Source organism: Mycolicibacterium peregrinum (genome assembly GCF_001665625.1).
Taxonomy (GTDB): domain Bacteria; phylum Actinomycetota; class Actinomycetes; order Mycobacteriales; family Mycobacteriaceae; genus Mycobacterium; species Mycobacterium peregrinum_B.
In genome coordinates this window covers 1-53,679 of sequence record NZ_LZSY01000187.1, presented here as the reverse complement: position 1 = coordinate 53,679, position 53,679 = coordinate 1, and the positions used below count along the sequence as shown (strand labels likewise).

Below are 53,679 nucleotides of genomic sequence, written 5' to 3'. Positions count from 1 at the left end.
CCAGCGCGACGGTGATCGTGCTGTCGCTGATCGAGTTGGGTGTATGGGCCACGTCGTCCGGTCAGAGCATGCTCGGGGTGCATCGTTGGGTGTGGTTTGCCCTGGCCATCGCCACGCTGATCGTCGCACCCTTCGTGTCGAGCGAATCTCGTTGCACTGCAGGCGGTCCAGAGGTCGCCACACCCCAGCCCAGCCGGTGGGCCAACCTGCTCGTTGCGGCACTGGCTGTAGCGATGGCCGCCTACCAGCTGTGGCTGGTCACAAGGCAGTTCGACGACAGCTTGCATTATGTCTCGAACTTGACGGACCTGCTGCCGACTTCGCCGAGCGCGACATGGGCGCTGGCGATGGTGGAACCACCGATCGCCGCCGCAATCGCGGCACTGACGCTGATTCTCGGTGCAGTGCTGATCTCCTTCGATGCCACCGCCGGCCGGTACGCCGTGATCGCCGGTTGCATTCTCACGGTGGCGCAAGGCATCTTCGGCTGGACTGATCTGGATCGGCTCTTCTTCGAGATCGGAGCCACCGATCTGACACCGATCTGACACCGATCTTCGCCCCGCGTTCGGCGTCGGTGGTGGTGCTCACGCTCACTGTGCCGGTGGTGACCGCGGTACTGGCGGCGGCACCACGACCCTCTAGAACTTGACCGGCAGCCGCGCCCATCCGCGAACGCTGGACGTGTGGGCGCGGAAAGCGTTGGGGTAGTCCACTTCCCAGTCTGGCCACCGCTTGAGCACCTCCTCAAAGGCCACCCGGGCCTCCAGCCGGGCCAGTGCCGACCCCAGACAGAAATGCAGGCCCTGCCCGAAGCTCAGGTGTCCGCCGGTGCGGTGGATGTCGAACCGGTCGGGATCGGTGAACTTCGACTCGTCACGATTGGCCGATCCGTTGAGCAGCAACATGTACGAGCCCTCGGAGATGGCCTGCCCGTAGTGCGCGACATCCTGGGCGACATACCGGGCCTGCACCGGTGACGGCGGTTCGAAACGCAACGTCTCCTCGACCGCGTTCGGGATCAGGCCCGGATCGGCCACGAGTTCCCGGCGTTGGTCCGGATGCTCGCCGAGCAGCTGGCCCATGAAACCGATGAGCCGAGCCGTGGTTTCGCCGCCGGCGCCGGCGATCATCGCGGTGTACGCGAGCACCTCGGTACGTTCCAGCTTGCGCCGGGTGCCGTCGGGTTCGTCGATCTCGGCGTTGAGCAACTCGGTCATCAGGTCGTCGGAGGGATGGGTGGACCGCCACTCGATGTACTCGGCGAACATCGCCAGGGCATCCGCGAAGACCGTCGCACTCACATCGGTGGTGTCGTCGGACAGCGCGATGTTCTTGTCGGTGCCCGCGCGGATCTGCTCCTGCCCCTCCTCTGGAATGCCCAGCAGATAACCGATGGTCCGCATCGGCATGAACGCCCCGAGGTCGGCAACGAAGTCCAGACCGTCCTGCCCGCGAAGGGGATCCAGCGCCTTCGCACAGAAGTCGCGCACCAGGTCCTCGACGGCCAGCATCCGGCGCGGCGTGAAGACTTTCGACAGCAGCCGACGATGGAGATCGTGCAGCGGGGGGTCCTCGAACAGCAGGATGCCCGGCGGAACCTCGATGCCACTGAACAGGATGTCGGCCGTCGTGCCCCGCCCGGACCGATAGGCCTGCCAGTTGGGCAGTTCGCGGGCCACGTCGTCCCAGCGGCTCAGCGCATAGAAGTTGTACTTCTCGTTGTAGTAGAGCGGCGCCTCGCTGCGCATCCGCTTCCAGATGGGGTAGGGATCGTCGTCGATGTCGTTGTCGAACGGGTCGTAGTACAGCTCCACAGCCTGTTGCGTCGTCACCGATCCATATCCCCATCCACGTGGTACCAAATAGTTGTTCCACCGTACTGTGCCGTTCGCTGAGCGGTCAATCACCCGCTCACAGGGTTCTTCCAGTCAAGCTGAGCCAAACCGTCGACCCGAAATCGAGCCGGGCGTCTACTGGGGCGGATTCGCGTGTGCTCACGCCTTGACCCCCGGAGGCCCGCTCCCATGTTCAACCGCCTGTTGCGCACCGCTTTTGCGCTCGCCATCCTCGCCACCGCCGTCTCCTGCAGTGCCAACGGCGACAACGCCGACGGCTACACGCTGCGGGTCGGGGCCACCTCGGTGACCGGTACGCCCGCGGGCTCGCTGGGCTGGGGCGACAAGCAGGGCATCCTCACCGAACAACTCAAATCCGCCGGGGTCGGCAAGATCGAGTACTCGTTCTTCCAGTCCGGTAGCGATGTCGCCTCCGCCCTGTTCGCCGGAGCCATCGACGTGGCGGCCATCGGAGACAACCCGGGCCTGCGGGCCCGGAGTCGCGACCCGAAAGTGGTACTGCTGTCCCTGGATTCGGTGAACGGCGACGCCTGGTTGGTGGGCGCCAAGGGCGGACCCACGGAGATCAAGGGCCTGGTCGGCAAGGACATCACCGCCCCGCAGGGCACGATCCGCGACCGGGCCGCCCGACAACTCATCGATGCCGCAGGGCTGACCGGCCAGATCCACGTGCGCGACGTTCCCACCCCCGAGTCCATCGCCGGACTGAGTTCCGGGAAGATCGACGCGGCAGTCGTGACCGGCGCCAGCGCGGCCGAGCTCGAATCCAAGGGCTTCCCGATCATCGACAGCCTGTCGCGGCACGGCTTCGGCAGCACCGGCACCAACATCGCCCTGCGCTCGTTCACCGACGCCCACCCCGAGTTCATCGGCTCCTGGCAACAGGCCGTCACCAGCGTCAACCGCGACATCACCGAGAACTTCGACGACTACCTGGCCTGGGTCGCGCAGACCGACGACACCGACCTGAAGTTCGTCCAGAAGTCCACCCGCGCCGAGGAGTTCAACACCGAACCGTTCCCCCAGGTCGGCGTGGACCAGCTCGAGGCCGCCTACCAGTTCCTCAACGCCGACGGATCGTTCGACCACGAATACTCGGTCCGGGAATGGGCCGGGGCCAAGTCATGACCGCAGCGACCGTCGTCCAGGCCCCGACCACCCGTCCGGAACTCATCGAGGTCGTCGGTGGCCGTAGCCGACGAAAAGGCCTGTGGGCACGCCTACCTCGACCGGTTCGCCGGCTGGTGAGCCCGGCGCTCATCCTCGCGATCTGGACCGTCGGCTCGATGACGGGGCTCCTCAATACCGACCTCTTCCCACCTCCGACCGAGGTAGCGGCCACCGCGTGGCGCCTGCTCGGCGACGGCCAACTCGCCACCCACGTCGGCGCGTCGGCGGTCCGGGTGCTGACCGGCACGGTGCTCGGCATCCTCATCGGGGTCGCGCTCGCGATCCTGGCCGGGCTCACCCGTACCGGCGAGGACCTGCTCGACTGGACCATGCAGATCCTCAAGGCGGTACCGAATTTCGCGCTGACCCCGTTGCTGATCATCTGGATGGGTATCGGCGAGGGCCCCAAGATCGTGCTGATCACCACCGGGGTAGCGATTGCGATCTACATCAACACCTATTCCGGAATCCGCGGTGTGGACCGGCAACTCGTCGAGATGGCCCAAACCTTAGAAGCGCCACGGCACACCTTGATCACCCAGGTGATCCTGCCCGGTGCGATGCCGAATTTCCTGGTCGGCCTGCGACTCGGGCTGTCCAGCGCGTGGCTCAGCCTGATCTTCGCCGAGATGATCAACACCACCCAGGGCATCGGCTACCTGATGTCACGGGCCCAGACCAATCTGCAGTTCGATGTGTCCCTGCTGGTGATCGTCATCTATGCAGTCGCGGGCCTGCTGTCCTACACGCTGGTGCGGGTACTTGAACGGCTCCTGCTGTCCTGGCGTAACGGTTTCGAGGGTCTGGGAGCGCCGGCATGAGTTCACCGGTCGTCGAGGTGCACGGCCTGCGGCGCGCCTTCGGTGATCAGCAGGTGCTCGACAACCTCGAATTACAGATCGAAGACGGCGAATTCGTCGCGATGCTGGGCCGGTCCGGGTCCGGGAAGAGCACACTGCTGCGGGTGCTGGCCGGCCTCGACGATCAGGTCACGGGCTCGGTGAAGGTGCCTCGCTCACGGACGGTGGTGTTCCAGAACCCGCGGCTGCTGCCATGGCGGCGTGCTCTGGCCAACGTGACCTTCGCATTGCCCGACGCCGGACCCGACGCCCCCAGCCGGGCGGCGCGCGGGCGGTCCGCGCTCGAAGAGGTGGGCCTCACCGCGAAAGCAGGCAGCTGGCCGTTGTCCTTGTCCGGCGGTGAGGCGCAACGGGTTTCACTGGCCCGCGCGCTGGTCCGCGAACCCGACCTGTTGCTGCTCGACGAGCCGTTCGGCGCGCTCGACGCATTGACCCGGCTCAAGATGTACGGGCTGCTGCACGAATTGTGGTCCCGCAGACACATGGCGGTCCTGCACGTCACCCATGACGTCGACGAGGCGATCCTGCTGGCCGACCGGGTGGTGGTCCTCTCGGGCGGGCGGGTATCGCTGGACCGCCGTGTCGGACTGTCCTTCCCCCGCACCCGCAGCGACGACGGGTTCGACGAATTGCGCCATGTGCTGTTGGCCGAACTCGGTGTCCGAGAGGAAGTAGGCCATGACCGCTCCCGCTGACCCCGATGCGCTGGTCACCGATGTCCTGGTGATCGGCGGCGGCCCGGCCGCCACCTGGGCCGCCATCTCGGCCACCGAATCCGGTGCCCGGGTCATCCTGGTGGACAAGGGCTACTGCGGCACCAGCGGAGCCACCGCCGCCGGTGGCAACAACCTGTGGGCCATCGGTCCCGGCCCGCGGCGGGAGGATTCGGTACGCGAGCGTGAGCTGGCCGCCGGCCGGATCACGGACTCCGAGTGGATGTTCCGGGTATTGGCCACCTCGTGGGACCGGCTCGAGCAGCTGTCCGAGTGGGGGTATCCGTTCCCGGTGGGCGCCGACGGCCGTGAGATGCGCAGCAGTTTGCAGGGGCCCGAGTACATGCGGCGCATGCGGCGCAAGGCCCATCGCAGTGGTGTGCAGATCCTGGATCACCACCCGGCGCTGACGTTGACCGCCGACACCGACGGCGTCGTCACCGGCGCCACCGGCATCGCCCGCCAGGACGGCGGACGACCGTGGCAGATCACCGCGGGCGCGGTCGTCCTGGCCACCGGCGGAACCGCCTTCCTGTCCGGAACCTTCGGGACCAACGTCGATACCGGCGAGGGTCTGCTGATGGCGGCCGAACACGGCGCGCACCTGTCCGGCATGGAGTTCTGCACGGCCTACGCGCTGGCGCCCGAATGGGGCGTGCACACCAAGGGCCGAATGCTGCAGTGGGGCAGCTTCTATGACGAACACGGCCGGCCCTTCACCACCCAACGTGGGCTGAGTGGGCGTCAAGACGCGCAGCGGGCACTCACCCGCGGCGAGCGGGTGTTCGCCCGACTGGACCGTGCCCCCGAACACATCCGCCAGACCATGCGCGATGCCCAGCCGAACTACTTCCTGCCACTGGACAAGGCCGGCATCGACCCATTCACGACGGCGTACCCGGTCCGAATGGTCTACGAGGGCTCGGTGCGTGGCACCGGTGGCCTGCGGCTGGTCGGGCCGGATTGCGCGACAACGGTTCCCGGACTGTATGCGGCAGGGGACGCCGCGACCCGCGAGCTCATCACCGGCTCGCTGTCGGGCGGCGGCAGTCGCAACGGCTCCTGGGCAATCGCGTCGGGCACCTTCGCCGGTCGGGGTGCTGCGGAGTTCAGCCGCACCCGACGGGTCGAACCGGCTGCGGCGATACCGCCCACGGGGCGGTCACGCTCCGGTGCGCCGACCATCGACGAGGTGGTCGCGGCGGCTCAGTCGCATGTCCTGCCGCCACAGCGCAGCTATCTGAAATCAGCTGAGCGGCTTCGCCAATCGGCCGGGGCACTGGAGACCCTCTGGCGCGACATCGCCGACGGTCTCGCCCCGGTTCCGGCACGCGCCGTCTACAAGCAGCGCCAGGCGGTCGCCATGGTGGCAGCTGCGCGCTGGATCACCGCCGCCTCTCTGGCCCGGCCCGAGACCCGCGGCCTGCACCGGCGTGAGGATCTGCCCGAACCGAATCGCCGCTTCGAGCACCGCATCCTGGTCGGCGGTCTCGACGACGTCTGGACCACCCCTGATCCCGTTGCCCCGCAGCTCATCTCCTCGGAGGCCGTGGCGTGATCGAGATCGTCAGCACCACCGCGTGCATCAAATGCGACGTCTGCGTGAAGGTGTGCCCCACCGACGTCTTTGACCGTGGCCCCGACGGCGTGCCCGTCATCGCCCGCCAGTCCGATTGCCAGACCTGCTTCATGTGCGAGGCCTACTGCCCCACCGATGCGCTCTATGTCTCGCCGGTCTCGGTGCCCGTCGGCGCCGACAGCCCGCACGCGACGGAATCCGCCGTCGCCGAAGCAGGCCTGCTCGGCGGCTACCGCGAGATGGTGGGCTGGGGCCGGGGCCGCTCCCCCGGCTCCCGACTGGACCAGAATCCGGTGTTGACCTCTGTTCCACCTCTGGCCGAGCCACGACTGGCCGCTCCCGCCGTGCTCGCAGACGGACCCTGGCATCATCAGGGACATGCCTGACGACGTCACTCCTGATGACACCGATGCGGCGCCGCCCGAGAACAAACTATTGCTCCGGGGAGCAATCCTGTTCGCCCGCCTGGCATTGGCCACCTCGTTCCTGTCCGCCGTCGCCGACCGGTTCGGTCTGTGGGGACCGCCGGGCACGCCCAATGTCGGCTGGGGGAACTTCGAGTCCTTCACGGCCTACGTGCATGTCCTGGCGCCCTACCTCCCCGGGGCGCTGGTCGACATCGTCGCGTGGGGTGCGACGGTCGTCGAAGTCGTCCTCGCCGTGGGGCTACTGCTGGGCATCGCCACGCGCTGGGCCGCTTTCGCCAGTGCGGCAACGTTGCTCATCTTCGGTGTCTCGATGTTCGTCTTCGCCGGATTCGAGACACCGTTCAGTGCGTCCGTCTTCACCGCCGCCGCGGCGGCCTTGCTCGTCGGCTCGGCACCGTCGGCACGCAGTCCTCGTTGATTCTGCGAGCACGGCGCAAAAGTACGACAGACCTACGCCGTCAGCGCAGATCAACGGGTTGGGAAGCGTCAGAGCTTCTGCACCGGTGCGTGATTGTGCATGAGCTTGACCCGACCCCCACTGCCGAAGTCGATCAAAGACATCGCCAGATCGCCCACGCCGGTGACTTCCTCGACGCGGCCCAACCCGTACTTGTCGTGGGTGACCCGATCGCCGGGCTCCAGCGTGATGATCGGACGGTTGCGCGCCGGCGCGGGCCGTGACGGGGAAGGACGCGGGGTGCCGTAGCGGCCGGCGTTGCCGACCGGCGCACTCATCGACGACGGCTGCTCGATGCGTCGCCAGTTGATCAGGTCTTCGGGAATCTCCCGCAGGAAACGAGACTCCGGGTTGAGCATGGGTTGCCCCCACGACGAACGCACCTTGGCCCGCGAGAGGTACAGCCGCTTGCGGGCCCGGGTGATGCCGACGTAGGCCAACCGACGTTCCTCGGACAGCTCGTTGGGATCGCCGAGTGCCCGCATGTGCGGGAACATGCCGTCCTCCCAGCCCGTGACGAACACCGCCGGGAATTCCAGTCCCTTGGCGGTGTGCAGCGTCATCATCGTCACCACACCTGCACCGTCCTCGGGAATCTCGTCGGCGTCGGCCACCAACGAGACCCGCTCCAGGAACTGGGCCAGCACACCGGTGTCGGGGATGTCCTCGTCGACCGGCTCGCCCTCACCCTGCTCGGCCAGTGCCCGGGCATTGGCCAGATCCGTGCTGAACTCGTGTGCGACGCTGACCAATTCGTTGAGGTTGTCCAGCCGGGCCAGATCCTGCGGATCACTGGAGGCCTCCAGTTCGCGGCGGTAGCCGGTGCGCTCCAGCACGGCCTCCACCAGATCACCCAGCTCGTCGTCGAGCTTGGTCCGCAGCTGGTCCAGCATCTCCACGAAGCTCGCGATGGCCTTCTCCGAGCGGCTGTTGAGCATCGGCACCCGCCCCTCGGCGGCCGCCTGCAACGCATCGTTGAAGTTTGCGCCGGTGTTCTCGGCGTAGACCGCGACGCACGCCTCGGCCCGGTCGCCGATGCCACGGCGGGGGGTGTTGAGGATGCGGCGCATGCTCACCGCGTCACCCGGATTGTCGAGCACTCGTAGGTAGGCGACGATGTCTCGGATCTCGCGGCGTTCGTAGAACCGCACGCCGCCGACGACCTTGTACGGGATGCCGGCGCGGATGAACACTTCCTCCAGTGCGCGCGAGGAGTTGTTGGTCCGGTAGAACACCGCGACGTCCGAATACTTGAGGCCCTCACTGTCGGCCAGCGAGTCGATCTCCTCGGCCACGAAGCGGGCCTCGTCGTGCTCGTTGTCGGCGACATAGCCGACGATCAGCTCACCCTCGCCCTCCTCGGTCCACAGCCGCTTCTCGCGGCGGCCCGTGTTGCGGGCGATCACCGAGTTGGCCGCATTCAGGATGGTCTGGGTGGAGCGGTAGTTCTGCTCGAGCAGGATCGTGGTCGCGTCCGGGTAGTCGCGTTCGAAGTCCTCGATGTTGCGGATGGTCGCGCCGCGGAACGCGTAGATGGACTGGTCGGCGTCACCGACGACACACAGTTCCGACGGGGCCACCCCGTCCTTCTCGTCGAGGTGGTGCCCGACCAGCTCACGCACCAACACGTACTGCGCGTGGTTGGTGTCCTGGTACTCGTCGACCAGGACGTGGCGGAACCGGCGCCGGTAGTACTGGGCGATCTGCGGGAAGGCCTGCAGGATCCCGACCGTCTCCCCGATCAGATCGTCGAAGTCCAGCGCATTGGCCGCGCGCAGCCGACGCTGGTACTCGCCGTAGACCTGCGCGATGATGCCGGCCATCTCCTCGGCCGCCTCCGACGCCTCGGCCGCGGCCTGCTCGGGTCCGATCAGCTCGTTCTTCAGGTTCGAGATGCCGTTGGCCAGCAGCCGCGGCGAGTACCGCTTGGTGTCCAGCCCCATGTCCTTGCCGATCATCATCAGCAGGCGACGGGAATCGTCCGAGTCGTAGATCGAGAAGTTGGAGTTCAGTCCCGGCAGCAGTGACGCCTGATTGCGCAGGATCCGCACGCAGGTGGAGTGGAACGTCGAAACCCACATGTTCCTGGCTCTGGGGCCCACCAGCTGGACCACGCGCTCGCGCATCTCGGCCGCGGCCTTGTTGGTGAACGTGATCGCCAGGATCTGCCCGACCCCGACGTCACGGGCCGCCAGCAGATATGCGATACGCCTGGTCAACACCGCCGTCTTACCCGACCCAGCACCGGCAACGATCAACAGCGGCGACCCTTGGTGCAGCACTGCCTGGCGCTGCTGAGGGTTCAAGCCATCAAGAAGTTGATCAACATCTGCAGCAACTGGCGAGGCGACGGGGGAAGTGGTCATCTTGCGTTCAAACTTACCGCCGAGCGGGGACAGTTTTGCGCTGGCACGGGCCGACTGGGACGATCAGCCTGTGCCTGAGATCGATGACCTGCGCCGCGAGATCGACGAACTCGACGCGACCATCCTTGCCGCCGTCCAGCGACGCGCCGAGGTTTCCAAACTGATCGGCAAGGCCCGAATGGCCTCCGGCGGCACCCGCCTGGTGCACAGCCGCGAGATGCAGGTCATCGAGCGCTACAGCGTGCTCGGCCCCGAGGGCAAGGACCTGGCCATCCTGCTGCTGCAGCTCGGGCGCGGCCGCCTGGGTCACTAGACCCCCGCACCCGCTCAGCGGCGCGCCGGTTTGGCAGGCGCCTTCAGCGAGTCGAGCAGCCACGGCGTCAGCCACTGCACGGCCTCCGAGGTCGGGTGCACACCGTCGCTGCGCATCCGCACCCCGTCGATCTTCGCGGTGTACTTGCCGTCCGGGTTGAGCTTGGCGTTGAAATCCAGCACCGACACGTTGGGCCGTTGCCCGACCACATTGCGCAGCATGGTGTTCCAGGCCTGCACCCGGCCCGGCTGATCCTCGGGGTATAGCGTCCCGTCCGACCGTTCGCCGCGTCGGTTGTACGGCGCCGTGGTCACCACGACACGGGCGCCGGTCGAGCTCAGGATGTCCAGCGCGCGCTGCAACTCACCTTTGAGGTAGGCGTCGTAGGCGTCGTTGCCGACGTGCGTCCACCGGCCCTTCCAGGTGCGGTCCACAACCTCCCAGCGCCCGATCATCAGCAGCACGGTCTGCGGGCGGTCGTGTGCGATCCGCTGCGCCCAGCGTTCCGGCCAGGAGTCACACTCCGGCTTCTGGTTCAGCGTCTCCCCGGCCGACCGGTACGGTCCGCCGCGGGCGATGCCGCAGCCGATGGTGGTGTAGTCGCTGAAATGAAAGCCAGGCGTGGCAGGCAGATAGCGCATCAGAGTCCAGGCCACTGAGTCGCCGAACACCGCAACGGTCTGCGTGCCGGGCGGCAGCGCCGGCGGTGGCCCCACCGGGACGGCCCGCTCGGCGCCGATGTCCTGCTCCGAGGCGGCCGCAGCCATCACGTCCGGGCCGGCGGGGCGGGTCGGAACACCGACCGGGACGAACGTCATCGTCACCACCGCCGCGGTGGCCACCGTCGCCGCCGCCAGCCGCAGCATCGGGACGTGCTGTGGGCGCCAGTGCCGGACCGGCTGTTCGATCGCCCACCACGACACCCATGACACCGCGATCGTCACCGCACACCGCAACGCCAGCAGCGACCAGCCGGAAAGCCCGGTGCGTTCGCCGTTGAGGATCAGAAAGATCGGCCAGTGCCACAGGTAGACGCCGTAAGAGATGACGCCGAGGGTGACCAGCGGGAACCAGGCCAACGCCCGCGCGACGTAACCGTCCTGGTCCAGCGCGACGGGGGCGACGACGAGCACCGCACCCACGGCCACCGCGATCAGCAGCCCGTGATGGAACTCGTCGGCACTGCCGGTCGCGAGGTGCGCGGCCAGCGCCAGCACCGCGATTCCGATCACCGGCAACGTCCAGGCGACCCATCGCCGCCATCGGGTCCGGATCAGCGTGCCCGACACCGTCAGCGCCGACCAGTCCCGCACCAGCAGCGCCGCGGCAGCCGCACCGATCAGCAGCGCCTGCGCCCGGGTGTCGGTGCCGAAGTACACGCGGTTGAGCTCACCGGTGTCGCCGGACATCCAGATCGCCGCTGCCGCCGAGCCGGCCATGCCGAGGACGGAGAGGACGAACACCACCGCGCGGACAGCGCCCGTCGAGCGGCGGCGCACCAGCAGCGCGGCGGCCAGCACGAGCAATGGCCACAGCAGGTAGTACTGCTCCTCGACCGCCAGCGACCAGGTGTGCTGCAACGGCGAGGGCGTGGCGCCCTGGCTGAAGTAGTCGGTGTCTGCGGCGACGAACACCCAGTTGGCCATCCAGAAGAACGCACCGACCGCATCCTCTCGGAGCGAGGTCACCGCTTCGGAGGGGAACAACGGCCGGGCGATCACGACGGCCAAGGTCATCAGCACTATCGCCGGCAGCAGGCGCTTGGCCCGGCGGATCCAGAAGCCTTTGAGGTCGATCCGCTCGGTGCGGCGGAACTCGTCGAGCAAGAGCGAGGTGATCAGGAATCCGCTGAGCACGAAGAAGACGTCGACGCCGATGAAACCTCCGGCCACGCCCGGCACCCCGCCGTGACCGGCCAGCACCAGGGCCACCGCGATCGCGCGGATGCCGTCGAGTGCCGGGATGTCTCGGCGGATGGAGGCACGCCGACGCCGACTGGCAGCACGGACCGGCGCCGCAGTCACGTCATGCCCTCCCGTCGTGGCGTCCGAGCCCCAGAGTTTAGGGGGCATCGGGCGCCGAATCGGGAAGGCGCGACGAGGCGCTAACGGGTTAGCGCAATATATTTCGTGTCGAGGTATTCCTCGATGCCCTCGATGCCGCCCTCACGGCCGAAGCCGGATTCCTTGATGCCGCCGAACGGGGCAGCCGCATCGGAGATGACACCGCGGTTGATTCCGACCATGCCGGATTCGATGCCCTCGGCCACCCGCAGCGCACGGTCCAGCGACTGCGTGTAAACGTAAGCAGCCAAGCCGTATTGGGTGTTGTTCGCGGCGGCCACACCTTCGTCCTCGGTGTCGAAGCCCGTGATCGGGGCGACGGGACCGAAGATCTCCTCCTTGAGGATGCGGGCGTCGGCGGGCACATCGGCCAGCACCGTGGCCGGGTAGAAGTTGCCCGGGCCGCCGGGGGCGACGCCGCCGACGGCGACCGTCGCACCTTTCGACACCGCGTCGGAGACGAGTTCGGTGACGGTGGCGACCTGCTTGGAGTTGATCAGTGGACCCAACGTGGACGCGGGGTCGATGCCCTTGCCGAGGGTGAACTCGCTCATCCGCTTGACGAGCTTGTCGGTGAACTCCTCGCGCACCGAGTTCGCGACGTGAAAACGGTTGGCGGCGGTGCAGGCCTCGCCGCCGTTGCGCATCTTGGCCAGGATCGCGCCGTCCACCGCCGCGTCGACGTCGGCGTCGTCGAACACGATGAACGGGGCATTGCCGCCCAACTCCATCGACGTGCGCAGCAGCTTGTCGGCGGATTGCTTCACCAGTGCCTTGCCCACCCCGGTCGATCCGGTGAAGGTGAGCTTGCGCAGCCTGCCGTCGTCGATCAGCGCGGTGGTCACCGCACCCGGATCGCTGGTCGGCAACACCGAGAGCACGCCCTTGGGCAGGCCGGCCTCATCCATCAGCTTGGCCAGCAGCAGCATCGTCAGCGGGGTTTCCTGCGCGGGCTTGACGATCATGGTGCAGCCCGCGGCGAAGGCAGGCCCCATCTTGCGGGTGCCCATGGCCAGCGGGAAGTTCCACGGCGTGATCGCGTAACACGGGCCGACGGCCTGCTTGGTGACGAGGATTCGCCCGGTGCCCGCAGGCGCCGGGGTGAAGCGGCCGGCGATGCGCACCGCCTCCTCGGAGAACCAGCGGAAGAACTCGGCGCCGTAGGCGACCTCGCCCTTGCTCTCGGCGACGACCTTGCCCATCTCCAGGGTCATCAGCGCGGCGATGTCGTCGGCGCGTTCGGTGATCTTCTCGAACACCGAGCGCAGGATCTCGCCTCGCTTGCGCGGCGCGGTGGCTGCCCATTCGGCCTGCACCGCACATGCGGCGTCCAGCGCGGCGACCGCATCGGCGGCGGTCGCGTCGGCCACCGTGGCCAACACCTGATCGTCGCTCGGGTCGAGCACATTGAACGTCGAGGCGGCCTGGCGTTCTTCACCACCGATCCACAGACCCGTGGGCACGGATGAAATCAAGTCTTCAATGGCCATACATCCATCATGTACACCTTCGAATCAAGCACCGCACTAAGGTCAGCAGAATGAGTGCTGACATCACCGCAACCCCCGCATGGCAGGCATTGTCGAAGCACTACGACGAGATCCGCGACATTCATCTGACGGAGCTTTTCGCCGAGGATCCGGCCCGCGGAACCGAACTGGTGTTGACGGTCGGCGATCTCTACATCGACTACAGCAAGCACCGCGTCACCCGCCGCACTCTGGAATTGCTGGCTGACCTGGCGCGCGCCGCCGGACTGGAGGCCCGCCGCGCGGCGATGTTCGCCGGAGAGCACATCAACACCTCCGAGGACCGCGCGGTCCTGCACACCGCACTGCGGTTGCCTGCCGATGCGGCGTTGACGGTTGACGGCCAGGACGTGGTGACCGAGGTGCACTCTGTTTTGGATCGGATGGGCGATTTCACGGACCGGCTGCGCAGCGGCGAGTGGACCGGCGCCACCGGCGAGCGCATCAAGACCGTGGTCAACATCGGCATCGGCGGTTCAGACCTGGGGCCGGTGATGGTGTACGACGCGCTGCGCCACTACGCCGACGCAGGCATCAGTGCCCGCTTCGTGTCCAACGTCGACCCTGCCGACCTGGTCGCGACGCTGGCCGATCTGGACCCGGCCACAACGCTTTTCATCGTGGCCTCTAAGACGTTCTCCACACTCGAGACGCTGACCAATGCCACCGCCGCCCGCCGATGGCTGGTCGAAGGACTGGGCGGCGGTGCCGGACAGGAAGCCGTCGCCAAGCATTTCGTCGCGGTGTCCACCAACGCGAAGCTGGTGCAGGAGTTCGGCATCGACACCGACAACATGTTCGGCTTCTGGGACTGGGTGGGTGGCCGGTATTCGGTGGACTCGGCGATCGGGTTGTCCGTGATGGCCGTGATCGGCCGCGAGCGGTTCGCCGAATTCCTCGCCGGATTCCACCTGGTCGACGAGCACTTCCGTACCGCCCCGCTGGCCGAGAATGCTCCGGCACTGCTGGGGCTGATCGGCCTGTGGTACTCGAATTTCTTTGGCGCACAATCACGCGCGGTGCTGCCCTACTCCAACGACTTGTCGCGGTTCGCGGCATATCTGCAACAGTTGACCATGGAGTCCAACGGCAAATCGGTGCGCGCCGACGGCACCGCCGTCACCACCGACACCGGTGAGATCTTCTGGGGCGAGCCGGGAACGAACGGCCAGCACGCCTTCTATCAACTGCTGCACCAGGGCACCCGCTTGGTACCGGCCGATTTCATCGGCTTCTCTCAACCGACCGACGACCTGCCCACAGCCGACGGCACCGGCAGCATGCACGACCTGCTGATGAGCAACTTCTTCGCCCAGACCCAGGTGCTGGCATTCGGCAAGACGGCCGAAGCGATTGCGGCAGAAGGGACACCGGCTGCGGTGGTGCCGCACAAGGTGATGCCCGGAAACCGACCGACGACGTCAATCCTGGCAACCAGGTTGACGCCGTCGGTCGTGGGTCAGCTCATCGCCCTCTACGAACACCAGGTGTTCACCGAGGGAGTTGTGTGGGGTATCGATTCCTTCGATCAGTGGGGCGTCGAACTAGGCAAGACGCAGGCGAAGGCGCTGTTGCCGGTGATCACCGAGTCGGAATCACCTGGCACTCAGTCGGACTCGTCGACCGATGCGCTGGTGCGCCGGTATCGCGTCGAGCGCGGGCGCTCGGCTTAGGAGCGTCCCCAGCCGAAGCGATCCCCGTTAGGGCATCCCCGGGACCGTCGCGCAGCCCACGTTCGGGATGCAACCGCTGGCGCCGCCGGGACCGGCTGTGCCACCGGGACCGCCGGGGATGGAGCCGGTAGCCCCACCGGGCCCCGCCGTTCCGCCCGGGCCGTAGGGAATCTCACCCGTCGCGCCACCGGGACCCGCCGAGCCGCCGGGGCCGTAGGGAATCGAGCCGCTGGCGCCACCCGGGCCTGCCGTGCCACCGGGACCACCCGGAATTTGGCCGGTGGCGCCGCCAGGTCCGGCGGTGCCAATGTCGGAGCACGCGGTGCCGTCGGCATTGACACAAGGCGGCGGAGCAGGCTCAGCCATGGCCACGGGGCCAAAGGCGACAGCACCTGCCGCAGCGCCTGCAAAGAGCATCGAGGCAATCAACTTTGTGGTCATAAAGGCTAACTACCCAAGTTCACCCGGTGCTGAAACCCCGCCCCGTCCAGAGCCCACCGACTGAAGGCCGCGGCGGGTAGGCGTGTCGGCGGAGGGGAGGGCCGTATAGACCTGCCCGCCTGTCCGCGACTTTTCAGCGACAATCGCCTCATAGATACCTTGGGTCACTCTGACCCCACGGCCGATTAGTACTTATGTCACTCCAGCCAACTACAGCCACTTCAGCATCAGATTTCGGGCTGCCCGGCTATCAGCGACAGTGTCGCTAACAGGCGGGCACTGGACTGACGAGCTCAGTGAGTCCAGTGGTGCTGGAGTGCCGAAAACCGCCAGCGACAATGTGGTTGGCGATACCGATGTTGTTCAGGTGGCGATTGTCGCTGAGAAGTCGCGGACAGTCGGGCACATCGACATTCCTCGGCAATCTGCGACGGGAGTGATGCCTGTGGCTAGGCGAACCGCTTGGTGTACTTCGGTGGCAACAGCCTCATCACCTGGGTCAGCGGCGCCCACGGCCAGCGCGGGACCACGGCCCGGCCCTTCTCCTTTTCGATGGCCTCGACCATCGCCCGCACCCCGGTCTCGTTGTCGACCATGAGCATCGTGGTCGCCGACTTGGCGGTCATCTCCGACTCGATGTAGCCGGGCTCGATCACAGTCACCCGGATCGGGCCCTTGTCGTACTCGGCGCGCAGCGACTCGCCCAGCGAGGTCATGCCGGCCTTCGAGGCGCAGTAGGCGGCCTTGCCACCGGGCACACCGGTGTTGCCCAGGACCGACGAGATCAACACGAGATGACCGCTGCCGGACTTCTTGAACATCTCCAGCGCTGTCTCGATCTGCACCAGACCGGCGATCAGGTTGGTCTCGATGGTCGCCTTGTTCGCCCATGGCTTGCCCTCGCCCAGCGGCCAACCCTTGCCGATCCCCGCGTTGACGATCACGCGGTCGATTCCGCCGAGTTCCTCGGACAGCTCGCCGAACACCCTTGGCACGGCTTCATGGTCGTTGACGTCCAGCGCAGCGACGGCCACCTTGACGTAGGGGTGCCGGTCGGCCAGTTCGGCTTTGAGCTCATCGAGCCGCTCGGTGCGACGGGCACACAGCGCCAGGTCCCGGCCCTTGGCCGCGAATTGCCGGGCCATGCCCGCGCCCAGTCCAGAGCTGGCACCGGTGATGAGGATCTTCTGACGGGTCATCGCTGCAGGATAACCGAGTTAGACAACTGTCAAAAACGCGGACTACTTCAACAGTCGTGACATCCGGCGATCGGCCAGCACCTTGCCGCCGGTCTGACATGTCGGGCAGTACTGGAACGACTTGTCGGCGAAAGACACCTCCCGCACGGTGTCCCCGCACACCGGGCACGGCAGCCCGGTGCGGGCGTGCACGCGCAGGCCAGAGCGCTTCTCCCCTTTGAGCGTCGCGGCCTGCTGCCCCACCGACCGCGTCACCGCATCCGTGAGTACCGAGATCATGGCGTCGTGCAGCGCGCCGAGTTGGGCATCAGTCAGCTTGGCCGCGGTGGCGAACGGCGACAGCTTGGCCACGTGCAGGATCTCGTCGCTGTAGGCATTGCCGATCCCGGCAATCACCTTCTGATCGGTGATCACCGTCTTGATCCGCCCGCTCTGCCCGGCCAGCGCACCGGCCAACCCGGCTGAATCCAGTGACAGCGCGTCCGGTCCGAGTGAGGCGATCTGCGGTACGTCGAGAGGATCGCCGACGATCCAGACCGCCAACCGCTTCTGGGTGCCGGCCTCGGTCAGGTCGAAACCCAACCCGTCACCCAGATGCACGCGCAGGGCGATCGGGCCCTTTCCCGACGGCTTCAGCGGGGTCGGTGACAGCTTGTCGGACCACCGCAACCACCCCGCCCGCGACAGGTGCGTGATCAGATGCCAGGGGCCCACTTCCAGACCGAGGTACTTGCCCCAGCGGTTCGCCCCGATCACGGTCTGGCCGTGCAATGCCGTCGTCGGCGGGTCGAACGTCTTGAGCACCGACAACGCGGCCACGTCGATCCGGGTGACCACCCGGTCCGTCGCATGCCGGCGCAGATGATCGGCCAGCGCCTCGACTTCGGGCAGTTCAGGCATGGCTCCAGTGTGTCAGCGAAACGCCGAGCATGCTGTAGACATGTCCAATCGGCCTGCTCCCCGAGCGACCAACCCGCTGCGGCACGTCTTCGTGATCAACAGCGTGCCGCGTCGGTGGCCGTTCGCGCTGCGCGCCGGAATCTGCATGGCGGTACCGGTTCTGGTGGGCTGGCTGGCCGGTGACACCACCGCCGGATTGATCGCCACCATCGGCGGATTCACCTCGCTGTACGGCAGCGGGCGCCCCTACTTGAATCGGGGCGGGTTCCTGGCGGTGGTTGCGGTGAGCTTCGCGGCCGCGGTGGCTCTCGGGGACTGGGCGTCGTCGACACCCTGGCTGGGCGTGCTCACGGTGACGATGATCGCCGCGGTGGCCACCTTGGTCTGCCATGCCCTGAGCGTCGGACCGCCCGGCGCCTACATGGTGGTACTGGCCTGTGCGGCCGGCACCGGCACCCCGGCCACGCTGCACCTCACCCCGGCTCATCACGCGACGCTGGTCCTCGCGGGCGGGGCGTTCGCCTGGCTGGTGCACATGAGCGGCGCGCTGGTTCGTCCCCGCGGACCGGAGAAGGCCGCGGTGGCGGCGGCTGCCGCTGCCGTCGCGGCCTACATCGAGAACCCTGGCGCCGAGGCAAGACATAAAGCGGCCCTCCTGCTGCACACCGCATGGGTCACGCTGGTCAGTTATCAACCGGTGCAACCGAAACCGGACCAGGCGCTCTATCGGTTGCGAGTGGTCAACCGCCGCCTGCACGTGCTGTTCGCCGAGGCCATGCGTGCCTCGGACTCGGGTGAACCGCTGGCGTTCGACGGTGCCGCCCTGGCCCGCCATCTGGCTACCGTGCCTACCGATGCGATCACCGATGAGCATGGCGCCGAGGGAATTCCACTCGGCAGGCCCAGCGTCGTGCAATTACTGAGCCGGGCCCTGACGCCGGGTTCGGTGTCACTGCAACTGGCAGTGCGCGTCGGCATCGCGGTCGCGATCTCGGGCGTCATCGCGGTGCTGATCTCGCAGGCGCTCACGATGACCCACGCCTACTGGGCAATGGCGGCCGCGGTACTGATGCTGCACCAGGGCTTCGACTGGCAACGCACCGTGGCCCGCGGGGTCGAACGGACGCTCGGCACGTGGCTCGGACTCGGTGTGGCCGGGGTGATCCTCGCGTTGCACCCACAGGGCCTGTGGCTGGTGCTGGTGATCGGGGCGCTGCAGTTCACCATCGAGATGTACGTGATGCGCAACTACACGCTGGCCGTCGTGTTCATCACCCCCGCCGCGCTCACCATCGCCTCGGGCGGCCAACCCGTGGACAACCTCGGCGAACTGCTGCTGACCCGCGGTAGCGACACCCTGATCGGTTGCGCGGTGGCCCTCGCGGTCTATTGGGCGACCCAGCGTCTTCGCCATCCGACCGGTCTGCGCAGTGCCGTCAACGCCACGCTCGACGCGGTCACCGCGACCCTGCCTCACCTGGCAGCCGGCGACGCCACCTCCGCGGCGGCCCGCACCGAGCGGCGCGATCTGCAACTGCGGGCCACGGGGCTGCTCCCGGCCTATGACGCCGGCATCGGCGGTTCGGCCGCGCAACGCCTTGGCGCCGAACGCATGTGGCCGACGGTCGTGGCCACCGAACAACTCGCCTACCGCACCCTGGCGGCCTGCTGGGGTGCCGAGCACGACGGCGCGACCGAGGCCGGCGCCGAGGCGGCGGCAGACACCGCGGCGGCGCTGACCGAGCAGGCCACAGCCTTACGCGAAAGCTTTACGCGAGAGCCTTGACGAACGACAGCAGCCAGCTCACCAGCGACAGCACGATCGCGGCCCAGATGGCGGTCCACCAGAACTGGTCGATGTGCAGACCCCAACCCGTGGTGTTGTCGGTGATCCACGAGGTGATCCACAGCATCAGCGCATTGATCACGATGTGGATCAGGCCGAGCGTGAGGATGTAGAGCGGAATCGACAGGATCTGCACGATCGGCTTGACGAACGCGTTGACCAGACCGAAGATCACCGCGACGACGAAGATGATGCCGACCCTGGCGATGGTCGAGTCACCGCCGATGAAGTAGATCCCCGGCACGACGAGAGTGACCACCCAGAGCGCGAATCCGGTTATCGCGGCGCGCAGGAGAAATGAGCTCATGGCGGTCTAGTCTGCCGAGCGCAGCAGGTATGTGTCCATGATCCAGCCGTGGCGGGTTCTGGCTTCGGTACGCGCAGCAACGATTTCGTCGCCGATCTCCCCGACCGTTCCCGCGTAGAGCAACTCATCGGGTGTGCCCAGATAGGCGCCCCACCAGATGCGGGTCTGCGGCGGGCACTGCTGAAAAGAACAGTCCGCGTCGAGCATCACCACGGCGCTACCGGTCAGCCCGTGCTCACGCAATTGACGTCCGGTGGTGATCAGCACCGGTTCGCCGACGTCGTTGAGCGGAATACGGTGCCGTGCGGTCAGCACCTGGATTGCGGTGATGCCCGGGACCACGTCGTATTGGATGTCGAGGTGCTCGGCCACTTTTTCCAGGATCCGCAGGGTGCTGTCGTACAGCGACGGATCTCCCCAGGCCAGGAAGGCCCCGGTGCCGTCGGGCCCGAGTTCGGATTCGATGGCCTTCGCCCAGATCCTGGCCCGCTCGGCATGCCAGTCCGCCACGACCTGGCGGTAGCCCGGCGCGTCGCCGGCCGCGGCGCGCGGCGGGTCGACCAGTTCGACGAAGCGGTAACCATCGGGTTTCTCGATGAACCGGTCGCAGATCTGTTTGCGCACGGCGACCAGGTCATCGGTCGGCGAGCCTCTACGCGGACCCTTGTCCATCGCGAAGAACACCTGGGTGTCGTTGAGCGCGGAAATGGCCTGTGCGGTGACGAAGTCCGGATCACCGGCCCCGATACCGATGACATGGATGCGACGCACCGTCGAAGGTTAACCGAACAAAAACCGAGTACCCCAAGTATCCGGTACCCGGGGTATTGACATCACGCATTGTCGGTACCTACCGTCGGGAAGAGGGGGACCACAAACGAAGGGAACGTCAACGGTGACAACTTCGGTCAGACCCGGCGGAGGCTCGGCCAACGCTGCGCGGCGGGACGCGTTCTCCGAACGCCTGCTCAAGGGTTCGGTTCGCAAGTCGTACGCGCCGGTGGTGGACATCGACTGGCAGGCGCCGATCGATCCGGACAAGTTCTTCCTGCCGCCGCGGATCGTGTCGCTGTACGGAACCCCATTGTGGGACAGCATGTCTCGCGCAGAACAGATCGAACTGTCACGCGAGGAACTGGCCAACACGCTCTCGGCGGGCATCTGGTTCGAGAACATCCTCAACCAGGCGCTGCTGCGCAAGATGATGCACCAAGATCCCACCTCGAATTCCACGCACTACGAGCTCACCGAACTCGGCGACGAAACCCGTCACATGGTGATGTTCGGCAAGGCCATCGACAAGATCGGCGCCAAGCCGGTGCGACCACGGCTGTACCAGCGCATGATCATCAACTCTCTGCCGTTCTTCTTCCGCGGCTCGGTGCTGTGGGTGGCCGCGCTGATCGGCGAGGAGATCTTCGACTCCCTGCAGCGGCAGATGATGGATGACCCCGAGTTGCAGCCGATGGTGCAGCGCCTCATGCGCATTCACGTCACCGAGGAGGCCCGCCACATCCAGTTCGCGCGTGACGGCCTGCGCGGGCGCACCCCCTCGATGCGCTGGTACCAGCGGGTGTGGGTGGCCAACCTCAACGGGGTCGGCGGATTCTTCTTCCGCTACCTGTTCACCAACAAGGTCCAGTACGCACGCGTGGGCCTCAACGCCCGCGCCGCCCGTCGCATGGCTCGGGCCAGCGCACACCGCCGTGGGGTGCAGATCTCCGGATTCGCCCCGCTGGCCGCCTTCCTCGAAGAGGTCGGGTTGATGGGCCGCATCGGACGGCGGATGTGGCGGCGCTCGGGGTTCCTGCCGGCGAAGGCCCCGCGTGGCCTCACCGGATTGGCCGGACCGGACGCAGGTTCCGAGGATGGCGTCACCGAAGAGGTGTTCGACGGGCTCGCCATTCTCGACACCGGTGACGGCGATCGCCGGGTGAACGTTCGCCTGGCCGGTCACCTCGATCCGATCGACGGCCGCTACCACTGGCAGGGAACGATTCTCGATGCCCCGAGCACTGTCACTCCCGGGCCGGTGCGGCTCACGATCGGCACCCGAACGGTCGATGCCCGCATCACCGAGCGCACCTCGCAGGGCACGCACTCCATTGCCGGTGTGGGCGAACCGCCCTTCGAACTGGACGGCGCCGACGAGTCCGGAGTCAGCGCCGCCGGGTAATCGCCGAGCGGCCGAGCAACCCGACGGCGAACACTGCACCACAGATCCCGGAGATCAGCAGTGGCAGCTGGCCGGGCTGACCTGGAACCACGGTCCAGAGAAGCCCGGCCCACACCCCGGCGCCCAGCACGGCAAAACCGCTGAGCCCCTGGAAAACTCCCTGTGCGCTGCCCTGGAGGTCAGCGCCGACCAGGGAGGCGACCCAGGCTTTGCTGACCCCGTCGGTACACCCGGTGAACAAGCCGTAAGCCCCGATCAGCAGCCAGGCCAGCAGCGGATCGGTGGTCAGTCCCAGCCCGGCATAGCCGATCGCGAAGAACACCAGACCGAGGCCGAACACCGGCAGCCGACCGATCCGGTCGGCCAGCAGCCCGGCCGGGAAACTGGAGATGGCGTACACCGCGTTGTAGGTGACGTAGGCCAGGATCACCTCGACGACAGAAAAGCCGATCTCGTTGAGCCGCAACAACAAAAGGGCGTCGGGGAAATTCACCAGGCCGAACGCCACCAGCACGGCCGTCACCCGCCAGTACCGCCCGGGCAGATCGCGCACGCGGGCGAACACCGGCTGACGCTGCGGGCGCGGCTCGGTCCGTTTCCCTTTCGCTTTTTCGGACACCAGGAACACCAGGGCGACGCTGAGCACCGCGGGCACCACCGCGACCCACAGCAGTGGCGCGATCTGATGGTCGAGCAGTTCGTAGCCGGCCAACCCCAGCAGCGGACCGACGACAGCGCCCATGGTGTCCATGGCCCGGTGGAACCCGAACACCCGGCCACGGGCAGCGTCGTCGACATCGACGACCAGTAGGGCATCCCGCGGCGCCCCGCGGATCCCTTTGCCGAGCCGGTCCACCACGCGGCCCGCGAGCACACCGGACCACGCACTCGCCGCCGCGACCATGACCTTGCCCAGGGCAGCCATGCCGTAGCCGGCGGCGATCAAGGGCCGCTTCGAGTAGCGGTCGCCGAGCGGGCCCGCGGCCAGCTTGGTCATCGCGGCCGCGCCTTCGGCGGCGCCCTCCACCGCGCCGACCACCGCAGGTGGGGCACCGAGCACGGCCGTCAGATAGATCGGCAGCAGCGGATAGAGAAGCTCGCTTGCAGCGTCCTGCAGAAAGGACACCGCCGACAACACTCGGACGTTGCGCGTCAGCCAAGCGGGCACCAGGTCATCATGCCTGCCGATCGGCCGCACAAAACTAGAACACGTTCTAGTGTGTACGGCATGCGGTTCACCTATGCCGAAGCCATGACCGATCCCACCTACTACATCCCGCTGGCCCAGGCGGCCGAGGCGGCCGGCTACCACGCCATGACCATTGCCGACAGCGTCGCCTATCCCTTCGAGTCCGATTCGAAGTACCCGTACACCCCCGACGGCAACCGGGAGTTCCTCGACGGCAAGCCGTTCATCGAGGCCTTCGTGATGGCCTCGGCCTTGTGCGCGGCCACCACCACGCTCAATTTCAACTTCTTCGTCCTCAAGCTGCCGATCCGCCCGCCAGCCCTGGTGGCCAAGCAGGTCGGCTCACTGAACGCGCTGTTCGACAACCGGCTGGGCCTCGGGGTCGGCACCAGCCCGTGGCCCGAGGATTACGAGTTGATGGGCGTGCCGTTCGCTCGGCGCGGCAAGCGCATGGACGAGTGCATCGACATCATCCGGGGACTGACCAGTGGCGACTACTTCGAGTACCACGGCGAGTTCTACGACATCCCCAAGACCAAGATGACCCCGGCACCGTCGAAGCCGGTGTCCATCCTGGTCGGCGGGCACGCCGAGGCGGCGCTGCGCCGGGCGGCCCGCAACGACGGCTGGATGCACGGCGGCGGCACCGACGATCTCGATGTCCTCCTGAAACGACTCAAGGAGATCCGTGCGGAGGAAGGTCAGACCGGACCGTTTGAGGTCCACGTGATCTCGGCGGACGCGTACACACCCGACGGCATCAAACGGCTCGAGGACAAAGGCGTCACCGACGTGATCGTGGGCTTCCGCCTGCCCTACATCAAGGGCGACGACCCCGAGCCACTGGACCGCAAGATCCGCCACCTTGAGAAGTTCGCCGAGAACGTCATCGCCAAGGTTTGATCTGCGCTGCCCGCGGGCCTCTGCAGGTCGGATGTTGTTTGGGCGATCGTCAAGATTTTTGACGCGGGTCGAGAGAACAGGACGCGGGTCGAGAGAACAGGTTGAGGGAACAGCGGGCGCGCCGTTAGCGTTGCACCCGCCGTTCTGGCCAACGCTGTCCGAGAGCTCAGTCCGGCCACCACCGGAAAAAACTCAGAAGACTCGGAAAGCCTGCGAATGACGACCTCTCTCGAACGTGCGCGCTCCATCGTCGCTCCCGACCCCACGGTGCGCATGCTCGCAGTGTTCGCCCTGGCCCTCGGCGGCTTCGGGATCGGCACCACCGAATTCGTCGCGATGGGCCTCCTACCCGATATCGCGACGGGCTTCGGCATCACCGAGCCCACCGCGGGCCACGTCATCTCCGCCTACGCGTTGGGCGTGGTCGTCGGCGCGCCCGTCATCGCCGCGCTCACCGCACGGTGGCCGCGCAAGGCGCTGCTGCTCACCCTGATGGCCGTCTTCACCCTCGGCAACGTGGCCAGCATGCTGGCCCCGACGTACGCGACCTTGGTCACCGCCCGGTTCGTGACCGGTCTGCCGCACGGCGCGTTCTTCGGGATCGCCGCGCTGGCCGCCGCGCATCTGATGGGTCCGCAGAACCGGGCCAAGGCCGTGGCCTATGTGCTGTGCGGGCTGACCGTCGCGACGGTGCTGGGCGTGCCCTTGGCCTCCTGGCTCGGCCAGGCCCTGGGCTGGCGCAGCGCGTTCGGTCTGGTGGTCGGAGTCGGGCTGGTCACGCTGGCCGCCCAGTGGGCTTGGCTGCCCGAGCAGCTCCGGGCCATGCACGTCACCAGTCCGCTGACCGAACTCGGAGCGCTGCGCCGACCCCAGGTGTGGCTGGCGGTGCTCGTCGGCATGATCGGCTTCGGCGGCATGTTCGCGGTCTACACCTACATCAGCACCACGATGACCGACGTGACCGGACTGCCGCGGTCGCTGGTTCCCGTGGCGCTCATGGTGTTCGGCCTCGGCATGGTGGTCGGAAACCTGATCGGCGGCCGACTGGCCGACATCTCGGTGGTCCGTGCGCTGTACCTGGCGCTGGGCTCACTGGCGGTATTGCTGGCCGCGTTCTCGCTCGGGTCGCACAGCCCGTGGACCGCGTTGCCGCTGTTGTTCGGTGTCGGGGTGGCCGGCTCCGCCGTCGGCCCCGCCCTGCAGACCCGGCTGATGGACGTCGCCCACGATGCCCAGGCACTGGCCGCCGCACTCAACCACTCCGCGCTGAACGTCGGCAATGCCACCGGCGCGTGGGTGGGCGGCCTGGTGATCGCGGCCGGTTTCGGTTACACCGCTCCCGCGGCCGCAGGCGCGGCGCTGGCCGTCGGCGGCCTGCTGGTGTTCACCGTGTCGGTGGCGTTACAACAACGGACCGCTACCCGATGATGACGGAGGGATGATGTGAACCGCGGCTTCTTCGGCAGAGGCCGCGCCACCATCGATGCCGACCTCAGTCCCGAGCAACTCCGCCTCGTCGTCCTCGCCGAAGCCGGCATCAGGGGCGACCAGCCGGCCGGACCGCCGATCCCCGACCTCGTCGTCGCCGGCCTGCTCGTCGGGAACCTCGGAATCGTCTAGTTGCATCGCGGGATCGGGCTCTTCCTCGGCCAGCAGCTCATCGAGAGTCTCGTGGCCACGCGGTTCCCGCCAACGGTCCGGCGGGGAGTAACCCTCGTCGAGCAGATCGTCCACACCCCGGTCGATCAGGGTGTCCTCCTGAGTCAACTGGTCGTCGTCGTCGACGCTGTACCCGTCACTACTCATCCTTCAACGATGGCACAGGTCGGGCCCACCTGAGCAGTTCTTCGCAGTCGGAGATCCGACACAGCGACCCGGTCGAGCATCCCGCCCCGATCCTGAGAAATATCCAATATCCAGCTGAGAATTCTGGAATTTTCGAACCCAATTCCCAATTAGACGTATTAGGCAGCAACCGGTAGTAGTGGGACTTCCGGTGCGGCCTGCAACGGAGGGTTGGGAAATGAAGTCATATACCATCGCCACATTAGCCGCGGGCGCGCTGGCCGCGGGAGCATTCCTAGGGGGCGTCGCCGCCGCCGCCCCGACCGCACAGTCGGCCGAACAGACCGTGAAAAGCCTCCAGACCAGCGGCTATCACGTCATCGTCAACCGCACCGGCGCGGCACCACTGGCCAACTGCACCGTGCTCGGCGTGCGCCAGGGGCAGACCATCGCCACCAACGACTCAAGGGGCGGAAGCTCGATCAATACCACCGTAATTTCAAAGACGGCATACGTCGACGTCGCCTGCTGAGTCGGGAATAAAACCGGGCATGCATTTGTTGTGACGCCAAACCGGAATTAATCGATCCGGTGATAATTCCATATCCGCAGTCGGCCGCACAGTGTTGTGCGGCCGATTGTTTTGGGCCGGGTCCGAGCGTCCGCCGGACTTGTCGGTGCGCCGGCGTACGGTACCGAACATGAGTTCGATACTGGTTTCCGAGAGGGACATCGAGCGGACGATCGTCGGCGATGCCCTCGAACATCTGAATGCCGCCTGCAAAGAGATCGACGCGCTGTCGGTGCATGCCCTGACCCGCGCAGAGCTGCACGAGGTTTTGAGTCGGCTCGACGCCGGTGAGAAACGGCTGGCCACCGCTCAACAAAGGCTCCTCGGGCGGATGGTCGCCACCAACACCGCGTCGCCACCGCGGTTCGATCCGGCCGCCGTGCTGGCCAGGCGGTTGCGCATCTCGCCGGCCGAGGCCCGGCGGCGGATAGCCGACGCCGGCCAGCCGTCCGACTGAGGTCTACGAGTTCGACGGCATCCACAGCGGGGTATCCCACCCGCGTGGCATTCGACATCACCCCCACCGCGGCGCAGCATGACCTGGCCCGACGCACCCACGAATTCGCCGAACAGGTGGTACGTCCGGTCGCCGCGGACTACGACCGTCGGCAGGAGTTTCCGTGGCCGGTGCTGGAAGAAGCTGCGGCTCAGGGCTTCTACAGCCCACTGTTCTATCGCGACCTGATCGGCGACCCGACCGGACTGTCCCTGCCGATGTTCATGGAGGAGCTGTTCTGGGGCTGCGCAGGGATCGGGTTGGCCATCGTCATGCCGGCCCTGGCACTGTCGGCCATCGGCCAGGCCGCCTCGCCGGAGCAGATGTTGCGGTGGGCTCCCGAGTGCTTCGGCACCCCGGGGGACCTCAAGCTGGCAGCCTTGGCGATCTCCGAACCCGAGGGCGGCAGCGATGTGCGCAACCTGCGCACCTACGCCGTCCGTAGCGGATCCGGACCAGACGCGGACTGGATCATCAACGGCCACAAGATGTGGATCGGCAACGGCGGCATCGCCAATGTGCACGTGGTCAACGCAGTCGTCGACAAAGAGCTCGGCCACAAGGGGCAAGCGTTGTTCATCGTGGAGGGCGGCACCCCGGGGCTGGAAACGGTGCGCAAACTCGACAAGCTCGGCTGCCGGGCCTCACACACCGCGGAGCTCAAGTTCGACGGTGTCCGAGTTCCTGCCGACCACCTGCTCGGCGGTCAGGACAAACTCGAGCACAAACTGGCCCGAGCCCGCGAAGTCGTCGCAGGCGGTCAGAATTCCGGGTCGGCCACCCTGGGGACCTTCGAACAGACCCGGCCGATGGTGGCTGCACAGGCCCTCGGAATCGCCAGGGCCGCACTGGAATACGTCACCGAATATGCGAACCGCCGGGTTGCCTTCGGCGCTCCCATCATCGACAACCAGGGCATCGCGTTTCCACTCGCCGACCTGGCCACCCGGATCGATGCCGCCCGGTTGCTCACGTGGCGGGCGTCCTGGATGGCCGCGACCGGGGTGCGGTTCGACCGCGGCGAGGGCTCGATGTCGAAGCTGGCCGCCAGCGAGGTGGCAGTCCGCACCACCGAGCAGGCCATCCAGACGATGGGCGGCTGGGGCTACGTCACGGATCATCCCGTCGAGAAGTGGTACCGGGATGCCAAGCTGTACACGATCTTCGAGGGCACCAGCGAGATCCAGCGCATCGTCATCGCGCACGCTCTCGGCGCGGCCGACGGCAAGCCGCCACTGCATGTCGACCTGGAGCCGTCCGGCGGGCCGTTGAACCGGTGGTTCGGACGCGGCACACCGCTGCGGACCCGAGCGGCCGGCGCCGCACTGTCTGCGAAGGACCACCTACCGGAGCCCGTCATGCGCCTGGCGATGAAAGCCCTACGCCCGCCACGCAAGTAACCGCACGCCGGATAGATTCGACGTCCATGACCGTCACCGTCGACGAACTCGAAGTCGCTGACTCGCCGGATGCCTGGACGCAGGCGGGATTCCGTGTCGATCCCGGCGGAGACGCCGGCCCGGTCTGCCGGGTCGGCGGGGTGCGCATCCGACTGGTCGGGCGTGACCGCGGCGCCGGCATTGTCGGGTGGTCGTTGCGCGGCCTCCCGGCCGACGGCACCTTCGAAGACCTCGACGGCATCCCGACGGCGCGGTCGATGACCGCCACCGCTGATTCCGCCACTCACGCGAACGGTGTCGCCGCGATCGACCACATCGTGTTGCTGTCCCCCGACCTGGACCGGACGGTCGCCTCGATGGCAGCCATCGGCGAACAACCGCGCCGCGAGCGGGACACCGAGCTCGGTGGGCGGCCCATGCGCCAGGTCTTCTTCCGACTCGGCGAGGTGATCGTGGAGGTCGTCGGTTCACCGGAGACCGCGTCTGACGGCCCCTCGACGTTGTGGGGAATCACGTACACCGTGGCCGACATCGACGCGACGGCGGCGTTCTTCGGCGACCGCATCGGGCCCGTCAAGGACGCAGTCCAGCCCGGACGCCGGATCGCCACGCTGCGGCACCGCGACCTCGACATATCCGTGCACACGGCGGTGATCTCGACGACTCTGCCGGCTTGACGTGTGTCGGGGCGCCGGTCGCCCGACGCGGTTACCTATCCTCAGCGCATGACCGACGCCGGACAGATGAGTGACAACGTCGTTGTCGTCCACACCGACGGCGGGTGCCGGCCGAACCCGGGCCCCGGCGGCTGGGGTGCAGTGCTGCGCCACCGCGAGCACGTTCGCGAAATGTACGGCGGGGAGCCCGGAACCACCAGCAACAACCGGATGGAGCTGATGGCTCCCATCATGGGGCTCGAGGCGCTCACGAGGCCCGTGGTGGTGCATCTGCACACCGACAGCACCTATGTCCGCAACGGCATCACCAAGTGGGTGCTCGGCTGGCAACGGAATGGCTGGCTGACCGCAGCCAAGCAGCCGGTGAAGAACGTCGACCTCTGGCAGCGACTGCAGGCAGCGTGCGCCCAGCACCAGGTCGAGTGGTTCTGGGTGAAGGGGCACTCAGGGATCGCCGACAACGAGTTGGCCGACGAGCTCGCGACCCGGGGGCTTCGGGAAGCGCTCGACGGTTCGGGTGATCTGGTTCACTGACTCCCCACACAGCTGACGGAGATGCAGGTACGCCGTCATCGACGAGATACAGAAGGTCTGCTGGAGCGGTGATCACTGCCGCGCTCCTCGACCATTCGCGGAAACAGAGGCGCTCCCCGCAGCGGGCCGTAGTCAGCGGCGGCCAAGGCGGCTGCGGCCGCCGACACCAACTCCAGGACGAGAGCCGGCTGCCGGCCGGCGTGAGCCGGGAAGTCACCAAACAGCAGCCAGGCCAACGTCAGTGTGGTGATAACCCCAAGACCGTCAGTCGCGCCGATGATCGAGACATCCGGCCTGTTCAGGCCGATCCGTCCGCCGGTGATCGCGGTGGTCAACGCGCACGCGGCCAAGGCCACGCAGAGCGGAAAAGTGAGCTTCCACAACCCCCACGCGATGCGATCGGCGTCCTGAACCTGGGTCCACGGCAACAACAATGCGACGACCATCAAGGCGCCGGCAGCGCCGCAGACCAGCCGTCGGAGCAAATTGGTCATTTCGTCCTCCCAACAGTCATTCCAGTGATCGTCGAGGTCAGAGGTCGTGCTGTCGATTACCTGGAGGTAATGGAGTAGCGCACCTCATCCGGCTACAGTCGGTGCGAATGGCGATCACCAGCCTCACTCCTCAGGTCGGGCCGCTGCTGCGGGAATGGCGGCAACGGCGTCGACTGACCCAGCTGGAGCTGGCACTCGACGCGGGCGTGTCGGCGCGTCATCTGAGCTTCGTCGAGACCGGCCGCTCCAAACCCGGGCGAGACATGCTGCTGCGGCTTGGAGAACGGCTCGAACTACCGTTCCGCGAACGCAACCAGCTGCTGCTTGCCGCGGGGCACGCTCCGGCATTTCCCGAGCATGCGTTCGGCGCACCTGAACTCGCCCCGATCCGCGAGGCGTTGGAGCGGATCCTGAAAAGTCATGAGCCGTATCCGGCAGTCGTCTTCGACCGCAATTGGAACCTCGTCGCCGCAAACGCCGCCATACAGCCACTCATCGCGACCATCGACCCTGCCCTGCTGAACCCGCCGGTCAACGTCCTCCGCGTCGCACTGGAGTTGGTTCCGCAGATCATCAATGCCCGCGACGTTATGGCCTACTTTCGCGATCGCATTCAGCGCCAGCTCGCCGTCAGCGCCGACCGACAGCTCGTGCAGCTGCTGGAGGAGTTCGAGACGTATATGCCGGACGAAGACCACAGTGCGGCAAGTGAATCCGACTTCGCGCAGAATCTCGGTCCAGTCAGAGTCCGGGCACCCGACGGCGGCGAGTGGTCGTTCTTCGGCATGTTCGGCACCTTCGACATGCCGTTCGAAGTCACGATTTCCGAATTGGCCATCGAGTTGCTCTTTCCCGCCGATCGAACAACCGCCGATGCGTTTGAATCGCTGGCTCGATGACGCGAAGAGAGTCTCCACATCATTCCCAGACCACCTCGTCCGGCGTCTTGTCGGGCCGCAGCCCACGCCAGCTGGGCTGGCGCAGCCGGTGGTCGCTGGTGCGCTCGCTGTAACGCACCTCGCCGACCAGCTCGGGCCGCACGAACGTCACTCCTCTGGCATCGAGCTTCGGCAGCGGTTTGTCGAACGGCGAGTCCTCGGTGTGCAGCGGGGCCAGCATGCCTTTCAGCTTGCCCAGTTCCTTCTCGGTGAACCCGGTGCCGACGCGGCCCGCGAACTGCAGGCCGTCGGGGCCGGGGACGCCGAGCAGCAGCGCCCCGATCCCACTGCTGCGGCCCCCCTCCCCCTGGCGCCAACCACCGATCACCACCTCCTGGGTGTTCCAGATCTTGTCCTTGATCCAGGAGGCCGACCGACGGCCCGGCTGATAGGTGGAGTCCCGCTTCTTGGCCACCACACCTTCGAACCGGTGCTCACGGGCATGTTCCATGGCCTCGGGACCGTCGCCGGGCAGCGGCTCGGGCACGATCAGGCCGCCGCCGGCAGCCAACGCCTCCAACACCTTTCGACGGTCGGAATACTTGGCGCGCAGCAGGGACCGGCCGTCGAGCCACAGGACGTCGAAGGCCCAAAACTCGACGCGGGTGGAGCGGGCCCGGTTCTGCATCTCGCCGAAGCTGGGCACCCCGGAGTCGTCAAGCGCCACCACCTCGCCGTCGAGCACCACGTGGTGGTCGGCGAGATCGGCGGCCAGCGCTTCCAATTGCGGGTACTCGCCGGTGACGTCACGTCCGCGACGGGAACGCAGTTGCAGGCGACCGTGATCGGCGTCCACCAGCAGCCGGTAGCCGTCCCATTTGCCCTCGAATGCCCACTGGCCGGCCTTGAGTTTGGCGACCGAACCCTCGGTGGCCAGCATCGGCGCGAAGTCCTTCGGTTCGGGCATGGCCGACTTCTGGTCCTTCATCCGGTGCGCCAGCCAGTTCTTGCCCTCGGTCTGGATCAGCGCGTACCGGCCCTGGATCTTCTCGCCGTGCAACGTGACGATCACTTCCCCGCCTTGATCCGGGCCGTCGGGGGAATGATCGCGGAACTTCTCCGTCTCGTACGTACCGGTGTCCCAGACGATAACCTTGCCGCCGCCATACTCGCCTTTAGGAATCTCGCCGTGAAATGTCAGGTATTCCATCGGATGGTCTTCGGTATGGACGGCAAGGTGATTCACCGACGTGGTCTCGGGCAGGTTCTTGGGCACCGCCCAGCTGACCAGCACCCCGTCTCGCTCCAGGCGGAAGTCGTAGTGCAACCGCCTTGCATGGTGTTCCTGGATGACGAAGGCATCGTTGTTGCCGGTCGTGGGCGATCCCGCCGGCACCGGCTCGGGCGTCTTACCCGCATCGCGCATGCTGCGGTAGGTGGTGAGTTTGTCGATCCGGGGTGCATCCTCGTCGAGCCCGGCCAGCAGGTCACCGTCATCGGAAACCCGTTGCAACACTTCATCGAATCGCAGGTGGCGCAGATCCGGGTCGCCGATCTCGTCCCAAGTGCGAGGCGCGGCGACGGTCGGGTGCTCACGCCCGCGCAGCGAGTACGGAGCGATCGTGGTCTTGGCCCCGTTGTTCTGGCTCCAGTCCAGGAATATCTTCTGCGCCCGCACACTGCGGGTCATGGTGGCGGTGACCAGCTTCGGCATCGACTGCTCGAGTTGTTGGGCCACCCGCTTGGCCAGGACCGAGGCACCACGGGAGCTGATCGGCTCGGCCAGAGGCACATACAGGTGCAGACCCTTGCTGCCGCTGGTGAGCGGATACGTCGTCAGCCCGATATCACCCATGAGTTCGCGCACCGCCTGGGCCACTTCGCACAGCTGCGGCATGGTGACGCCTTCGCCCGGATCAAGGTCGAACACGATGCGCGTGGCCGGTCCCTGGCTCCCGTCGGCGGAGAACCGCCATTGCGGCACATGCACTTCCAGCGAGGCCTGCTGGGCGATCCAGGCCAGCCCCTCGCGGGTGTTGATGATCGGGTAGGTGGTGGTACCCGACTTGTGCGCGATGCTGCCGCGCTCCAGCCAGCTCGGTGCCGAAGACGCCAGCTGCTTTTCGAAGAACGACGCCGCTGCCACCCCGTTCGGCCAACGCTTTCGGGTCACCGGGCGGCCGGCCATGTGGGGAAGCATCACCTCGGCGATGCTGAGGTAATAGTCGAACACCTCGGCTTTGGTGGTGCCGGTGGCGGGATAGAGCACCTTGTCTGGGTTCGTCAGCCGAACCCGTTCATAGCGCTCCATGTTCCCAACCTATACGCGGATATCCAGTAGCAAATGCCTATCAGTCATCCTTCAGAGGTCACCTGTTTCGCGGCCACCACCCGGTATCAACGGTCATACAATGATCCCGATCGACGTGCCGTACGGAACGTGATGTTCGGGCGCGAATGCGACCTTGGGGGAAGGCCGAGATGAATCGACGCAGTTCCGTTGTAGCCCTGATCCTCACGATCCTGGTCTTCGCGAACGCCCTGATCGCAGCACCGGCGGCGCACGCCACTACGACGAAGATGGACGTCTGTCCGGATCTCGTCGCTGCCGAAGCCAGCCATGATCAGCGCAGAAGTCAGCACAACAGTTTCAAGCCCAATCTTTACGACCACGCAGCCGTCGACGCTTACAACGCTGAAGCCGAGGCACTGAACGCCGAGCGGGCGGCGCTTCAGCAACGCGATCGCGGATGCGTCGAGGCCGTCCGCCTGATAAACGACGGGAATCCGGGCGGCCCGGCGTTCGCATCACCCAGCCCGGCGAAGATACGCGAGGTCGAAAACCAACGACAAGGTGTCGCGCGATCCGGATGGAACCCGGGCCCCCTGCCCGGAGTCAAGGACATGGATCGAGCGCGCCACTTGGTACCCAAAGAACTTTCCGGGTTGCACAGGGAAATCCGCAAAGACAACCCACCCTCGGCAAAACAAATCGGCGACATGCCCCTCAATGGGACGCCTCGACCGGGTGGAACCGATACAAATCGGGCGTACCCGAACGAAACATATGGGTTCCACGCAGACGGCAAGACACCAAAGGTTTCGGCCGACCACATTGTTCCACTGGCCGCCCTCATCCAGATGCCCGGCTTCAAAGACCTGAATGCCCGCAACATGATGATCGTTGCGACCACTCCGGCAAATCTGCAATGGATGGGTACCGGCCCAAATTCGGGCAAGAGTTCGGGCAGTCCTCTCCGGCTCCTGCCGAAAGCCGACTCCGCCTGGGTGGACGAACAGATAGCGCTGCAAACGCAAAAGATGACCGACATGCAGAACCTGATAAATGCGCTCCTGGCGAGCCAGAGCCCTTAGGAGGTCACAGTGGCAGAATATGCAGTCGGCGATATCCTCGCCGAGGTCGGCGGAGGGAATGCCACCTGGACCCCGGTCGGGGCAGAATCACCAGAACTGGCGGCGATACCGCAGAAATGGCAACCGATCGCATCCGCCGACACCTCATCGGACAGATGTCGTCGCGCCCTGTCCTTGTGGGGCTCGGATTTCATCGACCTACTTCCCGGCTTCGCCCGACGATTTCAGGACGAACTCTCCGATGTCAGGGTCTTTCGCCGACAATCAGACGGCTTGGCCGAAAACGTCCTCATTTACGTGGCGGGACAAGCCAGAGATGGCTTTCCAGCACTGTGGCTCGGCTGGGATCCGGCTGTCCTCGGACAGCCCACGACAGAATTCTTCGATTGCTTTCCCGCTGCCGTACAGACGTTTCTGCGCGAGGTACATCCGGGATTTACCGCCCAGGATTGGGAGTCTTATGGAATCAAGCGCCCGGATGCCTGGGAGAGCTTGGAAGGATATGACTGGTTTCCGAGCGAGAGTTTTGACGAGATCGAGTCCCAACCCTCGCAGATGATGTGGTTCACGAAGGATTCGGGGCAGCTGTATTACTGCGTGAACAGCCGCCTCCCCGGGAAGGTGACCCTCGCCTATGAAGGCAATTTCGATCCGCCCGGCGAATTCGGCGCGGAACTCGACGAGCTCCTGATGCGTCGCTGGGACGAGCAATGACGACGCCTCCGCCACAGCCCCCGCCCTGGCCGCCGTTTCAGCCGCCCCAATGGCCGCCACCTCAACCGCCGCAATGGCCGCCACCTCAACCGCCCGGTGCGCCTTACGCACAACCGCCGTACGTGTCGGCTGCCCAACCGCCGGTCAAGAAGTCCCGCACCGGATGGTGGATCGTCTCGACCGTGGTGGCCACGTTGCTCGTCGCCGGAGGGGTGTTGGCGTACTTCACGCTCGCAGGCGGACCGAATTCGACGGAGAGGGAGATCCGTTCCAGAGCAATCAGTTTCGCCGAGGCGGTCGACACCGACGATCAGCGCAAGGTTCTGGACATGATGTGCGCGGAGGAGGCTGACGAGCTCCTGCAGCTCGATACCTGGGACCCACTGGGCCCCCAGTCGCCTGATCCTTCGCGGAAGAAGCCGATCGACATCACCGACGTGACCGTTCGTGGGGACGTCGCACAGGCCCAATTCACCCGGTCCGATCCACCTCTGAAGGGAGCGCTGTATTTCCTCAAAGAGGATGGGACCTGGAAGTTGTGCGACAGCGTCTCGAAGCAGTTCGGCGATGAACCGAACTGATGTGCCGCCAAAATGTGAACATGGGCTGATGTCGCTGAACACCGCAGTCCTCCGGTCGGCCATCGCTGTATCGATTGCGACGGCCGGCCTCATCAGCCCGGTACCCGCGGCATCGGCCGACCCGTGCTCGGATGTCGAGGTGGTCTTCGCCCGCGGCACCGGTGAGGCACCCGGCATCGGTCGGGTGGGTCAGGCGCTCGTCGACCAACTCGCGCCGAGGATCGCGCCGCGCAGCCTCGGCGTGTACGGGGTGAACTATCCGGCCGGGCTCAACTTCCTGACCACCGCAGAAGGAGCGAACGACGCCGCCGGACACATCGCCTGGCTTGCCGACCAATGTCCCGGCACCCAGGTGGTGCTCGGTGGTTTCTCGCAGGGCGCAGCCGCCGTCTCGATGTTGGCGGGTGTACCGCCGATCGGTGACCGGATCGGCATGATCGGCTCGGCTCCCGCGTTGCCGCCCTACAGCGCCGACCGCGTCGCCGCGGTGGCGGTGTTCGGCAATCCCGGCAACCGGTTCGGCACTCCGCTGTCCGGTACCGGGCTATTCGCGGGTCGGGCCATCGACCTGTGCAGCCCGGGCGATCCGATCTGTGTCCAGGGTGGGCGTCTCCGCGCGGCTCACAGCGCATACGAGCTTCCGCCGTACCCGGACCAGGCGGCGGGGTTCATCGCCGGACGGCTGTAGCCGAACCCACCTACCATGGAGCCATGAGCCGGGCTCTGGTCATCGGCGAGGCACTGATCGACATCGTCGAACGAGATGGCAGCGTCGTCGGAGAGTACGTCGGCGGCAGCCCACTCAATGTTGCCGTCGGTCTCGGCCGGCTTGGCCGCGGCGTCGACTTCCTCACCCACATCGCCCCCGACGACCACGGCAAACGCATCGTCGAGTACGTGGAAAGCGCTGGGGTACAACTTGTTTCGGGTAGCACCGGCGCGAGCCGGACACCCACGGCAATGGCCACGCTGAGCGCCGCAGGATCGGCCCACTACCAGTTCGACATCGACTGGCAACTGGCGGGCACTCCCGAGGTGGCAACCCCGCTGCTGGTTCACACCGGTTCGATCGCGACCGTGCTGGAACCGGGGTGCCGCGCCACCGCCGCACTGCTCGATGCCTATCGGATGTCGGCGACCCTCACTTTCGATCCGAATGTCCGCCCGGATGTGATCCGCGACGACGACATCGCGCGGGGGCGCATCGACCGGCTGGTCGAACGCGTCGACATCGTCAAGACGTCCGAGGAAGATCTGCGCTGGCTGGACCCCCGGCACTCCCCGAAGCAGATCGCGCGGGCCTGGCTCGAGGTCGGCCCATCCATCGTCACGGTGACGTCGGGCGAGCGTGGCGCGTTTGCCGTGTGCCGGGCCGGTTCGGTGTCGGTCCCGGCGCGATCGGTACAGGTGGTGGACACCGTCGGGGCCGGCGACGCCTTCATGACCGGCCTGCTCGACGCGGTGTGGTCGTTGGGGCTGCTCGGCGCGGACCGCCGCCGCGACCTGTCCCGGATCAGCACCGAGGCGCTCGAGGGTGTCCTGAGGTCCGCTGCGTTGTCGGCGGCGTTGACGGTGGCCCGGCCCGGTGCCGACCTGCCGGATCGAGCGGCGCGAGACGCCGCAGCGCAGTCCTGAGCGCGCTCACGGCCGACGGATCGCGTCCGCGATGATCTCGGCCACGACGTCGGCCTGGGTCTCGGGCAGACGGGAGTATCCGCACACCAGGCCGCGGCCGGCGGCGACGTGCGAGAAGCCCGCGTAGAAACCTGACAGCGGCGATACGGCGACACCCCGGTCACGCAGCGTCGCAGCGACCGTGAAGTCGTCGGCCTCGTCGGGCAGCCGCACCACCAGGTGCAAACCCGCCTCGACGCCCTCCAGTCGGATGCCGGCGCAGCGCCGTCGGAGCGCATTGACTAGCGCCGACCGCCGCGCCGAGTACGTGCGCGCCGCCCTGGCGAGGTGCCGAGTCAGCGCACCCGACTCGATGAACCGGGCCAATGCGAGAGCGGTTACGGTACAGACGGATTCACCGCTGGCTTCCAGTGCGTCGACGACACCGTCGTGCAGCCTCGGCGGTGGCAGCAGCCAGGCCACCCGCAGTGCGGGCGTGAGAACCTTCGACGCCGTCCCGATGTAGGCCACACGATCGCGCCCGCCGTCGATGCCCCGCAATGCGGGCAACGCGGATACGTCGTAGCGGAACTCCCCGTCGTAGTCGTCCTCGATGAGCAGGCTGCCGGTCCGGTCCGCCCACTGCACCAGCCGGGCGCGGCGCGGCACCGGTAGCCGTGCCCCGAGCGGATACTGGTGTGCCGGGGTGCAATACACCGCCGCATCGGAATCGCGCAGTGATGCCGGGTCGAGACCGTCACCGTCGACCGCCACGGCACGCGTTCGGGCGCCGGACATTTCGAAGACCCGCCGCGCCTCGTCATAACCGGGTTCCTCGACCGCGACATCGCAGCCGGCCAGCCCCGCTGCCGCGGTGACGGTGCGCAAGGCCGAGGCCACGCCGGGCACGATGATCAGCTCGCTCGGGTCGGCGACGATTCCGCGGGTGCGACGCAGATGCCCCGCCAAGGCGTGGCGCAGCTCGACGTGCCCGTGCGGCCCCGCGGCCGCCGGCGATATGGGCGCAACAGCGGCGGCCCGCCAGGCGCGCCGCCAGTCGGTGGTCGAGATCAGGCCCGGGTCAGGGTGGCCGGGCATGAGGTCCCACATCGGTGCCTGTTCCCGTGGGGCACGCCGCACCGCGGGCACGACACCGCTTGCGGTGACATGGGAGGCCGCACCGGCGTTGGCTGCGACATCTGCCCCGGCAGCGATCCGTGTACCCGATCCGAGCTGGGCGGTGGTGTACCCGGCCGCGGCGAGCTCGTCGTACGCGTCGACCACCGACGAGCGGGCCACCGCGAGTTCGGCGGCCAGACTGCGGGTCGAGGGCAGCGCGTCGCCGGGCCCGAGCCGGCCCAGCCTGATCTGCTCGATGACCGCCGCCGCGATGCGCTGTCGCAGCGGGGACTCGTCGGCAGGGAGCTGCAAGGCCAAGTGCAGCTCGGGAGCGTGGCGCGCCATACGAGCCACAATAGTGGTCTGCATAGATTCAGCAGTTCTGGACCTTCTGGCCATGCCGCAATGCCCGCAGAATTCGTTCCGTGAACCAGATCAGGAGAGAACGCGAACGCGCCCGCACCGACCGGCCCGACCTGGACTCGGTCCTCGACGCCGCCTCGGTGGGCACGCTCGCGACAGTGCTGGACGGGCAGCCGTGGGTGGTGCCCATGCTCTACGCCCGCGACGGTGACCGGATCCTCCTGCACGGCTCGACAGGCGCGGGTGCGCTGCGGCATGTCGCGGCCGGAGCACCCGCCGCGTTCTGCGTCACGCTTCTCGACGGAATCGTGGTGGCGGACACCCTTTTCGATTCCACCGCGAACTACCGGTCGGCCGTGGTTCGCGGAAATCTGACGGTCATCGACCCACGGGAGGCGGCGTACGCGCTGGATCTGCTGAGCGATTCGCTGATCCCGGGCCGCAGTTCGGAGGTGCGTGCCAGCACGAAGAAGGAGCTCGTCGCGACGCTCGCAGTCGCCCTGCCGATCACGCCCGACGGCTGGACGGTCAAGGTGCGCGACGCCCCGCCGGCGCAGGTGGAGGAATCGTCCCAGCCCGGCGGATGGGCCGGTGTGGTGCCCCTGCGCACGGTGGCCGGCGATCCGGTTCCGGCCGCGTGGGTGAGCGCCGATGTCAACCCGCCCGAGTCGGTCTGCCGCCTGGTCAAGGGCATCTGACACGGCGCACCGATCCGGCGGTTCTTCGCACAGACCGCCGGATCAAGCCATACTGGGCAAATGCGATCCATCTGGAAGGGTTCGATCGCCTTCGGCCTGGTGAACGTGCCGGTCAAGGTCTACAGCGCGACCGAGGACCACGACATCAAGTTCCACCAGGTCCACGCCAAGGACAACGGGCGCATCCGCTACAAGCGGGTCTGCGAAGTGTGTGGCGAGGTCGTCGAGTTCCGCGACATCAACAAGGCGTTCGAATCCGACGACGGGCAGATGGTGGTGATCACCGACGAGGACATCGCCACACTGCCCGAAGAACGCAGCCGTGAGATCGAAGTGGTCGAGTTCATCCCGGCCGACCAACTCGACCCGTTGATGTACGACAAGAGCTATTTCCTGGAGCCCGACTCCAAGTCGTCCAAGTCCTACGTGCTGTTGGCCAAGACCCTCGCCGAGACCGAACGCGTGGCCATCGTGCACTTCTCGTTACGCAACAAGACCCGGCTGGCGGCGTTACGGGTCAAGGACTTCAGCAAGCGCAACGTGATGATGATCCACACCCTGCTGTGGCCCGACGAGATCCGCGATCCCGACTTCCCGGTGCTGGACAAGGAAGTCGAGATCAAGCCGGCCGAGTTGAAGATGGCCGGGCAGGTCGTGGAGTCGATGACCGACGACTTCAAGCCGGACCAGTTCCGCGACGACTATCAGGAACAGCTACACGAACTGGTTCAGGCCAAACTCGAAGGCGGAGAAGCATTTTCTGTCGAGGAACAGCCGACCGAGCTCGACGAGACCGAGGATGTGTCCGACCTGCTGGCCAAACTCGAGGCCAGCGTGAAGGCCAGGGGCAGCGCCGCGAAAGAACCCGCCAAGAAGGCGCCCGCGAAGAAAGCTGCCGCCAAGAAGGCACCGGCGAAGAAAACAGCGGCCAAGAAGGCTGCCGCCAAGAAGTAGCTCAGCGCCTGCAGTCCAGATCCACGTACACCGTCGTGTACTGCAGATTCTGTCCCGGGTTGAACGACGTGATGCTCGCCGCTCCGGCCGGCACTTGCGGGCCGGTGACCGAGCGGCCCTGGCGCACCGCGCTGACCGTGCAGTCGTCGATGGCTTTGGTGCCGACCTTGCTCAAGATCACCCGGTAGCCCTGACTTTCGAGGTCACTGATGGTTTGGCTCGCCGTCGACTCGGTGGGCGCGGCCGCAGCCGGCGCGGCCAACGCCGTCCCCAGTCCACACAGCGCGGCACCGGCAACACACAAGCCCTTCAAGTTCCGTTTCACTGGGTTCAGCCCGCCCTTCGGTTTCGGTGAGGTGTGCTAAACCGTAAATCGGCGAAATCCCTTGTCCGACAGACTCATACCGAACACATACGGGTTAATACGCACCGAACACCACCGAAACACGGCGTTAACATCAACCCGCCGGAAGCGGCATCACACAGTGACGTCGACGCGCAAGGCCTCGTGTTCATCGAGGATGCGGCGCAACGCGGCATCCATGGGGTGGGCCGATTCGAGATCGTGGCTGCAGCGACGATCGACGGCGACCACCGCGCCCGGACGCAGCGATGTGTGCTCGATCTGGTCGACGAAGGCGTCGAACATCGGGTGAGGAGTGGCCAGGTAATACAGGCCGTGACGAGCATCGGCGAAACGCGCGCCGTACATCAGACCGCACTGGGTGAAGACGAACAACTCGGACGTCGGGTGCACGTGGCCTGGGTGGCCCATCTCCTCCTCACCCCACGCGGCGGCCGCGAGGCGCGCCTGGGCCAATCGGTCCTGCACGTCGTCGGTACACGCCAGTAGGCGGTGGACAAGGGTGCCCGCCGTGGATGGGTACCGATCGATCGCGGGGCTGAAGTACCGCGCGAACAAGTCGCCGAAGAAGTCATATCGCTGCTGGGTCATCGCGGCTCCCACCTTGAGCTGACCCCTCAATTGTGCGCCCGGCAGCGCCACCGCGGAGGGCTTTGCGCACACTGCGCGACCCGAAGGCGGGTACCACGGGACAACTAGAACGTGTTTCAGAAACCTCTCACATGCGCCCGCTCCCCCTGCTAGCGTGACGCCGAGCAAGCGATTGGAGTACACGTGATTCTGGACAGATTCCGACTCGAGGACAAGGTTGCGATCGTCACCGGAGCCGGCCGCGGATTGGGCGCAGCCACTGCCCTGGCATTCGCGGAAGCCGGTGCGGACGTGGTCATCGCGGCCCGTACGCAGACCCAACTCGACGAGGTTGCCGCCCAGATCGCCGCGACCGGGCGGCGGGCCCACGTAGTCGCGGCCGACCTGGCCCACCCCGAGGCCACCGCCGAGCTCGCGGCCGCTGCGGTGGATGTGTTCGGGAAACTAGACATCGTCGTCAACAACGTCGGCGGCACCATGCCGGCACCCTTGATGAACACCTCCACCAAGGACCTGCGCGACGCCTTCACCTTCAACGTGTCGACCGCGCACGCGCTGACCTGCGCGGCGGTTCCGCTGATGCTCGAGCACTCGGGCGGCGGCAGCATCATCAACATCACCTCCACAGTGGGGCGCCTGGCCGGGCGCGGGTTCGCCGCCTACGGCACCGCGAAGGCCGCGCTGGCGCATTACACCCGACTGTCCGCGCTGGACCTGAGCCCCCGCATCCGCGTCAACGCCATCGCGCCCGGTTCGATCCTCACCTCGGCCCTCGACATCGTCGCCTCCAACGACGCGCTGCGCGGGCCGATGGAGCAGGCCACCCCGCTCCGCCGGCTCGGCGACCCGGCCGACATCGCCGCCGCCGCGGTGTACCTGTCCTCCCCCGCCGGTGGCTATCTGACCGGCAAGATTCTGGAGGTCGACGGCGGCCTGAACATGCCCAATCTCGACCTCCCCATCCCCGACCTCTGAGGAGAGCAATGACCATCCGTGTAGCGGCGATAGGCACCGGCAACGTCGGCAAGCATGCCCTGGCCCAGCTCGTCACCAACCCGGACTATGAACTCACCGGGGTATGGGTGTCCTCGTCGGCCAAAGCCGGTAAGGACGCCGGAGAGCTTGCCGGCCTTGATGTTTCGACGGGCATCCTGGCCACGGACGACCTCGACGCGATCCTGGCCGACAAGCCGGAATGCGTGGTCTACACCGCGCTTGCCGACAACCGGCTGCCCGAGGCCCTTGAGGACTACCGGCGCATCCTGTCGGCCGGGGTCAATGTCGTCGCCAGCTCCGCGGTCTTTCTCCAGTACCCGTGGGAGGTGCTGCCGGCCGAGTTGATCGAACCCATCGCCACCGCTGCCGAGGCCGGCGGGGCCAGCATCTTCGTCAACGGCATCGATCCCGGTTTCGCCAACGACCTTCTGCCCCTTGCCCTTGCCGGTACCTGTCAGCAGATCGAGCAGATCCGGTGCATGGAGATCGTCGACTACGCGACGTACGACAGCCCGGCGGTGATGTTCGACGTGATGGGCTTCGGCAAGCCGATCGACGAGACTCCGATGCTGCTGCAACCAGGCGTGCTGACCCTGGCCTGGGGTTCAGTGGTCCGGCAGCTGGCCGCGGGGCTCGGCATCGAACTCGACGCGGTCACCGAGGAGCACACGCGGGTTCCGGCGCCGGAGGACTTCGACATCGCGGCCGGGCGGATCCCCGAGGGGACCACCGCCGCATTGCGTTTCGAGGTGCGCGGTATGCGCGACGGCAAGGCGGCTGTGGTGCTGGAGCATGTGACACGGCTGCGCGACGATTTGTGCCCCGATTGGCCCCAGCCCGCGCAGGAGGGCGGCTCGTACCGGGTCGTGGTGACCGGTGAACCGTCCTACACGCTGGACCTCTGCCTGAGCAGCCCAAACGGCGATCACAACCATGCGGGCCTGGTTGCCACGGCGGCCCGGGTGGTCAACGCGATCCCGGCCGTGGTGGACGCCAAGCCGGGTATCCGAACCACTCTCGATCTGCCGTTGATCACGGGTAAGGGTCTGTACGCTGCCGGGTAGACCCACCTTGGAAGGACCGTTGCCATGAAGATTCGCCTCACCACGTTGACCGGTTGCCTCATGGTTGGCGGTGCTTCCGCGGCGATCGCCTTGGCCCCGCTGGCCTCGGCCGAACCCAGCGCCCCCAGCGAGCCCCGCCTGCTGCCCCAGTGCGAGGTGACCGGCGGCAGTTCGGTCGAGGGTGGGCAGACCACCGAGTGCGCGTCCGAGGGCAACGTTCAGATCGACTCGACGCCGCCGCAGCCCGGATACGGGATGTTCCCCTGGGATGACGACTTTTTTGTCCTCTGACCAGCGCTGACAGCACCGTTCGGACGTAGACTTGCTCCATCGATCGGAGCTCGTCATGAACAACATCTCGCGGTGTCTGGTGGCGTTGCTGGCGGTGCCAGGTTTGGCGATTCTCACGGCCCCGGCGGGCTCGGCCGCACCGAAATGCACCACCACGTCGCCCAACACCACGCAATGCCAGACCAACGGCAGCACCGCGATCGTGACCTCGCCGCCCGCCCTGAACAACTACGGCCCCTGGTACGGCCCGGTGTTCGGGTTCGGCGGCTTCGGCGTCGGCTGGTGACGGCGATATCCGACCCCCGCCGCTGACTATCGCGCGAAGTTTCGGGTACCCTAACTTTTCTATTCGCATACCCGGATAGAAGGTAGGCCGTTGCTAGAGGACACGAAGACGCGCACCATCCCGAGCTGGTCGCTGCTCGGACCGGCATTCGTCGCTGCGATCGCCTACGTCGATCCGGGCAACGTCGCCGCCAATGTCAGCGCGGGTGCGCAGTTCGGCTACCTGCTGGTCTGGGTGATCGTCGTGGCCAACGCGATGGCCGGCCTGGTGCAGTACCTCTCGGCCAAGTTGGGCCTGGTCACCGGACGCTCGCTGCCCGAGGTGGTCGCCGACAACAGCCGCACCCCGACCCGGATTGCCTACTGGATACAGGCCGAATTGGTGGCTGTGGCAACCGATCTCGCCGAGGTGGTCGGCGGGGCGATCGCGCTGCACCTGTTGTTCGACCTGCCGCTGCTCCTCGGCGGAATCATCACCGGGCTGGTATCGCTGCTGCTGCTGAGCGTGCAGAACCGACAGGGTCAACGGGTCTTCGAGCGGGTGATCACCGGACTGCTGATGATCATCGCCATCGGATTTCTCACCAGCCTGTTCGTCGAGACTCCTCCACCGGCTGAGGTCGCCGCCGGTCTGATTCCCCGGTTCCAGGGCGCCGAAAGCCTGCTGCTGGCCACCGCGATGCTCGGTGCCACGGTGATGCCGCACGCGGTCTACCTGCACTCCGGCCTGGCCCGCGATCGTCACGGTCACCTCCAGCCGGGCGCCGTACGGCGACGCCTGCTGCGAATAACCCGCTACGACGTCGGGCTGGCGATGCTGCTGGCCGGCGCGGTGAACCTGGCCATGCTGCTGGTCGCGGCCACCAACCTGCAGGGACGCGACGACACCGACTCCATCGAGGGTGCCCATGCCGCGGTCCGCGACACCCTGGGCCCGACGGTGGCGCTGCTGTTCGCCATCGGGCTGCTGGCCTCGGGCCTGGCGTCCACCTCCGTCGGTGCGTACGCGGGCGCGATGATCATGCAGGGGTTGCTGCGTCGCTCCTACCCGTTGCTGCTGCGCCGGTTGGTCACCCTGATCCCGGCGCTGGTCATCCTGGCCATCGGCGTGGACCCCAGCCGGGCCCTGGTCCTCTCGCAGGTCGTGCTCTCCTTCGGCATACCGATGGCCCTCATCCCGCTGGTGCGGTTGACCAGTCGGGCGAATCTGATGGGTGAGGACGTCAACCACCGCCTCACCACGGCGCTGGGCTGGGGTGTTGCGGGATTGATTAGTGTGCTCAACGTGGTGCTGATCTATCTGACCGTGAAGGGCTGAATGCTTCACCCGTACTTCGCCTACGGCTCCAATCTGTGCGTGACACAGATGGCCCGGCGCTGTCCGGGCGCGATCGATCCCGCCCCGGCCCACCTGGACGGCCACAACTGGCTGATCAACCAGCGCGGCGTGGCCACCATCGCACCGCTCGGCACAGCACAGGTGCACGGTGTCCTGTGGCAGGTCACCGACCACGACCTCGCGGCGCTCGACAGCGCCGAGGGGGTGCCGGTGCGCTATCGCCGCGACCGCCTGACCGTGCACACGGCGGACGGCCCCGAACCCGCCTGGGTCTACATCGATCACCGCGTCGAACCCGGACCGCCACGGCCGGGATATCTGGAACGCATCCTGGCCGGCGCGGTGCACCACGAGCTCCCCGCCCCCTGGGTGGATTTCCTGCGCCGCTGGGCGAGCTAGTCGCTGGTCACGGCGGCCGCCAATTCGCAGATCACATCAGTGATTTCATTTCGCTTCCGCCAGGCGCGACGCTGCCGGATCGCGCCGTTGCCTTCGGCCACGACGCGGGCGAGCTCGCCTCGCACCATCTCGTAGTCGTCCAGCGCGACCAGGGCCGGCCGCACCGTCTCGACGAATCGACCGAGCAGATCCCGAACCGGGACCGTCGACTGATCTCCCAGCAGATCGATGCCGTCTCCGTCCAGGCCGTCGTGGGCGGCTTTCCAATGCGCCGCGCGGATCTGGCTGTCCGCCAGGCACGGAACTGGTTCGCCTTCGTCGTAGCGGCGCAACGCCGTCATCGCCCCGGCACGGATCAACGTGGCGAGCAACACCGTCTCGGCCACCGTCGCAGGCACATCGGACACCCGCACCTCCACGGTCGGGAAATTCGCCGACGGCCGGACATCCCAATAGATCATGCCGTCATCCAACGCAGCGCCGGCCCGCTCCAGCATCGCGACCGCGGCGTCATAGTGCGCGACGGAATCGAAATGCGGCGGAGGTCCCGAACTCGGCCACCGCGACCACAGCACGCTGCGGAAGCTGGCATAGCCGCTGTCGGTGTTTCGATAGATCGCCGAGTTGGCGGTCAGCGCCAACAGCACATGCAGCCACGGCCGGAGCCAGTTGCTGACATGAATCGCCGCGTCCCGGTCCGGCACCGCGACATGGACGTGGCAGCCACAGATGCCCTGTTCGTGAGCGATCATGCCGAACCGGTGGGCGATCCTTCGGTAGCGCGCGGTCGGTGTCACCGGGAACTTGTGCGGCACAGTCGGCGGTAGCGCGACGGCCAGCAACTGCGCACCGTTCGCCGCGGCGGCCTGGGCGGCAGTCCGGCGCAGCCTGCCGAGCTCGGAGCGCAGCGCGCTGCTGGTGGCCATCACGTCCGTGGTCGTCTCGACCTGGCAACTGGTCAGCTCCAGTTGCAGGTCGACCCCGTGCTCGGCGGCGCTGGCGGCGACCTGCTTGTTCCGGGCGATCGGTTCGCCGCTCTGCGAGTCGATGAGCAGGAACTCTTCCTCCACGCCCACCGTCGGGTGACTTGTCACGGCTCAGAATTGCCCGCCGCAGACGCCTCCAAACCTGCACGGACCGTGCTTAAGATCGGGTGATGCCCAACGATTTCCGCTTCGGCGTCAGCCTGCGCGTCGCCGAGTCCCAGTCTCAGATTGCCGACGAGGCCCGGCGTGCCGAAGACCTCGGCTTCGACGTGCTGAACGTCCCCGACCATCTCGGCGCGCCTGCCCCGTTCCCCACCCTGACCGCGATCGCCGCGGCGACGAGCACGCTGCGCGTCGGAACGTTCGTGCTCAATGCCGGGTTCTACAAGCCGGCGCTGCTGGCGCGCGACGCCACCGCGCTGCGGGATCTGTCCGGCGGAAGGTTCGACCTCGGCCTCGGCGCCGGCTACGTGCGCGAGGAGTTCGAGGCCGCCGAACTGCCGTTCCCCACCGCACGCGAGCGCATCGATCATCTGCGCCACACCACCGAGTACCTGAAAGAACACGCCTCCGATATACCGATCCTCATCGCGGGCAACGGCGATCGGCTGCTGACGGTGGCCGCCCAGACCGCCGACATCATCGGCCTCACCGGTGGTGATCAGGTCGGTGGAGATCCCTTGGCTGACCGAATCTCGTTCCTGCGCAACGCCGCCGGTGACCGCTTCGACCAGCTGGAGCTCAACATCGCGGTCACCGCCATGCCCGCGCCCGGCAGCGAGATGCCCATCCTCAACGTCCCCCGCCATTTCCTCCCGGGGCTCAGTGACGAAGAACTTCTCCGCCACCCCGGCGTGCTGTCCGGCTCGGTCAGTGCCATGGCCGACCACATTCGCGGTCTGCGCGAGAAGTACGGGATCACCTACGTCATCGTGCAGATCGCTCACGCAGAGGCGTTCGGCAAGGTGATCGCCGAACTCCGGTAGAAGTTCTTCCCATCCGCGCCCGGACCGGCTCCGAATACCGGGTGTGGAAATCATTCATCCTCGCGGACGTGCCGTCGCGGTGATAGGCAGCGGAGTCGCCGGCCTCACGGCCGCGTATGTCCTGTCCGCACGGGACCGCGTCACCCTGCTGGAAGCCGATGCCCGCTTCGGCGGGCATGCCCACACCCAGCACGTCGTCGAAGACGGCCGCACCGTCGCGCTCGACACGGCCTTCCTGGTGCACAACGACCGCACGTATCCCACTCTGTGCCGGTTGTTCGACGAACTCGGGATCCGTACGCAGGACACCGACATGTCGATGTCCGTACGCGACGACGGCACCGGGTTGGAGTACGCCGGGGCGCGCGGCCTGGCCGGATTGTTCCCCAGCTGGTCCAATGTGGGCCGGCCGCGCTATCTGCTGATGCTGGGCGAGATCACCCGATTTCACCGGCTGGCAACGCAATTGCTGCGACGCACGGCGACCGGTGACGAAGTAACCGTCGAGGAGTTCCTGCACCGGCACGGGTTCTCCCGGTACTTCACCGACCGTTTCATGACCCCGCTGGTCGCCGCCGTGTGGTCATGCCCGCCCGGTGAGGCACTGCGCTACCCGGCGCGGTACCTGTGCGTCTTCCTGCAGCACCATGGGATGTTGTCGGTGTTCGGTTCCCCGACGTGGCGCACGGTGGTCGGCGGGTCGGTCAACTACGTCGACGCCGTCGTGTCCCGGCTGCCCGAGGCGATCACCGGCGCGCGCGTGCGATCCGTACGGCGAGTCGCCGAGGGCGCACTGGTCACCGTCGGCGGGCAGCCGCCGCGGCGATTCGATGCCGTCGTCATCGCCACTCACCCGAGCCAGGCGCTGCTGATGCTCGACCAACCCAGCGAGCACGAACGGCTCATCCTCGGCGCCATCCCCTACAGCCTCAACCAGGCTCAACTGCACACCGACGAGTCGATACTGCCCCGCCTGCCGAGAGCCCGCGCTTCGTGGAACTACCTGATCGACCCCGAAGACCACGCAGTCACCGTCAGCTACGACATCACCAGGCTGATGAGGCTGGGTGGCTCCCGGCGGTATCTGGTGACGCTGGGCGGCGGTCATCGGGTGGACCCGTCGAAGGTCATCGCCGAGATGGTTTACGAACATCCCGCCTACACCACCGAATCCGTGGCCGCACAACAACTCCTGCCTAAGCTCGACGACGACCGTGTCGTCTTCGCCGGGGCGTACCACGGCTGGGGTTTCCATGAGGACGGCGCCGCATCGGGACTGCGGGCCGCGGAGCGACTGGGCGCCCGGTGGGCCGGTGGGCCGGTTGCGGAGCCGCTGGCATGCTGACTCCCGCGCTGTACCGCACCAGGATCACCCACGTGCGCCGCGCTCCCGTGCACCATCGCTTCAGCTACCGCGGATACAGCTGGTACGTCGATCTCGACCGGTTGCCGCGACTGCCACGGTGGCTGCGACCCTTCGCCCGCTTCGAGGTCGACGACCATTTCGCTGGTGAACCGAAAGACACACTGCGCCAACGGGTGGACGCATTCCTCGTGTCGCGCGACGTGGACCTCGACGGCGGCAGGGTGACCGCTCTACTACAGGCCCGCGTGCTCGGATACGTGTTCAATCCCCTGAGCCTGTACTGGTGCCACGATGCCGCCGGCACAGTACGTTGCGTGGTCGCCGAAGTCCACAACACCTACGGCGGGCGGCATGCCTACCTGCTTCCGGCCGGACAGCCCGCACGCGTGTCCAAGCGCATGTACGTCTCACCGTTCAACGCCGTCGAGGGCCACTACCGGGTCCTGGCTCCAGAACCCGGGGAGCAACTCGACGTGACGATTTCGCTGCACCGCGAAGGACATCCGGCCTTCGTCGCCACCCTCCGTGGCGACCGCAGGCCGGCGACCACGTGGGAGATCCTGCGCCTGCAGCTGAGCGCACCGGTGGCACCGCTGGCCGGAGCCCTCGCCATCCGCGTTGAAGGGATCAAGTTGTGGCTGCGCCGGGTGCCGGTGGTTCCCCGCCCCACCGGCGAGGTCGTCGAGTCCGTTACCCAGAACCCAGGAAGGTCATTGTGAACACGCGGACCGGAGCGTTCCCCGCCATCGATCCCACCCGCTGGCCGGACGTGGCACGTCCACCGCGGGGGCCGGTCGCCGCGATCTCGGGCGCGGTGGCCGATCAACTGCTACGCCGCGCCGCCGCGACATTGCCGGTCCGGCTGGCATTTCCCGGCGGGACCGTGATCGGCGCGGCCGATCCGACCCTGCCCACGATGGTCATCGAACATCCCGAGGCCCTGGCCCGCCGGATCGGCCGCCACGGCCTGATCGGGTTCGGCGAGTCGTACATGGCCGGTGAGTGGCACTCCACCGATCTCGTCGGGTTGCTCACCGAGTTCGGCAGGTCCATGGGAGACCTGGTTCCCGCTGCGCTGCAACGGTTCCGGACTGTGACGATGCCTCGTCCTCCGCGCTCTGCCCACAACAACCCTGCTCAGTCCCGGCGCAACATCTCCGCCCACTACGACCTGTCGAACGAGTTGTTCTCGGAGTTTCTCGACGAGACGATGACGTACTCCAGCGCGCTGTTCACCCAATTCCCGGGGACGACGGCCGGGCTGGCAGCCGCCCAGCACCGCAAGATCGACCGACTACTCGACACCGCGGGCGTCGGACCGGGCAGCCGGGTACTGGAGATCGGCACCGGCTGGGGAGAACTCTGCATCCGTGCCGCCGAGCGCGGCGCCCAGGTGCGCTCGGTCACCCTGTCGGTCGAGCAACAGCGGCTGGCCCGGCAACGGGTGGCGGCGGCGGGCCTGTCGGACCGGGTCGGTATCGAGCTGCTCGACTACCGCGACGTCGAGGGCTGCTACGACGCGGTGGTGTCGGTCGAGATGATCGAGGCGGTGGGATATCAGTTCTGGCCCACCTATTTTCGGGCACTGGACCGGCTCGTCACTCCCGGAGGACGCGTGGCGATCCAGGCGATCACCATGCCGCATGATCGCATGCTGGCCTCGCGCGGCACGCACACCTGGATCCAGAAGTACATCTTCCCCGGCGGGCTGCTGCCGTCGACCGAAGCGATCATCGGTCTCACCGAACGGCACACCCGGCTGCGCACCGTCGACGTGATGTCACTCCGGCCGCACTACGCCGAGACCCTACGACTGTGGCGGGAACGTTTCGTCGCACGCCGTGACGCGGTGACCGCACTCGGTTTCGACGAGGTCTTCGCCCGCATGTGGGAGCTGTACCTGGCGTACTCCGAAGCGGGTTTCGCCTCGGGCTATCTCGACGTGTACCAGTGGACATTCGCCCCGACAGGAGGACACCGGTGAACCTGCTCATCGTCACCGCGGTATCGCTGGCCGCCCTCGCCGTCGTACACGGGGCGACGTTCGTGATCGGCCGAAACCTCGGGCGGTACAACGTCGTCGATGTGGCCTGGGGCATCGGGTTCATCGTGGTCGCCGCCGTCAGCGCCGTGCTCGGTACCGGCGACCTGTTCCGGCGCATCCTGCTGTTGGTGCTCATCACGCTGTGGGCAGGCCGACTGTCCTGGCACATGGTGCTCAAGTCGGCAGGCAAGGGGGAAGACCCGCGCTATCAGGAGCTGCTGGGCGGCGACTATTCGGCCGGCCACGTGCTGCGCAAGGTGTTCGTGATCCAGGGGGCGGCAACCTGGTTCGTTTCACTGCCGGTGCAGCTGTCCTCGACCTTGGGACCCACCCCGGCCGCCCTACGACCGGTCCTGATTGCCGGCGTCCTGATCTGGGCCGTCGGACTGGCGTTCGAGGCGGTCGGCGACCATCAACTGCGCAGGTTCAAATCCGATCCGGCCCACCGGGGCGTGATCATGGACCGCGGATTGTGGGCCTGGACCCGCCATCCGAACTACTTCGGCGACAGCTGCGTGTGGTGGGGACTGTGGCTGGTGACCATCTGCGGCTGGCTGTCGCTCACGACAGTCCTCTCCCCGGCGCTGATGACGTACTTCCTGGTGTACGCGACAGGTGCCCGATTGGCCGAGAAACATATGGCAGGCCGACCAGGCTTCGACGAATACCGCTCGCGCACTTCATTTTTCATACCACGCCCGCCGAGATCTGGATAAACATGACGGCGAAGACCCCGGTCGCTAGGCTGCTGTGGGTGACCGCCGAACTCGACGCGCTGCTACGGCGGGTGGCCCGACACGACGTCGACGCCTTCGCCGAGCTGTACGACCATACGCGGTCGAGGGTGTTCGGCCTGGTCACGCGGGTTCTGCGGGATCCGGGATACAGCGAGGAAACCACCCAGGACGTCTACCTCCAGGTGTGGCGCACCGCAGACAGCTACGACCCGGCAGCCGGATCCCCGATGGCCTGGCTGATGACGCTCGCCCACCGCCGGGCAGTGGACAGGGTGCGGGCCGAACAAGCCGCCAGCCAGCGCGAATCGCGCTACGGCGCGACCAGCATGGAGCCGCCTGCCGATCACGTCGCCGACTCGGTGATCACCCAGGACGAACAGCGGCGGGTGGCCGAATGCCTGTCCGCGCTGACCGATGCCCAACGCGAGTGCATCCACCTCGCCTACTACGACGGCCTGACCTATAGCCAGGTCTCGCAACGGCTGGCGGCCAACCTCGCCACCATCAAATCCCGGATGCGCGACGCCCTCCGCGGCCTGCGCAATTGCCTGGGGGCCGCATGACCGAACCCTTTGACTCCGAACTGCTCGAGTTGGCGACCCCGTATGCGCTGCACGCGGTGTCCGACAGCGAGCGCGCCGACATCGAACAGCGGCTGGCCGCTGCTTCTCCCGAGGTCGCGGCCCAGTTCACGACCGAGGTGCGGGAGGTGCGGGAAACCATGGCCCGGCTGGCGGGGGCCACCGCTCTGGACCCACCACCGCATGTGCGCGAGCAGGTGCTGGCCCGCGTCTCGGTGCCCGAGCTGCGTAGACGACCTGCGGCGCGCTGGCGCAACACCGCCCTGGCGGCCGCGGCAGCCGTCGTCATCGCCCTGACCGGCGTCGGTATCGGCATCGCCCTGCGTCCGGGCCCCCAGCCGACCACCGCCGAGCAGATCTTCGCCGCCCCCGACGTCCGGACCGTCTCCGGGGACATCCCCACCGGCGGCACCGCCACCGTGGTGTTCTCCCGCGAGCGCAACGCCGGGGTGCTGGTGATGAACGGTGTCACGCCTCCGCAATCGGGCACCGTCTATCAGATGTGGCTGTTGCGCGAGGGTGCGGCAACCTCGGCCGGCACCATGGACTCCGCTGCTGTCGCGCCGTCGACCACTGCGGTGCTGCCAGACCTCGGTGACGCATCGGCCTTGGCTTTCACCGTCGAACCGGGTGCAGGCTCGACCGCCCCGACCACGCCGATCTTCGCCGAGCTGCCATTGCGCTGACACGCATGAGGTGGGCGGGCGCCGGGTATCACTGACCTCACCGCACGAGTTCGGGAAAAGGAAGTGGTGAACGAAATGTCACAAGCCACCGACGACCTCAGCAGGGCGCCCACACCTGACCGGGCCGAGGACAACGCGTTCTTCCCGTCGCCCTACTCACTGAGCCAATACACGTCGGCCAAGACCGATTTCGCCGGCGTGGAACATGCGGGTGCCTACGCCGAGGGTCGGTGGAAGATACTCATGATCGCCGCCGAAGAACGATATGTGTTGTGCCAGAACGGAAAGATGTTCTCCACTGGCAACCATCCGGTGGAGATGTTGCTGCCGCTGCACCATCTGATGGAGACGGGATTCGACGTCGACGTCGCGACCATCACCGGGTATCCGGCCAAGCTGGAACTGTGGGCGATGCCCCACGAGGACCAGGCCGTGGCATCGACCTATGAGGCCCTCAAACCCAAGCTCAAGCAGCCCCTCAAGTTGTCCGAAGTGGCCGCGGATCTGCATCCGGCCTCCCACTATCTCGCGGTCTTCATTCCCGGCGGGCACGGCGCCGTCGTCGGGTTACCAGGCAGCGAAACGGTAGGGCAGACACTGAACTGGGCCCTGGACCACGGCCGGTTCATCATCACCCTGTGCCACGGCCCGGCGGCGCTGCTGGCCGCCGGCCTCGACAAAGCACAGTCACCGTTCGCCGGGTACTCGGTGTGCGTGTTCCCCGACTCGCTCGACGAAGG

General features: G+C 66.8%; 56 protein-coding genes and 1 pseudogene. 40 read left to right on the top strand and 17 right to left on the bottom strand.

Going from position 1 to position 53,679, the window contains the following annotated elements; genetic code table 11:
• A partial coding sequence (locus tag A5779_RS34170; RefSeq protein ID WP_165609846.1) for a hypothetical protein occupies positions 1-548 on the top strand: 548 nt, incomplete at its 5' end.
• 93 nt (positions 549-641) lie between these two features.
• On the opposite strand, the gene A5779_RS30260 is transcribed toward A5779_RS34170, so the two are convergent.
• Complete coding sequence (locus tag A5779_RS30260) at positions 642-1,835, bottom strand: cytochrome P450 (protein WP_064887385.1); 1,194 nt, start codon at positions 1,833-1,835, stop codon at positions 642-644.
• 192 nt (positions 1,836-2,027) lie between these two features.
• Between A5779_RS30260 and A5779_RS30255 the strand changes: the two genes are divergently transcribed.
• From A5779_RS30255 to A5779_RS30230, 6 genes are read left to right on the top strand one after another with little or no spacing between them, the layout of a single operon-like run.
• A complete protein-coding gene (locus A5779_RS30255; RefSeq protein WP_064887384.1) occupies positions 2,028-2,987 on the top strand; it encodes an ABC transporter substrate-binding protein in 960 nt (319 codons plus the stop codon).
• The gene (locus A5779_RS30250; protein WP_064887383.1) at positions 2,966-3,850 is read left to right on the top strand and encodes an ABC transporter permease; all 885 of its coding nucleotides are present in this window, start codon (positions 2,966-2,968) and stop codon (positions 3,848-3,850) included. Before A5779_RS30255 ends, A5779_RS30250 begins: the two co-directional genes overlap by 22 nt.
• Complete coding sequence (locus A5779_RS30245) at positions 3,847-4,584, top strand: ABC transporter ATP-binding protein (RefSeq protein WP_064887382.1); 738 nt, start codon at positions 3,847-3,849, stop codon at positions 4,582-4,584. Before A5779_RS30250 ends, A5779_RS30245 begins: the two co-directional genes overlap by 4 nt.
• Positions 4,568-6,160 carry an FAD-dependent oxidoreductase gene (locus A5779_RS30240; RefSeq protein WP_064887381.1) on the top strand — a complete coding sequence of 531 codons (1,593 nt, stop codon included), beginning with the start codon at positions 4,568-4,570 and terminating at the stop codon, positions 6,158-6,160. Before A5779_RS30245 ends, A5779_RS30240 begins: the two co-directional genes overlap by 17 nt.
• Positions 6,157-6,567 (top strand): 4Fe-4S dicluster domain-containing protein, encoded by a 411-nt coding sequence (locus A5779_RS30235; RefSeq protein WP_064887380.1) that lies wholly within the window; start codon positions 6,157-6,159, stop codon positions 6,565-6,567. Before A5779_RS30240 ends, A5779_RS30235 begins: the two co-directional genes overlap by 4 nt.
• Positions 6,560-7,027, top strand: coding sequence for a DoxX family membrane protein (locus tag A5779_RS30230; protein ID WP_082941912.1), 468 nt, complete (start codon positions 6,560-6,562; stop codon positions 7,025-7,027). Before A5779_RS30235 ends, A5779_RS30230 begins: the two co-directional genes overlap by 8 nt.
• A gap of 68 nt (positions 7,028-7,095) precedes the next feature.
• Here A5779_RS30230 and pcrA read toward each other — a convergent pair whose 3' ends face one another.
• The gene (pcrA, locus tag A5779_RS30225) at positions 7,096-9,432 is read right to left on the bottom strand and encodes a DNA helicase PcrA (RefSeq protein ID WP_064887379.1); all 2,337 of its coding nucleotides are present in this window, start codon (positions 9,430-9,432) and stop codon (positions 7,096-7,098) included.
• Between the two features lies 1 nt (position 9,433).
• Here pcrA and A5779_RS30220 point away from each other — a divergent pair, with 1 nt between their 5' ends.
• Complete coding sequence (locus A5779_RS30220) at positions 9,434-9,745, top strand: chorismate mutase (protein ID WP_413784957.1); 312 nt, start codon at positions 9,434-9,436, stop codon at positions 9,743-9,745.
• Between the two features lie 14 nt (positions 9,746-9,759).
• On the opposite strand, the gene A5779_RS30215 is transcribed toward A5779_RS30220, so the two are convergent.
• Complete coding sequence (locus A5779_RS30215) at positions 9,760-11,817, bottom strand: SGNH/GDSL hydrolase family protein (protein WP_207549141.1); 2,058 nt, start codon at positions 11,815-11,817, stop codon at positions 9,760-9,762.
• A gap of 32 nt (positions 11,818-11,849) precedes the next feature.
• Positions 11,850-13,298, bottom strand: a complete 1,449-nt coding sequence (locus tag A5779_RS30210) for an NAD-dependent succinate-semialdehyde dehydrogenase (RefSeq protein WP_055117260.1) — start codon at positions 13,296-13,298, stop codon at positions 11,850-11,852.
• 50 nt (positions 13,299-13,348) lie between these two features.
• Between A5779_RS30210 and pgi the strand changes: the two genes are divergently transcribed.
• Positions 13,349-15,010, top strand: a complete 1,662-nt coding sequence (gene pgi / locus A5779_RS30205) for a glucose-6-phosphate isomerase (RefSeq protein ID WP_064887377.1) — start codon at positions 13,349-13,351, stop codon at positions 15,008-15,010.
• Between the two features lie 27 nt (positions 15,011-15,037).
• On the opposite strand, the gene A5779_RS33245 is transcribed toward pgi, so the two are convergent.
• From A5779_RS33245 to A5779_RS30195, 3 genes are all read right to left on the bottom strand, one after another.
• Positions 15,038-15,451 carry a hypothetical protein gene (locus A5779_RS33245; RefSeq protein WP_236734927.1) on the bottom strand — a complete coding sequence of 138 codons (414 nt, stop codon included), beginning with the start codon at positions 15,449-15,451 and terminating at the stop codon, positions 15,038-15,040.
• Between the two features lie 449 nt (positions 15,452-15,900).
• Entirely contained in the window at positions 15,901-16,650 is a 750-nt protein-coding gene (locus A5779_RS30200) for an SDR family oxidoreductase (RefSeq protein WP_044520156.1), read from the bottom strand.
• 42 nt (positions 16,651-16,692) lie between these two features.
• Positions 16,693-17,550 (bottom strand): Fpg/Nei family DNA glycosylase, encoded by an 858-nt coding sequence (locus A5779_RS30195; protein WP_064887376.1) that lies wholly within the window; start codon positions 17,548-17,550, stop codon positions 16,693-16,695.
• Positions 17,551-17,590: 40 nt separating this feature from the next.
• Between A5779_RS30195 and A5779_RS30190 the strand changes: the two genes are divergently transcribed.
• Positions 17,591-19,336 carry an FUSC family protein gene (locus tag A5779_RS30190; protein WP_082941911.1) on the top strand — a complete coding sequence of 582 codons (1,746 nt, stop codon included), beginning with the start codon at positions 17,591-17,593 and terminating at the stop codon, positions 19,334-19,336.
• Here the strand turns inward: A5779_RS30190 and A5779_RS30185 are convergent.
• A complete protein-coding gene (locus A5779_RS30185; RefSeq protein WP_055117268.1) occupies positions 19,320-19,703 on the bottom strand; it encodes a phage holin family protein in 384 nt (127 codons plus the stop codon). The two genes, A5779_RS30190 and A5779_RS30185, sit on opposite strands and share 17 nt — an antisense overlap.
• Before the next feature lie 6 nt (positions 19,704-19,709).
• Entirely contained in the window at positions 19,710-20,474 is a 765-nt protein-coding gene (gene cobF / locus A5779_RS30180; protein WP_064887374.1) for a precorrin-6A synthase (deacetylating), read from the bottom strand.
• Between the two features lie 124 nt (positions 20,475-20,598).
• Here cobF and A5779_RS30175 point away from each other — a divergent pair, with 124 nt between their 5' ends.
• A complete protein-coding gene (locus tag A5779_RS30175; protein ID WP_064887373.1) occupies positions 20,599-21,879 on the top strand; it encodes a diiron oxygenase in 1,281 nt (426 codons plus the stop codon).
• Here the strand turns inward: A5779_RS30175 and A5779_RS30170 are convergent.
• Entirely contained in the window at positions 21,863-23,047 is a 1,185-nt protein-coding gene (locus A5779_RS30170) for an MFS transporter (protein WP_064887404.1), read from the bottom strand. The two genes, A5779_RS30175 and A5779_RS30170, sit on opposite strands and share 17 nt — an antisense overlap.
• 60 nt (positions 23,048-23,107) lie before the next feature.
• Here A5779_RS30170 and A5779_RS30165 point away from each other — a divergent pair, with 60 nt between their 5' ends.
• Together A5779_RS30165 and A5779_RS30160 are read left to right on the top strand one after the other, a co-directional pair.
• On the top strand, positions 23,108-23,971 hold the full coding sequence (locus A5779_RS30165; protein WP_064887403.1) for an LLM class flavin-dependent oxidoreductase: 864 nt from the start codon (positions 23,108-23,110) through the stop codon (positions 23,969-23,971).
• A gap of 216 nt (positions 23,972-24,187) precedes the next feature.
• Positions 24,188-25,399 (top strand): MFS transporter, encoded by a 1,212-nt coding sequence (locus tag A5779_RS30160; RefSeq protein WP_064887372.1) that lies wholly within the window; start codon positions 24,188-24,190, stop codon positions 25,397-25,399.
• On the opposite strand, the gene A5779_RS30155 is transcribed toward A5779_RS30160, so the two are convergent.
• Entirely contained in the window at positions 25,373-25,777 is a 405-nt protein-coding gene (locus A5779_RS30155; RefSeq protein ID WP_064887371.1) for a DUF5709 domain-containing protein, read from the bottom strand. The two genes, A5779_RS30160 and A5779_RS30155, sit on opposite strands and share 27 nt — an antisense overlap.
• Positions 25,778-25,994: 217 nt before the next feature.
• Here A5779_RS30155 and A5779_RS30150 point away from each other — a divergent pair, with 217 nt between their 5' ends.
• From A5779_RS30150 to rnhA, 5 genes are all read left to right on the top strand, one after another.
• Positions 25,995-26,288 (top strand): hypothetical protein, encoded by a 294-nt coding sequence (locus A5779_RS30150; protein ID WP_064887370.1) that lies wholly within the window; start codon positions 25,995-25,997, stop codon positions 26,286-26,288.
• 169 nt (positions 26,289-26,457) lie between these two features.
• On the top strand, positions 26,458-26,784 hold the full coding sequence (locus A5779_RS30145; protein ID WP_055117285.1) for a hypothetical protein: 327 nt from the start codon (positions 26,458-26,460) through the stop codon (positions 26,782-26,784).
• Positions 26,785-26,828: 44 nt separating this feature from the next.
• On the top strand, positions 26,829-28,223 hold the full coding sequence (locus A5779_RS30140; RefSeq protein ID WP_064887369.1) for an acyl-CoA dehydrogenase family protein: 1,395 nt from the start codon (positions 26,829-26,831) through the stop codon (positions 28,221-28,223).
• 26 nt (positions 28,224-28,249) lie between these two features.
• Positions 28,250-28,900 (top strand): VOC family protein, encoded by a 651-nt coding sequence (locus tag A5779_RS30135; protein ID WP_064887368.1) that lies wholly within the window; start codon positions 28,250-28,252, stop codon positions 28,898-28,900.
• A 66-nt stretch (positions 28,901-28,966) separates the two neighbouring features.
• Complete coding sequence (rnhA, locus tag A5779_RS30130) at positions 28,967-29,434, top strand: ribonuclease HI (RefSeq protein WP_064887401.1); 468 nt, start codon at positions 28,967-28,969, stop codon at positions 29,432-29,434.
• A gap of 35 nt (positions 29,435-29,469) precedes the next feature.
• Here the strand turns inward: rnhA and A5779_RS30125 are convergent, their stop codons facing one another.
• Positions 29,470-29,928, bottom strand: coding sequence for a hypothetical protein (locus A5779_RS30125; protein WP_064887367.1), 459 nt, complete (start codon positions 29,926-29,928; stop codon positions 29,470-29,472).
• A 107-nt stretch (positions 29,929-30,035) separates the two neighbouring features.
• Here A5779_RS30125 and A5779_RS30120 point away from each other — a divergent pair, with 107 nt between their 5' ends.
• Complete coding sequence (locus tag A5779_RS30120; protein WP_064887366.1) at positions 30,036-30,827, top strand: helix-turn-helix domain-containing protein; 792 nt, start codon at positions 30,036-30,038, stop codon at positions 30,825-30,827.
• Between the two features lie 19 nt (positions 30,828-30,846).
• Here the strand turns inward: A5779_RS30120 and A5779_RS30115 are convergent, their stop codons facing one another.
• On the bottom strand, positions 30,847-33,117 hold the full coding sequence (locus A5779_RS30115) for an ATP-dependent DNA ligase (RefSeq protein ID WP_064887365.1): 2,271 nt from the start codon (positions 33,115-33,117) through the stop codon (positions 30,847-30,849).
• Between the two features lie 170 nt (positions 33,118-33,287).
• On the opposite strand from A5779_RS30115, the gene A5779_RS30110 reads away from it, so the two are divergent.
• The 5 genes from A5779_RS30110 (at position 33,288) to A5779_RS30090 (ending at position 37,111) form a co-directional block, all read left to right on the top strand.
• The gene (locus A5779_RS30110) at positions 33,288-34,181 is read left to right on the top strand and encodes a hypothetical protein (protein ID WP_131811716.1); all 894 of its coding nucleotides are present in this window, start codon (positions 33,288-33,290) and stop codon (positions 34,179-34,181) included.
• Positions 34,182-34,190: 9 nt separating this feature from the next.
• The gene (locus A5779_RS30105) at positions 34,191-34,895 is read left to right on the top strand and encodes a hypothetical protein (protein ID WP_131811715.1); all 705 of its coding nucleotides are present in this window, start codon (positions 34,191-34,193) and stop codon (positions 34,893-34,895) included.
• A gap of 122 nt (positions 34,896-35,017) precedes the next feature.
• The gene (locus A5779_RS34165; RefSeq protein WP_064887362.1) at positions 35,018-35,476 is read left to right on the top strand and encodes an Rv0361 family membrane protein; all 459 of its coding nucleotides are present in this window, start codon (positions 35,018-35,020) and stop codon (positions 35,474-35,476) included.
• Positions 35,477-35,504: 28 nt separating this feature from the next.
• A complete protein-coding gene (locus A5779_RS30095; RefSeq protein ID WP_064887361.1) occupies positions 35,505-36,164 on the top strand; it encodes a cutinase family protein in 660 nt (219 codons plus the stop codon).
• Positions 36,165-36,187: 23 nt separating this feature from the next.
• A complete protein-coding gene (locus tag A5779_RS30090; RefSeq protein WP_064887360.1) occupies positions 36,188-37,111 on the top strand; it encodes a carbohydrate kinase family protein in 924 nt (307 codons plus the stop codon).
• Between the two features lie 6 nt (positions 37,112-37,117).
• On the opposite strand, the gene pdxR is transcribed toward A5779_RS30090, so the two are convergent.
• Positions 37,118-38,554, bottom strand: coding sequence for a MocR-like pyridoxine biosynthesis transcription factor PdxR (gene pdxR, locus A5779_RS30085; RefSeq protein WP_064887359.1), 1,437 nt, complete (start codon positions 38,552-38,554; stop codon positions 37,118-37,120).
• 80 nt (positions 38,555-38,634) lie between these two features.
• On the opposite strand from pdxR, the gene A5779_RS30080 reads away from it, so the two are divergent.
• Complete coding sequence (locus A5779_RS30080) at positions 38,635-39,270, top strand: pyridoxamine 5'-phosphate oxidase family protein (protein WP_064887358.1); 636 nt, start codon at positions 38,635-38,637, stop codon at positions 39,268-39,270.
• Between the two features lie 60 nt (positions 39,271-39,330).
• A complete protein-coding gene (gene ku / locus A5779_RS30075) occupies positions 39,331-40,224 on the top strand; it encodes a non-homologous end joining protein Ku (protein ID WP_064887357.1) in 894 nt (297 codons plus the stop codon).
• Between the two features lies 1 nt (position 40,225).
• Here ku and A5779_RS30070 read toward each other — a convergent pair whose 3' ends face one another.
• Entirely contained in the window at positions 40,226-40,549 is a 324-nt protein-coding gene (locus tag A5779_RS30070) for a hypothetical protein (RefSeq protein WP_055117308.1), read from the bottom strand.
• A gap of 153 nt (positions 40,550-40,702) precedes the next feature.
• Positions 40,703-41,179 carry a glucose-6-phosphate dehydrogenase gene (locus tag A5779_RS30065; RefSeq protein WP_064887356.1) on the bottom strand — a complete coding sequence of 159 codons (477 nt, stop codon included), beginning with the start codon at positions 41,177-41,179 and terminating at the stop codon, positions 40,703-40,705.
• A gap of 183 nt (positions 41,180-41,362) precedes the next feature.
• Between A5779_RS30065 and A5779_RS30060 the strand changes: the two genes are divergently transcribed.
• The 6 genes and pseudogenes from A5779_RS30060 to A5779_RS30035 form a co-directional block, all read left to right on the top strand.
• Positions 41,363-42,154, top strand: coding sequence for an SDR family oxidoreductase (locus A5779_RS30060; protein WP_064887355.1), 792 nt, complete (start codon positions 41,363-41,365; stop codon positions 42,152-42,154).
• Positions 42,155-42,162: 8 nt separating this feature from the next.
• The gene (locus A5779_RS30055; RefSeq protein ID WP_064887354.1) at positions 42,163-43,239 is read left to right on the top strand and encodes an NAD(P)H-dependent amine dehydrogenase family protein; all 1,077 of its coding nucleotides are present in this window, start codon (positions 42,163-42,165) and stop codon (positions 43,237-43,239) included.
• 24 nt (positions 43,240-43,263) lie between these two features.
• The gene (locus A5779_RS30050) at positions 43,264-43,530 is read left to right on the top strand and encodes a hypothetical protein (protein WP_003881781.1); all 267 of its coding nucleotides are present in this window, start codon (positions 43,264-43,266) and stop codon (positions 43,528-43,530) included.
• A 55-nt stretch (positions 43,531-43,585) separates the two neighbouring features.
• Complete coding sequence (locus tag A5779_RS30045) at positions 43,586-43,816, top strand: hypothetical protein (protein ID WP_064887353.1); 231 nt, start codon at positions 43,586-43,588, stop codon at positions 43,814-43,816.
• Between the two features lie 90 nt (positions 43,817-43,906).
• Complete coding sequence (locus A5779_RS30040) at positions 43,907-45,133, top strand: Nramp family divalent metal transporter (RefSeq protein WP_064887352.1); 1,227 nt, start codon at positions 43,907-43,909, stop codon at positions 45,131-45,133.
• Positions 45,134-45,544 (top strand): annotated as a pseudogene (locus tag A5779_RS30035) (gamma-glutamylcyclotransferase family protein); the annotation flags it as partial.
• A gap of 5 nt (positions 45,545-45,549) precedes the next feature.
• On the opposite strand, the gene A5779_RS30030 reads toward A5779_RS30035, so the two are convergent.
• Positions 45,550-46,647, bottom strand: coding sequence for a glutamate--cysteine ligase 2 (locus tag A5779_RS30030; protein WP_064887350.1), 1,098 nt, complete (start codon positions 46,645-46,647; stop codon positions 45,550-45,552).
• 62 nt (positions 46,648-46,709) lie between these two features.
• Between A5779_RS30030 and A5779_RS30025 the strand changes: the two genes are divergently transcribed.
• The 8 genes from A5779_RS30025 to A5779_RS29990 all read left to right on the top strand — a co-directional run.
• The gene (locus A5779_RS30025) at positions 46,710-47,525 is read left to right on the top strand and encodes an LLM class F420-dependent oxidoreductase (RefSeq protein ID WP_064887349.1); all 816 of its coding nucleotides are present in this window, start codon (positions 46,710-46,712) and stop codon (positions 47,523-47,525) included.
• A 43-nt stretch (positions 47,526-47,568) separates the two neighbouring features.
• Positions 47,569-48,870, top strand: a complete 1,302-nt coding sequence (locus A5779_RS30020) for an NAD(P)/FAD-dependent oxidoreductase (protein WP_082941910.1) — start codon at positions 47,569-47,571, stop codon at positions 48,868-48,870.
• Complete coding sequence (locus A5779_RS30015; protein WP_064887395.1) at positions 48,864-49,610, top strand: DUF1365 domain-containing protein; 747 nt, start codon at positions 48,864-48,866, stop codon at positions 49,608-49,610. The genes A5779_RS30020 and A5779_RS30015 overlap by 7 nt, the downstream gene beginning before the upstream one ends.
• Positions 49,607-50,875, top strand: coding sequence for a class I SAM-dependent methyltransferase (locus tag A5779_RS30010; RefSeq protein ID WP_064887348.1), 1,269 nt, complete (start codon positions 49,607-49,609; stop codon positions 50,873-50,875). The genes A5779_RS30015 and A5779_RS30010 overlap by 4 nt, the downstream gene beginning before the upstream one ends.
• 8 nt (positions 50,876-50,883) lie before the next feature.
• Positions 50,884-51,651, top strand: coding sequence for a DUF1295 domain-containing protein (locus tag A5779_RS30005; protein WP_064887394.1), 768 nt, complete (start codon positions 50,884-50,886; stop codon positions 51,649-51,651).
• A 2-nt stretch (positions 51,652-51,653) separates the two neighbouring features.
• Positions 51,654-52,235, top strand: coding sequence for a sigma-70 family RNA polymerase sigma factor (locus tag A5779_RS30000; protein ID WP_064887347.1), 582 nt, complete (start codon positions 51,654-51,656; stop codon positions 52,233-52,235).
• Entirely contained in the window at positions 52,232-52,939 is a 708-nt protein-coding gene (locus A5779_RS29995) for an anti-sigma factor (RefSeq protein WP_064887346.1), read from the top strand. Before A5779_RS30000 ends, A5779_RS29995 begins: the two co-directional genes overlap by 4 nt.
• Positions 52,940-53,014: 75 nt before the next feature.
• Positions 53,015-53,679: DJ-1/PfpI family protein (locus A5779_RS29990; RefSeq protein WP_064887390.1), on the top strand; the 665-nt coding region annotated here is incomplete at its 3' end.

Excerpts from the sequence above, each read along its gene's own strand:
- rnhA (WP_064887401.1), top strand. The coding sequence starts at position 28,967 with ATGAGTGACAACGTCGTTGTCGTCCACACCGACGGCGGGTGCCGGCCG.
- A5779_RS30160 (WP_064887372.1), top strand. The coding sequence starts at position 24,188 with ATGACGACCTCTCTCGAACGTGCGCGCTCCATCGTCGCTCCCGACCCC.
- A5779_RS30145 (WP_055117285.1), top strand. The coding sequence starts at position 26,458 with ATGAGTTCGATACTGGTTTCCGAGAGGGACATCGAGCGGACGATCGTC.
- A5779_RS30195 (WP_064887376.1), bottom strand. The coding sequence starts at position 17,550 with ATGCCTGAACTGCCCGAAGTCGAGGCGCTGGCCGATCATCTGCGCCGG.
- A5779_RS30065 (WP_064887356.1), bottom strand. The coding sequence starts at position 41,179 with ATGACCCAGCAGCGATATGACTTCTTCGGCGACTTGTTCGCGCGGTAC.
- A5779_RS30150 (WP_064887370.1), top strand. The coding sequence starts at position 25,995 with ATGAAGTCATATACCATCGCCACATTAGCCGCGGGCGCGCTGGCCGCG.
- A5779_RS30230 (WP_082941912.1), top strand. The coding sequence starts at position 6,560 with ATGCCTGACGACGTCACTCCTGATGACACCGATGCGGCGCCGCCCGAG.
- A5779_RS30115 (WP_064887365.1), bottom strand. The coding sequence starts at position 33,117 with ATGGAGCGCTATGAACGGGTTCGGCTGACGAACCCAGACAAGGTGCTC.
- A5779_RS30025 (WP_064887349.1), top strand. The coding sequence starts at position 46,710 with ATGCCCAACGATTTCCGCTTCGGCGTCAGCCTGCGCGTCGCCGAGTCC.
- A5779_RS30215 (WP_207549141.1), bottom strand. The coding sequence starts at position 11,817 with ATGCCCCCTAAACTCTGGGGCTCGGACGCCACGACGGGAGGGCATGAC.
- pdxR (WP_064887359.1), bottom strand. The coding sequence starts at position 38,554 with ATGGCGCGCCACGCTCCCGAGCTGCACTTGGCCTTGCAGCTCCCTGCC.
- A5779_RS30165 (WP_064887403.1), top strand. The coding sequence starts at position 23,108 with ATGCGGTTCACCTATGCCGAAGCCATGACCGATCCCACCTACTACATC.
- A5779_RS30210 (WP_055117260.1), bottom strand. The coding sequence starts at position 13,298 with ATGGCCATTGAAGACTTGATTTCATCCGTGCCCACGGGTCTGTGGATC.
- A5779_RS30255 (WP_064887384.1), top strand. The coding sequence starts at position 2,028 with ATGTTCAACCGCCTGTTGCGCACCGCTTTTGCGCTCGCCATCCTCGCC.
- A5779_RS30045 (WP_064887353.1), top strand. The coding sequence starts at position 43,586 with ATGAACAACATCTCGCGGTGTCTGGTGGCGTTGCTGGCGGTGCCAGGT.
- A5779_RS30155 (WP_064887371.1), bottom strand. The coding sequence starts at position 25,777 with ATGAGTAGTGACGGGTACAGCGTCGACGACGACGACCAGTTGACTCAG.
- A5779_RS30135 (WP_064887368.1), top strand. The coding sequence starts at position 28,250 with ATGACCGTCACCGTCGACGAACTCGAAGTCGCTGACTCGCCGGATGCC.
- A5779_RS30190 (WP_082941911.1), top strand. The coding sequence starts at position 17,591 with ATGTCCAATCGGCCTGCTCCCCGAGCGACCAACCCGCTGCGGCACGTC.
- ku (WP_064887357.1), top strand. The coding sequence starts at position 39,331 with ATGCGATCCATCTGGAAGGGTTCGATCGCCTTCGGCCTGGTGAACGTG.
- A5779_RS30050 (WP_003881781.1), top strand. The coding sequence starts at position 43,264 with ATGAAGATTCGCCTCACCACGTTGACCGGTTGCCTCATGGTTGGCGGT.
- A5779_RS30110 (WP_131811716.1), top strand. The coding sequence starts at position 33,288 with ATGAATCGACGCAGTTCCGTTGTAGCCCTGATCCTCACGATCCTGGTC.
- A5779_RS30120 (WP_064887366.1), top strand. The coding sequence starts at position 30,036 with ATGGCGATCACCAGCCTCACTCCTCAGGTCGGGCCGCTGCTGCGGGAA.
- A5779_RS33245 (WP_236734927.1), bottom strand. The coding sequence starts at position 15,451 with ATGACCACAAAGTTGATTGCCTCGATGCTCTTTGCAGGCGCTGCGGCA.
- A5779_RS30250 (WP_064887383.1), top strand. The coding sequence starts at position 2,966 with ATGGGCCGGGGCCAAGTCATGACCGCAGCGACCGTCGTCCAGGCCCCG.
- pcrA (WP_064887379.1), bottom strand. The coding sequence starts at position 9,432 with ATGACCACTTCCCCCGTCGCCTCGCCAGTTGCTGCAGATGTTGATCAA.
- A5779_RS30245 (WP_064887382.1), top strand. The coding sequence starts at position 3,847 with ATGAGTTCACCGGTCGTCGAGGTGCACGGCCTGCGGCGCGCCTTCGGT.
- A5779_RS30185 (WP_055117268.1), bottom strand. The coding sequence starts at position 19,703 with ATGAGCTCATTTCTCCTGCGCGCCGCGATAACCGGATTCGCGCTCTGG.
- pgi (WP_064887377.1), top strand. The coding sequence starts at position 13,349 with ATGAGTGCTGACATCACCGCAACCCCCGCATGGCAGGCATTGTCGAAG.
- A5779_RS29995 (WP_064887346.1), top strand. The coding sequence starts at position 52,232 with ATGACCGAACCCTTTGACTCCGAACTGCTCGAGTTGGCGACCCCGTAT.
- A5779_RS30015 (WP_064887395.1), top strand. The coding sequence starts at position 48,864 with ATGCTGACTCCCGCGCTGTACCGCACCAGGATCACCCACGTGCGCCGC.
- A5779_RS30000 (WP_064887347.1), top strand. The coding sequence starts at position 51,654 with ATGACGGCGAAGACCCCGGTCGCTAGGCTGCTGTGGGTGACCGCCGAA.
- A5779_RS30125 (WP_064887367.1), bottom strand. The coding sequence starts at position 29,928 with ATGACCAATTTGCTCCGACGGCTGGTCTGCGGCGCTGCCGGCGCCTTG.
- A5779_RS30240 (WP_064887381.1), top strand. The coding sequence starts at position 4,568 with ATGACCGCTCCCGCTGACCCCGATGCGCTGGTCACCGATGTCCTGGTG.
- A5779_RS30055 (WP_064887354.1), top strand. The coding sequence starts at position 42,163 with ATGACCATCCGTGTAGCGGCGATAGGCACCGGCAACGTCGGCAAGCAT.
- A5779_RS30095 (WP_064887361.1), top strand. The coding sequence starts at position 35,505 with ATGTCGCTGAACACCGCAGTCCTCCGGTCGGCCATCGCTGTATCGATT.
- A5779_RS30200 (WP_044520156.1), bottom strand. The coding sequence starts at position 16,650 with ATGACCCGTCAGAAGATCCTCATCACCGGTGCCAGCTCTGGACTGGGC.
- A5779_RS30090 (WP_064887360.1), top strand. The coding sequence starts at position 36,188 with ATGAGCCGGGCTCTGGTCATCGGCGAGGCACTGATCGACATCGTCGAA.